We start from the raw sequence: 57,671 nt of genomic DNA on the forward strand, positions 1-57,671 counted from the left end.
AAACAGCTTTCACTGAAATTCCAGTCATAGATATATCGTCGCTCATAAACGGCGAAAATCCACTGGAGGTGGCAAGCCAAATAGGTGACGCATGCGAAAAGGTGGGTTTTTTTTATATAAAAAATCATGGTATTGACCAGCAGTTAATAGATGAGATGTATGCGCTTACCAAAAGCTTTTTCAAGCTTCCTTTTGATGAGAAGAACAAGCTTAATGTCGTAAATTCCGGGCCCACGCTACGTGGTTATATACCGATGTACGCGGAAAACGTCGATCCAGCTAATACCCGCGATTTCAAAGAATGTTTTGATTGCGGAGCTCATTACGATGAGGTCTCTCCATTTTTTGGTCCTAATCAAATGCCGTCGGCACTGCCGCAATTTGAGAAGGTTGCCGAAGATTACCATTCCTCTGTATTGGCACTCGCGCGAATGCTTATTGGTGGGATCGCGCTGAGCTTGGGTCTACCGCAAAATTACTTTGAACACCTTCAGCGTAAGCCCATCACGATTCAGCGGATTTTGCGTTACCCGCCCCAGATCGGAAGAATTTCCCAAGAGGAGATTGGTATTGGGGCGCACACGGACTATGGTTTCTTGACGGTCCTATCCCAAGATGCAGTTGGCGGTTTGCAAGTCAGGAACCGTGCAGGGGAGTGGGTTACTGCCCCTCCAGTTGAAGGCACTTTTATCGTCAATATTGGTGATCTGGTTCAAACCCTCACCAACGATCGCTACACCTCGACAATGCATCGCGTCATAAATACCAGCGGTCTAGAGCGCTATTCAATACCTTTCTTTATTGATTTGGATTTCGATGCGGTTGTTGAGCCTGTGCCAACCTGCGTGAGTGAGGCTCTACCTGCGAAGTATGAAGCGTACACGTGTGGCCAACACAAATTTAAGCGTTTCGTTGATAGCTATGCGCATTTGAAAGGCGAATAGGGGTTATCAATGTGCATCCTATACATGGCCAATCCCGCCGATGCGCAGAAATGGCGAGATGCCTGTCAACGCTCGCCCCTCAACTAGAGTTCCGCCAATGGCCTGATATCGGTAACCCCGCAGAGGTGCACTACATCCTGGCTTGGGAGCCTCTTCCCAGCCTTGTGGACCAATCGTGCACGCTTCACAGCGGCGTGTTGGTGTCATGGGGGTTGGTAGTCTCGGACGCGCCTCGCTTGATCGCCTTCAGCCATTGGACTTTCAACTCAGCGGCTGGAGTCGTTCTTCGAAGGAGGTGCCAGGTGGTCACTGTTACGTCGGCCTGGACGAATTAGAGGAATTTTTAGGGCAGTGGCCGCCCCTATGCCGATTTACGCGTAGTTTGTTGGGCTGTGTCGAAAAGAGATCACAACCTCTGTTTTCGTTCCGGCGCTTTCCTGCGGAAGCTGCCTCTAAACCCGTTCTTCAGGCCTGTAGGTGTAGGCAAGAGACCATTCGAAAAGTTAGCCGCTGGTCGAAAAGCAATACTTCATCCAGGGTGTGGGCTGAAGTGTGGGCTGGCAGGGTTTTCCAAAAGCCAGAAACGACAAAGCCCTGAATAATCAGGGCTTTGTCGGTACAAATATGGCGGAGGCGATGGGATTCGAACTCATGGACCTGTTACAGTCGACGGTTTTCAAGACCGTTGCCTTAAACCACTCGGCCACACCTCCGTTTGCGTTGCGGGCGCCATAATACCTGAATGAAACACACTGTCAAACTCTGTGCATGGCTTGTTACAGAGCGTCTGTTATGATCTTTGCGACTGAACGTTTCAAACCCAACAGGAGTGTCGCCATGCGCGAACAGGATTACGCAGTGAATAACAGCGTGCAGGCTGAGCAGCTAGAGGTTAGCCGCGTCCTGCGCAACACTTACGGTCTACTCGCTCTCACCCTCGCATTCAGCGGCGTGATGGCGTTTGTCGCACAGCAGATGCGTGTCGGCTACCCGAATATCTTCGTGGTGCTGATCGGCTTCTACGGCCTTTTCTTTCTCACCAACAAACTCCGTGATTCGGCATGGGGCCTGGTTTCTGCGTTCGCGCTGACCGGTTTCATGGGGTTCCTGCTCGGCCCGATTCTCAACCGTTATTTGGGTATGCAGGGCGGCGCAGAAGTCGTCAGCTCGGCCTTCGCGATGACCGCGCTGGTGTTTGGCGGCCTGTCGGCTTATGTGCTGATTACCCGTAAGGACATGAGTTTCCTCGGTGGTTTCATCACCGCCGGTTTCTTTGTGCTGCTGGGCGCGACACTGGCGAGCTTGTTCTTCCAGATCAGCGGTCTGCAACTGGCGATCAGCGCAGGTTTCGTGCTGTTCTCCTCGGTGTGCATTCTGTTCCAGACCAGCGCCATCATTCACGGCGGTGAGCGCAACTACATCATGGCGACCATCAGCCTGTACGTATCGATCTACAACCTGTTCGTCAGCTTGCTGCAACTGTTCGGCATCATGAGCCGCGATGATTGATCGCCAGCCTTGAGTAAAAAACCCGCTTCGGCGGGTTTTTTATTGTCTGTGATTTGGCTCAGCGTTGGGGTTCGTGGCAACACACGCAGAGTTTGTTGCCGTCCGGGTCGCGCATATAGGCGCCGAAGTAATCGGGATGGTAATGCGGACGCAGGCCCGGCGGCCCCTCGCAGGATCCACCATGAGCCATGGCCAGTGCGTGACAGCGTTTGACGATCTCGTGACTCGGCGCAAGCAGGGCGATCATCTGCCCGTTCCCCGGTGTGGCCGGCTGTTCGTCGAACGCAGTGCCAATGACGAACAGCGGACGCGGTGCATCCTTGCTCATCCACCCCGCCCAGGGTTTGCCGGGATCGCAAAATTTCATCTGCAGCTGCAGTGCATCCATGATCGGTTGGTAGAACGCCAATGCACGATCGAAATCGGTGATGCCGATAAAAACGTGAGACAACATTCATCTGCTCCTTATTCGACCACAATGATGCTGCCATCAGCCTGTTGCCGATAAATGGTGTAGGGCAGCAGCAGGGTATCGAGAACGCCGGAAATCACTACGTCGATTAGTACGAAGAGTGTGCCGTTGTTGTATTTGTACTCATCGATGCCCGGGCCTGGAGACGCATGCAGACTGCAAAAGTCATACGTCACGCCGCTATAGATCCGTGGAACCGCACCGCAGTAGGTTTTCTGTTCCTTGAGACTCTTCGCTGCTGCCTCGTCACTGCGCACCACGGTCTGAAACGTGCCGCAACCGGTGAGTGTCATTGCCGCCAATAACATGGCCAGAGTTTTCATGCCGCCAATCCTTCGCCGGAAAACCCCCAATCTACCTCTTTGCAAACAAAACAGCACTCAAGCCATCGGTGGCAGCCGGCGCTTGACCGGGGTCTTCTTGACGATGGCAGTGTTGGTTTCGGCGTGGCTGTTGAGACGATCGAGGAGGGTGTCCAGTTGTTCCATCGAGCGCACGTGCAGGCGGGCGATGAAGCAGTCATCGCCAGTGACCTTGTCGCACTCGGTGAATTCAGGGATGGCCTGAATCTGTCGCTCCACTTCCTGCAATTGCCCTGGTAACGGGCGAATACGGACGATGGCCTGGAGTTGGTAACCGAAGCATTTGGGGTCGATCTCGACGGTGTAGCCCTTGAGCACGCCACGTTCTTCGAGGCGGCGCAGCCGCTCGGCGACGCTGGGCGAGGACAGGCCGCTGATCTGTGCCAGGGCCTTGAGCGAGCGGCGTGAATCTTCCATCAGCGCGCTGATCAGCACTTGGTCGATGTCGTCGGTCATGGCGAATCCCCTGTTAGGCAATCGGTTGAATAAGCCTTGATAAAAAAGGCGAAAGTCGAGTTTAGCCTGCTTTTTACGCTGGAGATGCCCCCAAATGGATTGGCATACTTTGCGCTCAAACACAGGAGGTTGATGATGGACAGAACAATACGTCGCGGCTCATTCGAAATGACCGCCGCCATGCTGATTTCCGGGACCATTGGCTGGTTCGTGCTGGTGTCCGGGCAACCGGTGCTGGACGTGGTGTTCTGGCGCTGCGTGTTTGGTGCCGCCACCTTATTGCTGATTTGCGCGGCATTCGGCTTTCTGCGCCCTGGCATTTTGACGTCCACCACTTTTTTGCTGGCCGTACTGAGCGGGGTGGCGATTGTCGGCAACTGGGTGCTGTTGTTCGCGTCCTATTCCCGCGCCTCGATTGCCATTGGCACGGCGGTTTATAACGTTCAGCCGTTCATGCTGGTGGGGCTGGCTGCGTTGTTCCTGGGGGAGAAGATCACCCTGCAGAAGTTGTTCTGGCTGGGCATTTCCTTTCTTGGAATGCTGGCGATTGTCAGCGCACACGGTGAGCAGGGCGATGGCGGTAACGATTACCTGATGGGGATTGGTCTGGCGCTAGGGGCTGCCTTTCTGTACGCGGTTGCCGCGCTGATCATCAAGCGCCTGACCGGCACACCACCGCATCTGATCGCATTGGTCCAGGTGTGCACCGGCGTGCTATTGCTCGCGCCCTTTGCGCACTTCTCGGCGATACCGCAAACGCCCGATGCCTGGGCCAGCCTGGTGACCCTGGGCATCGTGCATACCGGTCTGATGTATGTGCTGCTTTATGGCGCGATTCAAAAACTGCCGACAGCGCTGACCGGCGCGTTGTCGTTCATCTACCCGATTGCGGCGATTTTCGTCGACTGGTTCGCCTTCGGCCATCGCCTGGAGCCACTGCAATGGATCGGTGTCGCCGCGATTCTGCTGGCCGCTGCCGGGATGCAACAGGGGTGGAGCCTGAAGCTTCGGCGGGTAGCGGCGCAGTGAACAGGCCTCAGAAAATATAGTCGGTGGTCAGGAAACTCGAGTTGCGTCCGCTGATGATCTCGCTGAGAAGCTCTTTGCTGCTTTCCTGGAACTTGGTCGCCACCAGGGTCCGAATCGAAAACACTCGCAGCGCATCGTGCACTGACAGTGTGCCCTCGGCAGAGTTCTTGCGGCCGTTGAATGGATAAGTGTCCGGACCGCGCTGGCATTGGGCATTAAGGTTAATCCGGCCGACCTGGTTGGCGAAGGTGTCCACCAGCCTGCCGACCGCCACCGGGTTGGTGCCGAAGATGCTCAATTGCTGGCCGAAATCGGATTCCAGGACGTAATCGATCACGGTGTCCAGATGACGGTAAGGCACGATCGGCACGACCGGGCCGAACTGTTCTTCCTGGTAGACGCGCATCTGCGGTGTCACCGGGTACAACACCGCCGGGTAGAAGAACGATGCGCGGGACTCACCGCCATTGGGGTTGACCACGGCTGCGCCTTTGCTGACCGCGTCCGCCACCAGGGTGTGCAGGTAATCGACTTTGCCTGATTCCGGCAATGGCGTCAGGGCCACGCCACTGTCCCACGGCATGCCGGGTTTGAGGCCGGCGAGTTTGGCGTTGAACTTCTCGATGAACGCTTCGACCACATCTTCATGGACGAAGAGAATTTTCAGCGCGGTGCAGCGTTGGCCGTTGAACGACAGGGAACCGGTGACGGCTTCGCTGACCGCATTGTCCAGATCGACCTCCGGCAGAACGATGCCGGGGTTCTTCGCATCCAGGCCCAGCGCGGCACGCAGGCGGTGAGGCCTTGGGTGGAGTTTTTTCAGGTCGCTGGCGGCCTTGTTGGTGCCGATGAATGCAAAGATATCGATCTTGCCGCTGGCCATCAGGGCGCTGACCGTCTCGCGGCCGCTGCCGTAGATGACGTTGATGACCCCGGCCGGAAAGCTGTCACGAAAGGCTTCCAGCAACGGGCGAATCAACAGCACCCCAAGCTTGGCCGGCTTGAATACCACGGTGTTGCCCATGATCAGCGCCGGAATCAGCGTGGTGAAGGTTTCGTTCAGCGGGTAATTGTAAGGCCCCATGCACAACGCCACGCCCAACGGCACGCGGCGGATCTGGCCGAGGGTGTCCTGCTCCAGTTCGAAGCGGCTGGAGCGGCGGTCGAGTTCCTTGAGGGCATTGATGGTGTCGACGATGTAATCGCAGGTGCGGTCGAACTCTTTTTCCGAGTCCTTGAGATTTTTACCGATCTCCCACATCAGCAACTTGACCACCGCCTCGCGCTGTTCGCGCATGCGAGCCAGGAAGGTTTCGACGTGCTGGATGCGCTCGGCCACGCGCATCGTCGGCCACAGGCCCTGGCCGCGGTCGTAGGCGCGGACGGCGGCGTCGAGCGCGGTCAATGCGGTGTCGGCATCGAGCAGCGGCGTGCTGCCCAGGATTACCTGCTCATCACCATTGGCACCGCTCAGGTACACCGGGCTGCGGACTTGGGCGAGGGGCCCGGACCAGGTTTTCAGTTCGCCATCGACCAGGTACTCGCGCTGCTCGATCGGGCCGTTGAGACGGTACTTTTCCGGGACGTTGTCGGCAGTGGGAAACAGGTTGCCAAGGATTTGTGCTGTGGTCATATCGCTACCCCGTCTGGATTGGGTGATGCTCTGATGAATCGTTTTAGCAGACCTCGGACTCGCTTGTCATGGCCCATTTTATGATTTTTTTGCTCGGCGTTATGGATCGTCGTAGCAGCTGCCGAGCCTGCGAGGCTGCGTTCGGCGGCGAAGCAGTCGTGAAATCGGATATTGCGGTGCGTCAGGAAAACCTTGCATACAGGGTTTGCGACGGCTTCGCCGCCGAACGCAGCCTCGCAGGCTCGGCAGCTGCTACAGGGGGCGGCGATCTTTTGCCCTGAAAACACACAAGTCACGATCCCCCGGTTAAACTTCACGCTCTTTTCCCAAGGAGTTCATATGAGTTATTACCAGCCGGGCATTCTCGCCACCCCTGTTCCGCCTCAAGCTCGTCATATGTTCTTCGCCCTTGAATCCGCCGAGGCACTGCCGGCTGCCCTGGACAACCTGATGCGCCTGGTGGACGGCAAGTCGGCTGTAATCGGTTTCGGTGAGTCGTTGGTCAAGGCGCTGCACGCACAGGTCGATGGCCTGCGCGCTTTTCCGGCGCTGGTCGGTGTCGGTGTCGACAACCCGTCGACCCAACACGCACTCTGGTGCTGGCTGCACGGGGTTGACCGTGGTGAACTGCTCAATCGCAGCCATGCGCTCGAAGCCGCGCTGGCACCGGCCTTGCGTCTGGTGCAAATGAACGAAACCTTCCGCCACATGACCGGGCACGACCTGACCGGTTACGAAGACGGCACCGAAAACCCTCACGACGAAGCCGCTGTAACGGCCGCATTGCTGAGCGAAGGGGCGGACGGTCTGGTCGGTGGCAGCTTCGCCGCGATCCAGCAGTGGCAGCATGATTTGAAAGGCTTCCACGCGTTGTCGCCCCATGAGAAAGACAACATCATGGGCCGTCGCTTGAGCGACAACGAAGAACTCGATGACGCGCCGATCTCTGCCCACGTCAAGCGCACCGCCCAGGAAAGCTTCACACCTGAAGCCTTCGTGGTCCGTCGCTCGATGCCATGGATCGAAGGCGATCGCGCCGGCCTGATGTTCCTGGCCTTCGGTTTTTCCCTCGATGCGTTCGAATCCCAGTTGCGTCGCATGAGCGGTCTGGAAGACGGCATCACTGACGGCCTGTATCGCATCAGCCGGCCAATCACCGGCGGCTACTACTGGTGCCCACCGCTCAAGGACGGTCGCCTTGACCTGCGCGCACTGCGTGTCGGCTAAACCTGGGGTAAATCGGACCCGCCGATGCCGGCTCTGTCTTGGTTGAAGCCTTGAGCGACGATTACTGGCAAGTCCGCCACCCGCAGCCACGAACACGGCATCTACCCAGTGGCCCTACCTCTCAGGACTCACCTGAAACCTGTAGGCGCTGACGAGTGAAAGGAGGCTGCGATCTTTTGATGTTGTTCTTAAAGAGCAAGGATCAAAAGATCGCAGCCTCCTTTCATCGACAGATCCTACAAGTCCTTGTCAGGAAAATTCCAAAAGAGTACAAATGTACTCCATGACAACTTTAACTCCCCGCCGTACCGCCATCCTGACTTTCATCCGCGATCGAATCGCCGAACACGGTCAGTCCCCCAGCCTCGCTGAAATCAGCGAAGCTTTTGGCTTTGCCTCCCGCAGCGTGGCGCGCAAGCATGTGCTGGCGTTGACTGAGGCCGGTTTCATCGAGGTTAATCCGCATCAGGCGCGCGGCATTCGGCTGTTGAATCAGCCGCCGCGGCCTGAACTCCTGGATGTTCCAGTACTCGGTCGCGTGGCGGCTGGTGCGCCGATCGGTGCCGATGCCGAAGTCCACAGTCGTTTGCTGCTTGATCCATCCATCTTCTCGCGGGTACCCGATTACATGCTGCGGGTGCAGGGCGATTCGATGATCGAGGACGGCATTCTCGACGGCGATCTGGTGGGCGTGCGGCGCAATCCCGAAGCGGTCAACGGCCAGATCGTCGTGGCACGGCTCGACGGCGAAGTCACCATCAAGCGTTTCGAGCGGGCCGGCGATTCTGTTCGCCTGTTACCGCGCAATCCGGCTTACAAGCCGATCATTGTTCGAGCCGATCAGGATCTGGCCATTGAAGGCGTGTTCTGCGGTCTGGTGAGGCAAGGGTGATGGGCGCCGTCGTTGCGTTGGATACGCTGTTCAATGGCGGCCAGGTCTGGAAGGGCCGGCCTGCGCCACCGGCCGTCAGCCCGCAACCCACCGGGCATGCGACGCTGGACGCGGCATTGCCCACAGGTGGCTGGCCGGAAGCGGCGCTGACTGAAATCCTGTTGGCCGGGCAGGGCGTGGGTGAGTTGCAACTGGTGTGGCCGGCGCTGGCGCGGCTGTCGGCGGCAGGGGAGCGCATCGTACTGGTGGCGCCGCCTTACGTGCCGTATCCCCAGGCCTGGCAGAACGCCGGGGTCGATTTACGGCAACTGTCGATCATCCAGGCCAGTGAGCGCGATGCGCTGTGGGCGGCGGAACAATGCCTGCGTTCGGGCAGTTGCGGGGCGGTGTTGTGCTGGCCGCACAAAGCCGACGATCGGGCATTGCGACGTTTGCAGGTGGCGGCGGAAACCGGCCAGACCCTGGCGTTCGCCTATCGCTCGCTCAGTGAGGCCATCAACCCGTCGCCAGCAGCCTTGCGCATCGCCATCGACGCCAAACCTGCGCAATTGCGGGTGCTCAAGTGCCGGGGCGGGCTGGCCCGTTCGGCGCCGATTGCCTTTGCCGTAGGGCATTGAGGTTGCCATGCGCTGGGTTTGCATTCTCTTCCCGCAATTGGCGCTGGACGCGGTATTGCGTCAGCGCCCCGACCCCGATGAGCCGCTGGCGCTGCTGACCGGCCCGGCCCAGCGTCGGGTGCTGCAAGCGGTCAACGGTTCGGCGCGGGCGCTGGGCTTGCGGCCCGGCCAGTCGATGACCGCCGCTCAGGCCCTGAGCAAAGGGTTTGTCACCGCCGAATACGACGCCGCCCAGATCGAACACTGGCAGCAATTCCTGGCCGCCTGGGCCTATCGGTTCAGCTCTCAGGTCAGCGTGCATTACCCGCGTGCGGTGGTGTTTGAAATCGAATCCAGCCTGGGCTTGTTCGGGACCTGGCCGCAGTTCGAGGCGCGATTGCGGGCCGAACTTGGCGAACTGGGGTTTCGTCACCGGATTGTCGCCGCGCCCAACCCGGTGGCGGCGCGAGTATTGGCCAACGTTTATGACGGTCTGGTGGTGCCGGACAATGACGCTTTGCAGCATCATCTCGGGCAGTTGCCCATCGATCGGATCGCCTTGGAGCCAAACGTTGCCACGGCCCTGTCGCGCATGGGGCTGCGCACGTTGAGTCAGGTGCAGGCGTTGCCACGACATAGCCTGGCCCGGCGTTTCGAGGCCCAGGTGCTCAAGCATCTGGACACCCTGTTCGGCTTACGGCACCTGGCGCTGGCGTTTTACCTGCCGCCGGACCGTTTCGATGTGCGCATCGAACTCAACTTCGATGTGCAATCCCATCAGGCATTGCTGTTTCCGTTGCGCAGGCTGACTGGCGACCTGGCGGCGTTCCTCTGCGGACGGGACAGCGGTGTGCAACGTTTTGACCTGCACCTGGAGCACGCCGGGTTACCAGACACGCTGATCAAGGTCGGCCTGCTCAGCGCCGAGCGTGATCCGGCGATGCTGTTCGAACTGGCCCGGGGGCGTCTGGAACAGGTGCAGGTCGAGGCGCCGGTGCGCGGTTTTCGTCTGCGCGCTGAAGACTTGCCGACCTTTGTGCCCCAATACCAGGAACTGTTCGATGATCGTCCGCAACAATCCTTGCCTTGGGAGCAACTGCGCGAACGCTTGCGCGCACGGCTGGGGGATGACGCGGTGCAAGGCTTGCGGTTCCAGGCCGATCACCGGCCGGAATGCGCGTGGCAGGCCCGTGTCGACAGCCAGATTTGTGGGACGCTGCCTGCGGTGCAACGACCAGGCTGGTTGCTGACGGAGCCGCAGGCCGTACACGAAGGTTCGACGCGCATCCTCATGGGGCCGGAACGTATCGAGTCGGGCTGGTGGGACGGCGACGATGTGCGCCGCGATTATTACCTGATCGAAACCCGTTCCGGTCAGCAGGGCTGGGCCTATCGGGCGGTGGGCGAAGGCGGTCCGTTGTGGCTGCAAGGCTGGTTCGCATGAGTGTCGATTATGCCGAGCTGCACTGCCTGTCGAACTTCAGTTTCCAGCGCGGTGCCTCGAGTGCGCTTGAGCTTTTTCAGCGGGCAAAACAGCAGGGCTATCAAGCGCTGGCGATTACAGATGAATGCACCCTGGCGGGTATCGTCCGCGCCTGGCAGGCGGCCAAGGCTGTGGCGTTGCCGCTGATCATCGGCAGTGAAATACGCATCGAAGACGGCCCGAAACTGGTGCTGCTGGTGGAAAACCTCGAGGGTTACCAAACCCTGTGCCGCCTGATTACCCGCGCCAGACGCCGTATGCAGAAAGGTCAGTATCAGGTGCTGCGGAAGGATGTCGCCGAGCCGTTGCCGGGGCTGTTGGCGCTGTGGGTGCCGGACGCCGTCGATGACTTTGAGCAGGGCCATTGGCTCAAGCAGGTTTTCGCCGAGCGTCTGTGGTTGAGCGTTCAGTTGCATCGCGGGCAAGACGACACCCAACGACTGGCGGCGTTGCTGACCCTGGCGCGGGAATTGCGGATCCCGGCGGTGGCCAGCGGCGATGTGCACATGCACGCCCGTGGCCGTCGCGCCTTGCAGGACACCATGACCGCGATTCGTCATCACTTGCCGGTGGCCGAGGCCGGGTTGCGCCTGCACCCCAATGGCGAACGGCATTTGCGCAGCCTCGACGCCTTGCGCGATCTTTATCCGCAGGCACTGCTCGACGAAACGCTGAGCATCGCCCGGCGCTGCACGTTCGACCTCGGTCAGTTGCGTTATCAATATCCCCGGGAGCTGGTGCCTGAAGGGCGCACGGCCACGTCCTGGCTGCGGGAGTTGGCCGAGAAGGGTGTTCGGTGGCGCTGGGAAAAAGGCCCTAAAGCCGAGGTGTTGGCGCAGATCGACAAGGAACTGCAGCTGATTGCCGAGCTGGGGTACGAAAGTTATTTCCTGACCGTTCATGACATTGTGAATTTCGCCCGCAAGCAACACATTCTGTGTCAGGGGCGCGGTTCTGCGGCCAACTCGGCGGTGTGCTACGTGCTGGGAATCACGGAAATCGATCCGGAGCGGAGCACGTTGCTGTTCGAGCGTTTCCTTTCCAAAGAGCGCAACGAGCCGCCGGACATCGATGTGGATTTCGAGCACGAGCGGCGTGAAGAAGTCCTGCAGTACGTGTTCCAGCGTTATGGCCGGGCCCGCGCGGCGCTGACGGCAGTGGTCAGCACTTACCATGGTGCCGGCGCAGTCCGCGATGTGGCCAAGGCACTGGGTTTGCCACCGGATCAGGTCAACGCCCTGGCCGACTGTTGCGGTCACTGGAGTGATCAGGCGCCACCCGTCGAGTGCCTGCGTGAGGGTGGTTTCGATCCTGACAGCCCCGTGTTGCGCCGGGTGCTGAGCCTGACGGGGCAATTGATCGGTTTTCCCCGGCACCTGTCCCAGCACCCTGGCGGTTTCGTGATTTCCGAGCAGCCCCTGGACAGCCTGGTGCCGGTCGAGAACGCCGCCATGGCCGAGCGCACCATCATCCAGTGGGACAAGGACGATCTGGATGCGGTCGGGCTGCTCAAGGTCGATATTCTGGCGCTGGGCATGCTCAGTGCGATTCGCCGTTGTTTCGACCTGCTGCGACGGCACCGCGGCCGGGACTTGAGCCTGGCAACGGTACCGGCCGAAGACCCGCAAACCTACGAGATGATCGGCCGCGCCGATACCATCGGGGTGTTCCAGATTGAATCCCGGGCCCAGATGTCGATGCTGCCCAGGCTCAAGCCCACGACCTTCTATGACCTGGTGATTGAGGTGGCGATCGTTCGTCCGGGACCGATTCAGGGCGGAATGGTGCATCCCTATCTGCGGCGGCGTAACGGTGAAGAAGAGGTGATCTACCCGTCGAAAGAACTCGAAGCGGTGCTAAAGCGTACGTTGGGCGTACCGCTGTTTCAGGAGCAAGTGATGCAGATCGCGATTGTCGCCGCCGACTACAGTCCCGGCGAGGCCGATCAATTGCGCCGCTCCATGGCCGCCTGGAAACGCCACGGCGGACTGGAACCGCATAAGGAGCGCCTGGCCGACGGGATGAAGAAAAACGGCTACACGGCGGCGTTCGCCGCACAGATTTTCGAGCAGATCAAAGGCTTCGGCAATTACGGCTTTCCCGAATCCCACGCCGCCAGTTTTGCCTTGCTGACTTATGCCAGTTGCTGGTTGAAATGCCACGAGCCGGCGGCGTTTGCCTGTGCGCTGATCAACAGCTGGCCCATGGGTTTCTACAGCCCGGATCAGATTCTTCAGGACGCCCGTCGGCATCATTTGCAGATTCGTCCGGTGGACGTGCGGGCCAGTGACTGGGATTGCAGCCTGGAACCGATTACCGGCGCGCAGCCGGCCATTCGCATGGGGTTGCGGATGATCAAGGGCTTTCGCGAGGACGATGCCAGGCGCATTGAAGTTGCACGGTCGAAAGGGGCGTTTGCCGATATCGCCGACCTTGGCGAACGGGCACGACTCGATGCCCGCGCCCAGGAGCAACTGGCCGATGCCGGAGCCTTGCGCGGGCTGGCCGGTGACCGGCATCGGGCGCGTTGGGAGGTGGCGGGGGTGCAAAAGCAGCTCGGCTTGTTTGCCGGTTTACCGAGCCAGGAAGAGCCGAGGGTATCTTTGCCCAAACCCACCGTGGGCGAGGACTTGCAAGCCGATTACAACAGTCTTGGTACTACCCTCGGCCCGCATCCGCTGGCATTGCTGCGAGGCGAGTTGAAAGCCCGGCGTTGCCGCAGTTCGAAGGAGCTTATGGATGTCGAGCACGGTCGACCGGTCAGCGTCGCCGGGCTGGTCACCGGTCGGCAACGTCCGGGGACCGCCAGCGGCGTAACCTTCGTGACGCTTGAAGACGAGTTCGGCAACGTCAACGTGGTGGTCTGGCGCGACCTGGCCGAACGGCAACGGCAGGTCCTGGTCGGCTCGCAATTGCTCAAGGTCAATGGGCGCTGGGAAAAGGAAGGGGAGGTGCGGCATCTGATTGCCGGCCGCCTGAGCGACCTGAGTTCACTGCTCGACGGTATCCATGTGCGCAGCCGGGATTTCCGCTGAACTTTGACATTCAGCTATACCTCTATGAAACCATTGGCGTCGGCGATGCTCGAAACAAACGGGCACGCACCGTCTCCTCACGCCGTTGTACTGCCTGAAAACATGTCATCCACAGGACATAGGCCAGTCGATGCAGTTTCTAGACAATAGCCACGGATGTACCGGCTGGAGCGGTGAAATGGCCGAACGCATCCGCACGTTCGACTGGAGCCTGACCGAGCTCGGGCACATCGATACCTGGCCCGGGAGCCTGTGCAGCGCGGTGCAGTTATTGCTCGCCTCACCCCTGCCGATGGTGATGTTGTGGGGCCGGCCCGGTTACATGATCTATAACGATGCCTACTCGAGATTTGCCGGAGGGCGACATCCTTACCTGTTGGGTTCCCCGGTGGAATTGGGCTGGCCAGAGGTTGCCGAATTCAATCGGCATGTGGTGGATACCTGCCTGGCGGGCGGCACTTTGTCCTATCACAACAAAGCCCTGGTGCTGTTGCGTGATGGCATACCCGAAGATGTCTGGATGGATCTTTACTACAGCCCTGTCGCCGATGATGACGGGCATCCCGCCGGCGTCATGGCGATAGTGGTCGACACCACTGACCATGTGATTTCCGAGCGCCGGCGCCAGGAAGCCGAACGCGCTTATCGCGCCGACAACGAAAGAGTTCGCCTGGCGCTCAATGCCGGGGCTTTGCTCGGTTCATTCGTCTGGGATATCAAGGCTGATGTGCTGTCTGCCGACGAACGCTTCGCCCGCACGTTTTCCTACCCGCCCGATCAGGACCTGGCCAACCTGCCACCGCTCATCGCCGAGATGCAGATTCATCCCGATGACCGGGGTTGGGTTCAGGAGCGGATCAATCAATCGGTGGAAACCGGCATCCCCTATAACGCCGAGTACCGGGTGCTGCGGCCCGATGGCAGTTACCTGTGGGTGCTGGCCAGCGGGTGTTGCGAGTTCGATGAAAAAGGCGAGGCGTTCCGCTTTCCCGGGGTGTTGATTGACATTCATGAACGCAAGACCGCCGAAGAATCCTTGCTCAAATTCACCCGCAACCTGGAGCAGCGAGTCGCCGATGAAGTCGAAGCGCGGTTGGCGGCCGAAGAACAGTTGCGTCAGTCACAGAAACTCGAAGCCATCGGCGGTCTTACCGGCGGCGTGGCCCATGACTTCAATAACCTGTTGCAAGTCATCGCCGGCAACCTGCATTTGCTGGCGCGTCACGAGCCGGACAACGCCAACGTGCAACGCCGGGTCAGTGCGTCGATTGCCGCGGTCGAGCGCGGTGCCAAATTGTCGTCGCAATTGCTCGCGTTCGCCCGTCGTCAGCCTTTGTCGCCGGCGGTCTGCGATCCACGGCAGATCTTCGAAGGGCTGGGAGAATTATTGCAACGGGCGCTGGGGGAGACTATCCAGATCAAGGTGACGGCGCCTGACCATTCATGGCATCTCTACGTGGATCGCAATCAACTGGAAAACGCCATTCTCAACCTGGCGATCAACGCCCGAGACGCCATGAGCGGCGAGGGGATCATTGCCCTCAGCGCCGAGAACATTGCCCTCGACCGCAAGTTTTGCGCAGGCAAGGGCATCGTGGCCGGCGACTATGTTTGCGTCGCGGTAGCTGACACGGGTGTCGGCATGCCGCCTCAAGTGCTCGCCCAAGCCTTTGAACCGTTTTTCACCACCAAGGCCGATGGCCAGGGCACCGGCCTGGGTTTGAGCATGGTGTTCGGTTTCGTCAAGCAGAGCGGTGGCCACATCGAGATTTCCAGCGTCGTCGGGCAGGGCACTCGGGTGCAGTTGTATTTCCCGCGCAGTTTGCGCCCGTTGCCCGGTGAAACAACGCGCCATGATCCGCAGCATCGGGGCGGGCACGAAACCATTCTGGTGGTCGAGGACAACGAAGCGGTGCGTGGCTCGGCGGTGGATTTATTGCGTGAAGGGGGCTATCAGGTGCTGACCGCGGCCAACGGTGACCTGGCCATGCAAATGTTGCTCGATGGCGCGTCGGTGGACCTGATTTTTACCGATGTGGTCATGCCCGGTCTGATCAAAAGCGCGGACCTGGCCGCTTGGGCCAAGGTACAGAATCCACCGGTGGCGGTGCTGTTTACCTCCGGCCACACCCGGGACATCATTTCGCGCAATCACCAACTGAGCCCCGACACTTATTTGCTGAGCAAACCGTATGGCCCTGAAGCGCTGTTGAATAAGATCCGCAACGTACTGGGAGGTTGAGACTTGCAGGCTGTAATGCGATCGCCCCTGTAGAAGCGAGGCTTGCCCGCGAAGAACGATGACGCGGAGTACCTGATACACACGCGGGGGTTCTTGTTCGCGGGCAAGCCTCGCTCCTACAGGGGACTAACCGACCGGCATCAAGGCTTACCCGCGATGAGCGATCACCGGGCAAGCCTTGTTCCTGTGGAGATTATTTATCGGGATGAGCTGCCTGAAGTTTTTTCGCCATATCCAGATGTTTTTCCAGCGTAGGCAGCATTTTTTTTGCAAAGGCCGTGAGATCGGTGGCGCCTTTGGTTTCGTCGTCCGTTACTGTGTTGGCTTGTTTTTTGAACCGTTCAATCGTTTCCTCGTGAGCCTTCACCTGATTGTTGGCATAGGCCCTGTCGAAGGACTCATCGCGCAAGTCGAGAATTTTTTCCTTGGCCTGTTTGACCACCGTTGTGGTGTCCGGCATCTCGATGTCGTGCTTTTTCGCCAGGGCTGCCAGCTCTTCATTGGCTTTGGAATGATCGGTGACCATCATATTGGCGAACGCCTTGACGTCGGCTGATGAGCTTTTTTCCAGGGCCAGTTTGCTGGTCTCGACTTCCGCGATGCCACCCTCGGCCGCGTCATCGACGAAGTCGTTGGAAGTGGCGGCAAAGGCCGTGCCCATGCCGGTGCTCAAGGCTACGGCCAGGGCGAGGTGACGCAGATTGAATCCGTCCATCGGTCATTCTCCACACAGGTTTTATGGGCGATCCAGGTGATCGTTAATCAATGGAGGCAGACGATCGGGCAAAGGTTTTATCGCATTTGCGACAGGACGACGAACGGACACCGTTGGTCTGATAGACGGTCGACAGAACACCCTATGCAAGGCCATTCTGATAGCTGGTGAACGCAATTGATCGCGTTCGCTACCGATTAACCAACGGAGGTGTTCCATGCCGGTGACTCATGACCTTTATCAGGATTTGCGCTGCACGAAGGAAGAGATCCAGCAAAAACGCACCAAGGATCCGTTACTGGATTCACTGCTCAACAAGTACTCCCAGACGGACGCGGAAGTGGTGAAAGCCGAGTCTGGACAATCGAATGCACTCAGCGATGACGAATTGAAGAAGCTCAAGGAGAAGCGCGTGCTGGTTAAGAACAAGATCGTTGAACGACTCCAGACGCCATCCTGACATCCATGGCAAATCACCGACGACCGGTGACTGAAAAAGTGGAACGTGACAAATACCGGCACCTCGAACGATCAGAGCCGACTTTGCGGCCCATGCGAGGTGCCCCATGCCCCCTTCAGACTTTCCCGATAAAGAAAAATACCCCAGCGAAAAACAGGGCGGTTATGACCCGATTCCGAAACATCCGGACCCCCTGAGCCCGGGGCGCACCACCGTCAACCCCGAGGATGAACCGGGCATTGATGAATTGCCGGACAATGAGGACATAACGCCTCTGGAACAGGATGACGTCACCGACATCGACCCGGAGCGAGTGCGCGAAGAGACAGACAATTCGGTACGCGATGGTGAGATGGATCCGCGGTGATTCAAGACCAAAAGATCGCAGCCTTCGCCAGCTCCCACAGTTAACCGCGCGCACCGTGATCTTGCGGATGCACCCGAACCCGTAGGAGCTGCCGAAGGCTGCGATCTTTTTGGCTGCACGCCTACTTCAATGCCGTACTCAACGGCAACCGCGCCATGTGCCGCGCTTTCAGCGACCCCAGATACAACCAGTCTCCATACTCGCGCACGGTGGTGATGGGAGAGTAGTTGCCGCTGCTGGCGTCCTGTAGATTGGCGATCACTTGACCGTCGAGGTCCAGGCCGAGGGCGAAGGCGCGGTTCTCCACCGGTATGGGCAGGATCGTCATCGCACGCACGATCATTTTGCGTATCAGCGGGTAGGGCGCCGTGGCGTCGAGCAATGCATTGCGCGGGGCATACAGCGCCACCCAGAAACGGTCGCGGCCATTGAATGCCAGGTTGTCCGGCAGCCCTGGCAAATTGTCGATGAACAGATCGTGGGTCCCGGCTTTCGGCCCGGTCAGCCAATAGCGGCTGATGCGATAGGCGCCGGTTTCGTTGACTAGCACAAACGCGTCGTCAGGCCCCAGGGTTACGCCGTTGGCGAACTCCAGTTTATCCAGCAGGACCGTCGTTTTGCCTGTCTGGAAGTCATATCGCAGCAATCGGCCGTCGCCGCCGTGCTCGATGATCGCCTCGCCATCCTTGCCGTAACCCCATCGGCTGGACGCATCGCTGAAATAGGCGTAATGCCCTGACTTGTCGATGACCACGTCGTCGGTAAAGCCGAAGGGCACGTTATTGGCGGTGGTGCTCAATGCAATCACACGGCCCTGTGCATCGAGCGACAGCAAACCCTTGACCCCGTCGGCGATTACCAGCATGCCATTGGGATGGCGCGCCAGGCCCAATGGCCTGCCACCGGTATCGGCCAGCACCTTGGTGGTATTGCCGTCGAGGCTGGTGCTAATCAATCGGCCGTCATGCAGGCCGGTGATGAGGATGTTGTCTTCCAGCAGCAATGCCTCCGGGCCGTCGATGTCAGCAGCACCGACACGTTCCACGCCTTTGAGGCGCTGATTGTCTGTGTAGATGCCATCGATGAGGGAGGGCGCCGGTGACGGTGTCCAGGCAATCGGTTGGACCTTGGTGGGTAATAACAGCAAGAAGCCGCCGATCACGATGATCAGCAGCAACAATAAATACCGAAACCTGAGGGCTCTTTTCACGCGATGACTCCTGTCGAGGCCAGATGTTTTTGCGCTATCTCCCGTAACGCCTGCATCGATTGCGCCGATTCACGCTCAATGCGCCGCTTGAGCAACAATCGATTGGCGATGCGCATCAGTACACCGCTGAAGCAATATTCCAGGGTGCGGACAAACCGTGTGCCATCGCCAAAAGCCTCGCACTCGTAAGTCAACACCAACGACAGCCCATGATCGTCCCGGGCCCGAGCGCTCCAGCGACGGCCGGGCAAGTATTCGTCGACTTCCCAACTCAAATGTCCCTCACGCCCGCCGGCCCGAATGTCTTCCTCGAACCGCGCTCCGGCATACAGCGGGCCGCTCTGGCCATCGACCTTGAGAGAGGACGGATGCCACTGCGGCCAAAGTGTCGCGGTGCTGGCGTAGGCGAGCACGGCGAGCGGATTTCCTGCGATGTCGACCACGTGCTGCAGGCGGGTCATGGGCATTCTCGTCAGGTGCGGGGACGCTTTTTCCGACTCCCAATACAAGGTGCCGAACAAGTAGTCCATCAGTGGAAACACGATATTGAAATTGCGCTCCTGCATCAGCTCGCGGCGGTGGTGCAGTTCATGCAGACGGCGCATCTGGCGAATCCACGGCAGACGTGTCAACGGGTTGCCGGGTGGTAGATGTTCGCAAGCGTGGAACACCTCATAAGTCAGGTAACCGAGGACCATGCAACCGCCGAACAGCCCCGCGACGTTGTCATTGAGCTGAGCCAGCAGCCACCAGGCGGGCGCGGTAATGAGGAGGGTGTGCAACACAATCAGCCAGGCCGGAAACAGAATCACCCGCCAGTCGCGTGCATTGTCATAGGTCATGTGGCCGGGGGTGAAAAAGCTGTGATGGTCACCCGCGTGACGGGCATAGAACATTCGCGCCAGACGCTTTTTGTGGTGCCCCAGATGCCGATGTACGACATAAACGCCGAAGTTGAAGAACAGCAAGGTCAGCGGTACCGTCAGCCATTCCAAGGGGTGTACCTGATGCACGGTGCTCCAGAACACGCCGATGGCCAGCAACCCGAACAGCAACACAAAGCCGCCATGCAGCCAAGGGTTGTAGAGCGGATGAATATCGGCACGGTAGCGCGCGCGAAATGCTTCGGTGGTCTGCCTCACTGCGTTCACCTGTGGTTATTGTTACCACCAGCAGATTAGTCGATCCCGCCGCAGAGGCTGGCCCAACCTTGAGGCCACATGCGCCATGCTCCGGTGCAAGGCGCCTGGCGTCAGGTCAAGGGGTTCCAGCGTTGGGACCAATCGTCGTCTGATTTGATCACTTCACGCAGTAAGTCAAAGGCTCGTTGCAGGGTCGCCGAATCACGGTCCCGGGAGTAAACCAGGTAAGTCGGATAGCTGAACTCCGGCGCCTTGGGCACTGGCTCCAGCACACCGCTTTCCAGATAGCTCTGGACCACGCGAGTGCGGAAATAACCGCTGCCGCCGTTTTCCAGGATGTATTGCAAGGCCAGCGGGCCGAGGTTGAAGCTCAGGGCTGCCTTGGCTTTTTCCGGCAGCGCGGCATCGTGCTGACGGCGGAAGTCCGGGCCCCAGTCGATATACACATACGGATCGGGCTGGCTGGCCAGGCGTACCAGAATGAGTTTTTCTTCCAGCACCTGCTCGACTTGCAGGCGTGGCCAATACTCGGGTTGATAGACCAGCGCCGCATCCAGCACCCCCAGCTCTAGTTGCCGCAGCAGGTTTTCGCCGTCGCGGATTTCCATGCGCAGGGCGTGGCTGGGGATTTTCTCGCGTAATTCGCCGGCCCAGCTGAGCATCAACGGGTTGCACAGACTGACCTCGCCGCCGATGTGCAGCACGTCGCGGTAGCCCTCGGGCAGCGGCAAGTCACGGCGCGCGGCATCCCAGGTTTGCACCAATTGATTGGCATAAATCACAAAGGCCTCACCGTTCGGCGTCAGGCGCGCCCCGGCACGGTTGCGCACGAACAGCGTGCTGCCCAACTGACTTTCGAGCTTTTGCACGCGTGCGGTGATGGCGGTCTGGGTGACATGCAGCTTTTCGGCGGCCGCGGCCAGGCTGCCGTGGCGGACGATTTCCAGAAAGGTGCGGGCGAGGTCGATGTCCATGGGCAGGCCGATGCGGGAGGTGTGGGCATTGTAAGAGCAGGCGCCGCCAGCGGATAGAAAGCAAAATCAAAAGATCGCTACCGATCAGCCGGCCAGCTCAACCTCCTTCACCACCGCCCAATCGGCCACCAACCGCTGGGGCGAGCCACACGCCTTGCGCTTGAACACAAAATTTCGGCATTTTTCGGCAAACTGTTTGCGGTTCTGCACCATGTCCAGCTCCATCTCTTCCAGCTCGGCATTACGACAGTGGTGCGCCAGTTGAATATCGAACTGGCTTTTACGCTCACGTATCGCCTGATACGCCGGATCACTCAACGCACCATTGGCCCGCTGCAACAACCACAGGCCAAACTCGTCGGGGCAGCGCGGGCCGATTTCCTGGACCATGCCCAGTTGCAAGGCCTGGGTGGCGCTGATCGGCAGACAGTCTTCAGTGAGCTTTTGCGCCATGGCCTGGCCGATGGCGCGGGGCAGGCTGTAGGTCCAGTACTCGGAGCCGTACAGGCCCATGGTCTTGTAATGAGGGTTGAGCACGATACCGGACCGGGCCAAGACAATATCGGCAGTCAGCGCCAGCATCACGCCGCCAGCCCCGGCATTCCCGGTCAAGCCGCTGACCACCAGTTGCCGGGCGCTGAGCAGTTCGTGGCAGACATCATCGATCGCCTGAATATTGGCCCAGGCTTCCAGCCCCGGCACCGCTGCAGCCTGGATCACGTTGAGGTGCACGCCGTTGGAGAAACTGCCGCGCCCACCCTTGATCAGCAGCACCTGGGTGTCCCGCAACTTGGCCCAGCGCAGGGCCTCTATCAGGCGCTGACACTGTTCGGTGCTCATCGCGCCGTTGTAAAACTCGAAGGTCAGTTCGCCGACATGGCCGGATTCGCGATAACGGATCGGTTGATAGCTTTCGTTGTTGAAGGGATGGGAGGCGATCGACCAATCAAGGGTAGGTACTTGCGCCAGCTGTTCGGCGAGCACATGCCGGGCCGGGCGCTTGAAGGTTTCTTCACCGGGCCGGGGTTTGCGTCGCAACGAACCGATCCACAGGCTGGTATCGCCGGTCGCCACCAGCACCGCGTCGTCGTGCACCGCGAGAATCTTTCCCGGCGTGCCGCTGCGCGAATCCAGGTGAGCGTCATACAGGTAATACTGACCGCCGGCCAGGCTCGCCAATACGCCGGGCTGGCCGTCGGCGGCGTCGATGCAGCGTTTGATGAAGTGTGAGCTGTCGTGCCAGCTGAAGGATCGGTCAGCTTGTTTCATGTTCGGCTGCAAGCGGCCAATCACATGGCGTTGGCTGTAATCCAAGGGCACCGGCACGAAACCGTCGATGAATTTTTCCACCACTTCGTGGATGCAGGAGATCGCCGCATCGCTGACGCGCCCGTTGTACAACTCGGATTTGCGCAAGCCTTGAGGCAAGTTGAATTCACAAGTGGCCCAGACCGGCCCGGCATCCATTTCTTCCACCGCTTGCAACGCGGTCACGCCCCAGCGGTTGAGTTCACGGGTGATCGCCCAATCCAGCGCACTGGCGCCTCGGTCGCCGACAATGCCCGGATGAATGATCACCACGGGACGTTGGCGGTTGCTCCATAACTGTTGTGGTACCCGGTCCTTGAGGAACGGGCAGATCACCAGATCGGCGCCCGAGTGTTCGATTTGCTCGCACACCGCCTCTTGGTCGGTGAACAGCACCACGCTGGGCGAGTGGCCGGCCTGACGCAAATCCAGCCAGGCCCGCTGGGTCAGGCCGTTGAACGCTGACGCCAGCAGAATGATTTTCAATGACCGCACGATTGACTCTTCCTTGAGAATGACGGGCCGCAGGCTCCCAATGAGCCGTCCGTGGCCTTCGATGGAAGCGTGATAGTAGTGATTGCGGGGAAGAGAACAACTGATCGAGGTCAAGCTTGTGTCAGCGGGTGTTTCATTGGCGGTGTGAAGGCAGGCGAGTGAACCGCTTTTCGTACGCCAGGCATCGGGCATTAGCCCTATCAACAATCCCGTCTATCCGGTAAATTCCGCGTCCAAGCTCATACATGGATGTAGATGATGGCCAAACCTGCCGCTCGACTCAGCGATCTCAATGCCTGCCCGGTGACCGGTCATGGCACCAACCCCAGCACCAGCGGTTCACCCAACGTGAACATCAACGGCATGCCGGTCTTGCGTGTCGGTGACACCACCGCCTGCGGCGACACCGTGACCGAAGGTATCGGCAACATCCTGATCAATGGCAAGCCCATCGCCTTTCTGGGCAGCGCCACGGCCCATGGCGGCATGATCATCACCGGCTCCGGCGATGTGTTCGTCGGCACACAAGTCGGTGCCGCGCCGTTCACTCCGATCATCACCGTGCCCAAACACAGCGAACGCTTTCAACTGGTCGACGAGACCACAGGCGACGCCATTCCCGACATGCTCTATTGCATCGAAACCGGCGACGGCCAGCGCCTGGTCGGTCACACCGACAACCACGGCAACGCCGCACGGGTATTCACCGCTGAGCCCACCTCTGTTGTCGTGCAATGGGGCAAGGAAGCCGCCGCTCACCTGGATGCCCTGGGCATCGATTACTAAGGAGGAGCAAGCGTGGCAACGCCAAAGAAGAAGCAGGGCAAAACGAGCGATCAGCATGGGACGACGCAGGTCAAGGGAACGCTGGCGCAGGATTATGTGACGGTGGTGGGGGCGTCTTACATCAGTCTTGTGGCAAATATTCGTGGTCAACGTGGCAATATGATGAATTTCATCAATCAAGGAATTCGTCAGCTCAAAAGCTATCCGCCCTCCACGCAGAGCTATTCCATTCAAAGGGCTTTCTTTATATTCAAGGATGAGTACGACCCAAAACTGCTGGCCGAAGTCAAAAAAATAGTGACCGAGCGTTACGGTGCCGAGTATCGCGAGTACGACTCCATTTCACAGTTGGTTGACTTTGTTGCCACGCGAAAGCGCCGGGGCAGGGAGATCAAGCAGATGGACTTTTTCTCTCATGGTGTCGTGGGCAGTATTGAGCTGGGATACGAACTCGATAAGCGCGATAGCTATCGGTTGCGTGATGCTCAGGCTCGTATGTTCACACCGGATGCCTTCGCCTATGGCGCAAAGATTTATTCCTATGCGTGCCGGACGGGGTTGGGAATCAATGCAGACTTGAAAGTGGGAGAGAATGAAAATCCTCACTACGAGCTCAGCTTGGCGCAAGTCATGGCGGACGCGACCGGAGCTGCGGTTTGGGCATTCCCCCGGCGTAGTCTGTATGACCAGACTTACGGAACCGACGAGGAACGTGCGACGGTGGAAAAAGCACCGGCCAAACTGGAAGCCGATAAGGCTGCGAGCCGCGCATACCGCAAAAAGCTTAGCGATTATCAGAGACGTTTGAGCGCTTATCGAGCGGCGCAGAAGGATGCCAATGCGCAACTGTCGAATGAGACTGCGCCCGCAGCTCCTGTCAAAACATTGAGTGAAAGGGATGCCGCGTTGTTGAAGCAGGCCCAAGGTAGGGAGCGCTACAAGGACACACTCGGGTATCCATTAGATGCTGAAGGCGCTATTCATGGGGTTCGGTCTGGCAATACACCTGACGGCGTTCCTAAAAAGCTGTGCGAATACAAGCCCGCCAAATGACCGCCTGCATGAAGAAATTGAATGTTTTTTCCGTAATAGGCCTATGTGCGGTGGCGGTGCTTATTGGTCTTGATCTCGTTGGCAAGGAAGACGAAATGTCCTCAAAAGTGATGATGTATTACGGTATCTGGAGTCCTGACGACAATCGTTTCGATGCAACCCGTTGGTTTGATAGTGGAATGTATCGCCGTCGCATCTTGGGTACGCCTCCTGAAGCGAGTGTGGAAACCATGTTGCGCAACAAGCCCCTGCCGATTACCGAACGCATGAATGAAGACCTTGTCGCTATTGCGGGTGTAGCACTTGAGTATGATTTCCCTGAAGTGAACACAGACTCATTGATTAACCAGCCTCCAGCCCTCAGCCATCGAGTCCGCTACTGGATCAGTAAATTCGAAAAGCCTGACAAACCGGTCGATCTCTACCATCTGTTTCTCAAGCTGGATCAAAAACGTTTTGTGATCGCTTTCAGCCGAGACGCGCAGACGGGGGATTTGATCGATGACAACAGTGCAACACTGGTTTATGCGAATCAGGAGTCCGACGCTGAGTACGTTCGGATATTCAAGGAACTGGATGAAGCTGAACAGCGCCAGCGTTGATTGAGAGGGCGCCGAAGCTCATTGCCCCAGAGCTGTGAAAAAAACCACTGATTGAACAGGACGCCTTCACCGGCGCCCCAAAGCCCCAATCAAAACGCAAAACACGAACACCCGAACGCCCCCCAAAATCCTTGAAAGTCACTGACCGGCGCCGACGACAACCGCGCCCGCTCGTGGCTGTGGGCATGCACCGCGCACGCGCCCACGCATTGATGAACTTGAGCCGTCAGCGGCGCCAAGGGTTTCCAGTGCCCCGGTACATTCACCACCGGCGACCACTCAGGCACGACCGGGACAGGCGCAGGCCCCAGTTTTTCGAACTCGGCTGTGCCGTAGACGATCTTGCCGTCGACAATGGTCAGCACCGATTCGATCCATTTGATGGCTTCGTCTTCGATGTGGAAGTAGTCCGCCGACAGCGCAATCAGGTCCGCCAGTTGTCCGACTTTGATCTGGCCTTTCTTGCCTTGTTCGGAAGAAAACCAGGCGCTGCCGTGGGTGAACAATTCCAGCGCCGTATCCCGGCTCAAACCTTGCGGGTACAGCGCCAGCCCGCCGACTGTGCGGCCACTGACCAACCAGTACAGGGAAGTCCAGGGGTTGTAGCTGGAGACTCGCGTGGCATCGGTGCCGGCGCCCACCGGTACGCCCTCGGCCAGCATGCGTGCGATCGGTGGTGTCGCTTCGGCCGCCTTCGCGCCGTAACGGTCGACAAAGTACTCGCCCTGGAACGCCATGCGGTCCTGGATGGCGATGCCGCCACCGAGCGCTTTGACCCGCTCAATGTTCCGTGGGCTGATGGTTTCGGCATGATCGAAGAACCATGGCAAACCGTCGAACGGAATATCCCGGTTGACCTTCTCGAACACGTCGAGCATGCGGCTGATGGATTCGTTGTAGGTGGCGTGCAGGCGGAAGGGCCAGCGCTGTTCCACCAGATGCCGCACCACCGGCTCCAGCTCCTGCTCCATGGTCTGCGGCAGGTCGGGGCGGGGTTCGAGGAAGTCTTCGAAATCGGCTGCCGAGAACACCAGCATTTCTCCGGCACCGTTGTGCCGCAGGAAGTCATCGCCCTGACCGTAATGGGAGGTGCTGGTCCAGTTTTTGAAATCGGTCAGCTCTTCCTTGGGTTTTTGGGTGAACAGGTTGTAGGCAATGCGCACCGTGAGCTGCTGGTCTTTGGCCAGTTGCTGGATGACTTGATAATCGTCCGGGTAATTCTGATAACCGCCGCCGGCATCGATGGCGCTGGTGACGCCCAGCCGATTGAGTTCACGCATGAACTGGCGGGTCGAGTTGACTTGATACTCCAGCGGTAATTTCGGTCCCTTGGCCAGGGTCGAGTAGAGAATCATCGCATTGGGCCGGGCGATCAGCATGCCGGTGGGCTCGCCATTGGCATCGCGCTGGATTTCGCCGCCCGGTGGGTTCGGCGTGTCGCGCGTGTAGCCGACCACTTTCAACGCCGCGCGATTGAGCAGGGCGCGATCATAAAGATGCAGAACGAACACCGGGGTGTCTGGCGCGGCCTTGTTCAATTCATCGATCGTCGGCAAGCGCTTCTCGGCAAACTGGAACTCGTTCCAGCCACCGACCACCCGCACCCATTGCGGCGTTGGTGTGCGATCGGCCTGATCCTTGAGCATGCGCAAGGCATCGGCCAGAGACGGTACGCCTTCCCAGCGCAGCTCGAGGTTGTAGTTCAGGCCGCCACGAATCAAGTGCAGGTGAGAGTCGTTGAGACCGGGAATCACCGTGCGGCCATGCAGGTCGATGATTTGGCTGCCGGGACCTTGCAGGGCCATGGCCTGGGCGTCGCTGCCGACCACCACGAAGCGCCCGTCCTTGATCGCGACGGCACTGGCCTGGGGTTTCTTGCGGTCAACGGTGTGCAGGCGTCCGTTGTACAAAATCAGGTCGGCTGGGGTATCGGGCATGGCTTTACTCCCTGCGAATATTGGGCTGACCCAGGCACCGACGGCACCTGCCGAGAGGCCTTGCAGTACACGACGACGACTGAAGTCGTTGTGCTCGTCAGGTGGGCTCATGGCAGCGCTCTCCACAAAGTTCTTCACAAAGAAGCGGGGATCAACAGCCGATGTCTGACGCATGCGGCCAGAAGGAATATAGTCGGCAAATCCACAGATAGCCGTTTCCGAGGGCGAAAAACGACGAATCCCGCCACGAGGGGCGGGATTCGTTTGCAGCCAGACGTGCTCCCGAAAGACGGGAGCGGCGTGCTTAGGCCGGGAACAGCTCGGACAGTTTCATCGACAGCATCATGTCGCCTTCAACGCGTAGCTTGCCGCCCATGAAAGCCTGCATGCCGTCGGTTTCGCCGCTGACGATGCCTTTCATGGTTTCACTGTCCAGCACCAGCGTGCAGTTGGCGTCGGCGTTTTCGCCTTCCTGGATTTCGCAAGTACCGTCTTTGACGATCAATGCGTAGTGCTTGTCTTCGTCGGTGATGTTGAAACCGAATACCAGGTCCAGACCGGCAGCAGCGGCTGGGTTGAACTTGGCTTTCATTGCTTGTACGGCATCAGCTACGGAGGTCATGGTTCGATCCTTTCTTGGGTAATAAGAGCTGGGTGATTACAGCCAGGGTCACAAGTAGTCCGGACTCAGCGAAATGTGATGAGTTCCGGAGCCTTCAACAGTTGCAGGTGCGCATGACTGTTGAAGGAAGCCAGGGTCACCTCGCGACCACGAAACTTGAGCAGGTTGAGCGAGGTGTTGACGATTTGCCAGTTCAATTCAAAGGCCTGTTTTGCGGGCATTTGCGTAATGAGATGGAGCAGGGCAGTGATAGTGCCGCCGGAGGTGAACACGGCGATTTTCTGGGTATTGTCCGCTTGTTCGAGCAATCGATGCAGACCGCTCTGTACGCGATCGACGAAGCCCAGCCAGCTTTCCAGTCCCGGTGTGTCGTAGGTGCCGGCGAGCCAGCGCTCGATGATCAAGGCAAAAATGCGTTGGAATTCAGCACGGTTTTGCACGGCGTTGCGCAGGATATCCAGCGCATGAGGTTCGTCCTCCAGCATGGCCGGCAGCAGGGCGCGGATCACTGCATCGGCATCGAATTCATTGAAGGCGGAGTCGATTTCCAGGACAGGCACCGGCATGCCGACGGCCGCGAACTGTTCCAGCGCACTGTTGGCGGTGTGTTGCTGGCGGCGCAGGTCGCCCGACAGGCAGCGATCGAAGCTGACACCGAGTTCGGCAAGGTGCTGGCCGAGGACTTCTGCCTGGCGAATACCGGTCGGCGACAAGACATCGTAGTCGTCTGCACCAAAGGAGGCCTGGCCATGTCGAATCAAGTAGATACTGCCCACGTCCGCGTCATCCCGGTACGTTGAAGGTTTGGCGAGGTTATGAGGATGGCGGTGAGCTGTCAATGAAAAAACATACGCTTGTTTGAAATGCCCGTTACAGGCCTGTTGCCAGAGGTTTCATGGCTGGTCGTAGGGGCGGCGGATGGGTATGCTGGAGCTATCCCGCGCGTGTTTAACCCGCGCATTGATTGAAGGAGTCCATGTGGAGCTTTTGTTCGAATACGCCATTTTTCTGGCCAAGACCGTGACGTTGGTGATCGCCATTCTGGTGGTCCTGGCCAGTTTTGCGGCGTTGCGCAGCAAAGGTCGGCGCAAGTCGGCCGGGCAGTTGCAAGTCAGCAAACTCAATGATTTCTACAAAGGGCTGCGTGAACGCCTGGAGGAAACCCTGCTCGACAAGGATCAGCTCAAGGCCTTGCGCAAATCCCAGGCTAAAACCGATAAAAAGCAAAAGAAAAAGCCCGAGGCCAAACCACGGGTGTTCGTGCTGGATTTCGATGGTGACATCAGGGCATCGGCCACTGAGAGTCTGCGCCACGAAATCACCGCGCTGCTGACCCTCGCCACGCCCAAGGATGAAGTGGTGCTGCGCCTGGAAAGCGGCGGCGGCATGGTTCATAGCTATGGCCTGGCGTCTTCGCAACTGGCGCGGATTCGTGAAGCCGGCGTGCCGTTGACCGTGTGCATCGACAAGGTTGCGGCCAGTGGCGGCTACATGATGGCGTGCATCGGCGAGAAGATTATCAGTGCGCCGTTCGCGATCCTCGGCTCGATCGGTGTTGTGGCACAGTTGCCCAATGTCAATCGCCTGTTGAAAAAACACGACATCGACTTCGAGGTACTGACGGCTGGCGAGTACAAGCGCACCCTGACGGTGTTTGGCGAAAACACCGAGAAGGGCCGGGAGAAATTCCAGGAAGACCTGGACATCACCCATCAGCTGTTCAAGAACTTCGTTTCCCGCTATCGCCCGCAATTGGCCATCGACGAAGTGGCCACCGGAGAAATCTGGCTGGGCATGGCGGCGCTCGACAAGCAACTGGTGGATGAACTCAAGACCAGTGATGAGTACCTTGCCGAACGCGCCAAGCAGTCCGAGCTCTATCACTTGCATTACGCCGAACGCAAAAGCCTGCAGGAGCGCATCGGTATCGCGGCCAGCGGTTCGATCGATCGCGTATTACTGAGTTGGTGGAGCCGATTGACCCAGCAACGCTTCTGGTAGTCATCGTTTACGCACGACACAAAAAAGCCCTGAACCGTATAGTCGATTCAGGGCTTTTTATTGGGCGGCGTGTTTAGCGGCGACGGAACAGCGGCAGCGGTTCGTCAGTGGCGGCCTGATAGGTCACCGAGAAGTCCTTGAGACTTTCCAGGGCTTCGTACGGGTCTTTATCGGCGCGAATCGCAAACGCGTCAAAACCGCAGCGGTGCAGGTAGAACAACTGGTCGCGCAGCACATCGCCAATCGCCCGCAGTTCGCCTTTGAAACCATAACGGTCACGCAGCAAGCGAGCGTTGGAGTAGTTGCGCCCGTCGGTGAAGGCCGGAAAGTTCAAGGCGATCACCTGGAACTGATCCACGTCATCACCGATTTCCTCGGCTTCTTCATCGGCATCCAGCCACACACCCAGGCCGCCATCGCGGGCCTTGAGCATACGGCTGTGTTCGCGCCACAGTTGCAACGGGACGATCAGGTCGTCGCAGTTGCTGATCTCGTCGATGTTGAAATCTTTCGGCAGCAAGTGCCAGGTTTCGTCGACGACTTCGTTGTTCTTAATTATTCGCTGCATAGACGCGCTCCTTGAAGAGGTCGATGCCGATACGCTGATAGGTGTCGATGAAGCGTTCATCTTCGGTACGTTGTTCGATGTACACGTCGATCAGCTTCTCGATCACGTCAGGCATGGCTTCCTGTGCGAAGGACGGGCCGAGGATCTTGCCCAGGCTTGCATCGCGACTGGCGCTGCCACCCAGGGAAACCTGATAGAACTCTTCGCCTTTCTTGTCGACCCCGAGAATGCCGATGTGGCCGACGTGGTGGTGACCACAGGCGTTCATGCACCCAGAGATGTTCAGGTCCAGTTCGCCAATGTCGAACAGGTAGTCCAGGTCGTCGAAACGGCGCTGGATCGACTCGGCGATCGGGATCGACTTGGCGTTGGCCAGCGAGCAGAAATCACCGCCAGGGCAGCAAATGATGTCGGTCAGCAAGCCGATGTTCGGTGTGGCGAAACCTTGCTCGCGCAACTCGCTCCACAGGGAGAACAACTGGCTTTGCTCAACGTCAGCCAGAATGATGTTCTGCTCGTGGGAAGTGCGCAGTTGACCGAAGCTGTAACGGTCGGCGAAGTCGGCAACGGCATCGAGCTGCTTGTCAGTGATGTCGCCCGGCGCAACGCCAGTCGGCTTCAGCGACAGCGTCACGGCGACGTAACCCGGCTTTTTGTGCGCGAGGGTGTTGCGGACGCGCCAGCGGGCGAAGCCTGGATGCTGTTTGTCGAGCTCGGCCAGTTCGGCCGCTTGATCGTCCAGAGACTTGTAGTCCGGATCGACAAAGTGTTTGGCCACGCGATGCACTTCGGCCTCGGTCAGCGTGGTCTGGCCACCGCGAAGGTGTTCCATTTCCGCGTCGACTTTCTGCGCAAACACTTCAGGTGTCAGGGCCTTGACCAGAATCTTGATCCGCGCCTTGTATTTGTTGTCGCGACGGCCGTAGCGGTTGTAAACCCGCAGGATGGCATCGAGATAGCTCAGCAAGTCCTGCCATGGCAGGAACTCGTTGATGAAGGCGCCCACCACCGGTGTACGGCCCAGGCCGCCACCGACCAGCACACGGAAACCCAGTTCGCCCGCGGCGTTGTGCACGGGCTCAAGGCCGATGTCATGGACTTCAATGGCCGCCCGGTCAGACGTCGAACCGTTGATGGCGATTTTGAATTTACGCGGCAGGTAAGCGAATTCCGGGTGGAAGGTGGTCCACTGACGGACAATTTCGCACCATGGACGCGGGTCGATCAATTCGTCGGCCGCGACACCGGCGAACTGGTCGGTGGTGACGTTGCGCAGGCAATTGCCGCTGGTCTGGATCGCATGCATCTGCACGGTCGCCAGTTCAGCCAAAATGTCCGGGATGTCTTCCAGGGCCGGCCAGTTGAACTGCACGTTCTGCCGGGTACTGATGTGGGCGTAGCCCTTGTCATAGTCGCGGGCAATTTTGGCCATCATTCGCGTCTGGCGCGAAGTGAGCTGGCCATAAGGCACCGCCACCCGCAGCATCGGCGCGAAGCGCTGGATATAAAGGCCATTTTGCAGGCGCAGGGGGCGGAATTCTTCTTCGCTCAGCTCGCCTGCCAGATAGCGTCGGGTCTGATCACGGAACTGCTTGACGCGGTCCTCGATGATCCGCTGATCGTACTCGTCGTATACGTACATATAAGTCCTGTTCTCAGGCTTGGGCCGGTTTGGATATAGCTGCGTTTTCGCTGGCTTTCATCCGATACAGCCTCGGCAATTCTGCGCGCACGGCCGCGCACTCCCAACGGAGCCGTCGCAAGATACCAGTTTGCAGTTATGCGCAAAAGTGATGTTTGAGTATATGCAAAGAACCAAAACGACTAATGAAACTCACCAAGATAAAACCCACATTTGTGGTGCGGGCAATCATCGTCTTAACTGTGCTCGAGTCTTTATGCAATCACCGATAAAACCGACAAGAGGCGATGCAATGAGCAATCCAACCAAAGCAAGGAAAAGCGATAGCACGGTCGATGCCTGGGCGATTTTGTTCCTGATTATCCTGGTCGTGGGCACAGCGGTGTTCTGGGTCAGCCATCAATAAACGACCCCGTCCGGGGCCCGGCGCCCGACGATTGTCGGAGCAAGCCGGAATGATAAGGGCCGTTTTATAGGGCTTCGCTGTCTATCGCGCGGTGAATTTCCGGGGCTCGGACGATTGAAGTTCTTCAAGCGTGTGCAACTGATCGGTCACGGGCCGACCGACGCCGCTACCCGTTCTGCTTGTAAGCCCCGGCGCACTGATCAAAAAAGCAGGTTCATACCCCCGCCAGATGCACTATCAGTTTCACGATGGCAAACAGCGTCAACGCGAATACCGCCGTGAACAGGATTCCCAGAATCACGAAATGACTGGGCTTGCCATGAGTGAAGTCCCGGGCCCGGTTCTTTCCGCTCTGCACCCCGAACGCCGCCGCCATGACACTGTGGAGCATCTGCCAGAAGCTCGGCGGCTTGTTGTCGACTGGATCGTCCATAAATCCCTCGTTTCCTGGTATGTCCTCAAAGCATAGTCAATCAGGGCGCGACCCGGATCGAAGTCGTTCGTAACAAATCATCGCTCACGCAATAACTATCTACCGCAAATGCCCTGTCCTGAAATGGTGTCCTGTCGCTTCATTTGTCAGGAGATACACATGTCCGCCACGCCTCCCTCTTCGTCCATAACGGCGAACACTGCGCTTGTACCGTTAAAGCCACAGAGAACCAGTATTCATAGCGAGCTTCTTGAGCAGATGGCGCCTGAATGGCTGATTAATGCCACGCCAGCAAGACGTCATGCGATGAAACAGGCCGGCACGTTCTCGCCGGACTGGTATCAGCGCGCCTCTTCTACGCAACAACAGGCACTGAAAGAATGTTTCAACGCCAGTTTTACCTCACAGACCCACTTGGACAAGGCGATGTCCTCGCTTCAGGACATCGATACATTTGCTGAACCGTTGTTGCGCAACGCACTGAAAGATCAATTCAGCGTAGATGTAGACGTCAGCAAAACCCTGTTGTGTCTGCGGCGCCCCCTGGAAATCAGCGATCTTGAAATTGAAGTAGCAGACTTCGAGGTCTTGAAACTTTCGCTGCTGCAGGCAACGTTGCATAACTTCGAAGCGTCCGAATGTGAGGACGATGCTTTTCATAAAAAATCCGGCTTCCTGATAGAAACTTCGACACCCGGCATTTTTCAGCCTGTCACCGTTGGTGTGACGGTGAGGCAGTTCCTGATGCTCTGTCGCAATCTGGACATCGGGGCGAAGTATCAGACGTACGTGAAGGCATTTTTCCAGGCGGCGGAAACGACACTGCGCCAGCTATTCATGACCAGTCAGAAAGACGCGCTAAGGGCGGCTGCCGAGCTGGCCCTGCTGAAAAAGGATATCGAGCGCAAAGACTACGAAATGATTCTTTCCGTCATTGATGGAAACATTCATCCCTGGCAGGGCAACAAACAAGTCTGGTTTCGTGACCTGAGTTTGATGAAGCGCCGGATGACAGGTTGCGTGGTGTTCGTTATCAGTGAGAAGTATCGCTACACCGATGAATTCATTGTTTACATTCCCCATGATCCGCAGCACCCGCTCAAGCGCTATTCCACTTCGCAGTTGCATGAAGTGTTCAAGCGCCAGTTCACGGCCGGGAACGCAACGCCGTCCGGTGGTGATGGCCCGACGGCCTACCAGCGATTCTTCAGCCAGTTCGTGGCCTATGCCGACCATCCTTACTACTTCAGCCAATTCACTCGAAAAGCCGCGGACGCTCCAGCGGATCCCTTTCATTCGGTCTGGCTGAAAGTTGTGCAGTTCTTTCCGCCGTTTTCTTCCATCGCCCGTATCAAAGAGTTGCCTCCTGAGCGACAGGGCAAGCGGGAGCCGGTCGAGGATCCTTACCTCAACCCGTTCGGCATCCTTCAAAAAGGCGGTGGCCTGTGGTCTGACAATACTGATCTGTGGACCTATCTCTATGAGCAAAGCTGTGAAAAGGTCATTGCCGATGCACGCAGCCATGCAGTTCCCACTGCCGATGTCGATGCCAAAGTGCGCGCGCAAAAGATCAGTCATCTCCTGGAAGTCGGCATGCTGGCATTGAACATGGTGTCGATGTTCGTACCGGTGTTGGGCGAGGTCATGATGACGGTGATGGCGGGTCAATTGTTGTACGAAACTTTTGAGGGCGCGATCGAATGGAGTGAGGGCGACCGGGAAGCCGCCAAAGCGCACCTGATCGATGTGGCGCAAAACCTGGCGATGATTGGCGTGATGGCCGGCGTGGGCAAAGGGCTAGGCAAGCTGATGACGGTGGAGCCCGAACCGGTGATCGAGCGCCTGGAGCCGATCAAGCGAGCCGATGGCCAGGCCCGCTTATGGAAGCCGGATCTGAGCGGCTATGAAAGCGACATTGCGCCAGGCAGCCACTTCACCCCTGATGTGCTGGGGCAACACCGGGTAAACGGCAAGACCTATATCCGCCAGGCGGGCAAGGTCTATGAAACGACCTACGATGAGCCGCTGAAAAAATGGCGCATCCAGCACCCGGCCGACGCCGATGCCTATCAGCCAATACTCGAGCACAACGGCCACGGTGCCTGGCGCCATACCCTGGAACGTCCGCTCGAATGGGATCGCCTGACGCTGCTGCGGCGCATGGGCCATGTGACTGAGGCGCTGAGCGATGAGCAACTGCTCAAGATCGCCGACGCCGTGGGCGTCAATGACAACGCCTTGCGCAAAATGCACCTGGATCATTTGCCGCCACCGCCTGAACTGGCTGACGCTTTGCGATTGTTCACGGCTGATCATGGGGCGGCGCAAATCAGTGAGCAGATCAGCGGCGAACTATTTACCGGGATGTTGCAACGAGCTTGCCCCGGGCTTAGTGAGTCCGCAGCGCAGAGGGTCCTGCTGGATGCCAATGCCGAAGAGCTGGCACGCCTGGAAACAACGCGGCGAATTCCGTTGAAAATGCTCGAGGAGGCTCGTTGGTATGCGCAACAGGGGCGAGTGAGTCAGGCTTTTGCCGGTTTGCATCTGCCGCGCATGGCATCGGCTGACAGCCAATGGCTCGCGCTGCATACGCTGGAAAAACTGCCGGGCTGGTCCGACCAGGTACGCCTGGAGATACGCGAGGGCCACGTCAACGGGCCCCTGATCGATGGTATTGGCAGCGAGTCCGCCGCAAGCCGCGCCTATGTCGTCAAGAACGGGCCGGTCTATCAGGCGTTTGATGAGCGGGGAGCTGCACTCAATGACATGCCCTCGAGCGGCGACAACTTTTTCGCCTCAATCATGCACGCGTTGCCTGATGAGTCGCGCCAGGCATTGGGCGTTCCGCGTGTCAGCCAAAGTGCCGATCTGCAGAGCGCGGTTATCGACTCGGCAACCAGGCATCGCGTTGAACTGGCGCAACGGCTGGAGAAACGAAACGGCAGGAACAAAGTGTTCAAACCACCCATACGCGTCAATGACCGCCTGGTGGGTTACTACGCCAGTGGGCGCGGACCGGGTGTCAATCCTCTGCTGGTGACTCGCGTGCGTGATGTCTATCCGGTGCTCACCGATCGGCAAGCCAACGGATTTATCCTTCGGCAGTTGCGGGCAGGAAAAACCGACGCACAGATTTATGACCTGTTGCAGGCGCGTCGGCATGAATGGGAGGCGCTTGTGTCAACCCTCGATCAATGGGTTGGAGAATCGACCGGCGACGCTTTGCTACGGTCAATGTTGGGGGGCAGGGCGAGCGTTGCGCGAAATATCAAGGAATGCTGGCGTTACTCGCCATTGGCCGAGGGCAGCGTGCACTTCAGTTCGCTTGATTTGATTTGTGATGATCCGCTTCCATCACTGTCGGCGGACTTTTCACACGTGCGGGATTTGCATGTGCGAGGACGGTGTGTCACGGATGCCAATATCGATGCACTGCTGGGACGTTTCCCCAAGCTGAAAAACCTCAGGATCAATGCGACAGGAAATGAGTTCAGTAATGTTCCCCAGGCATTGAGCGGGATGCAGGAGCTCACTGGCCTGAGCCTGTATTCAGCCGCGCCCTATGCAGCCGATATGCCCTCAAGGCTGAGCACGTTGACCACGCTTGAGGAGCTCAGTATTTATTCTTCGGGTTACACACCCATGGTTCTGGACGTCAGCCGTTTACGCAATCTGCACAAACTGGAGGTCATTGCGCCTTCGTTGTACCAATGGCCCGCCGGTGTTCTTGAATTACCTCACCTTGAACGCCTTAACCTCAAAGGCACGGGCATCAGGACATTGCCTGACGCCATGTTCCAGGCACATGAACGACTGTGGTCCGGGTTGTCGCTGGACTGGTCGAACTTTCCCCGGGACAACTTCAAACCGGCCTATGAATATGTGAAACAACACCCTGAGCACCTTATCGATCTGGAGGAAATGGTCAGCGATTACTGCAAGGGTGAGCTCAGCCGTCTAGGCGAAGGCGGGCGCGAGTCTTCCAGCGCCATGTTCAACAGGTTTGTCGAACAATGGCACGGAGCCCAGTCGAGGTTCGAGGCCGTGGACGCTCTGAGCGAGGAATATGGCGTGCTTGATCGGCAACTCAATGGATGGACCGGGCGTGCGATGCAGAGGCAACTGGACGTTGCCGAGGTGATCAAGCGATCAATGGCGTCGGTTTCCATTAGAGCTTGCTGGCGTAATGGCGTATTCGAACGCTACGGTTCGACGGCTGATGCCTCGGTGCTTGATCTCTCGAATTTGCAGGCGCAAGAGCTCCCCGAGCTGCCCGGCGGGGCGTTCTCACACGTTCAGACGTTGTACATGAAAGGCGTGCAAGCGACTACCGAGCAAGTGCGCGACTTTGTTCGCGGGTTTACCGAGCTACAGACCCTCGATCTGAGTGCCAGCGGTTTAACCGAAATACCCATTGCTCCTGGTGATCTTGCGAAGTTGAAACGTCTGAATCTTTCCGGTAACCGGATTGTGGTCGAGCCTGCGGTTCAGCAATGTATTGATCAGTTGCAGTCCCTTGAATACCTGGACTTGAGCCATAACCCGCTGAACGCTCTGGATGTTAGTGCCATGAGTCGCCTCAAGGCGTTGAATCTGGGGGCGACGGATCTGCATGAGTGGCCCACCGGGGCACACAATCTGCCGGAACTGACCTGGCTGGATTTGCGTGACAGCCAAATATCTTCGTTGCCGGAAGCGGTGCTTGAAGATGAAATGCTGATCAAAACCCATCTGACCGGAACCCCGTTGACCCCGCAAGCTCAAGCCGCGCTTGAAGCGGCCTGGCAGCGATTGGAAATTGCCAAAGGCCTGCCCGCCGGTGCGCTGGGCAGGTTCGCCCAGGAGGCGGTGCCGACAACCTTCCCGCCGGCAGAAAGCGGCTTTTCGCTTGCTCGCCATTTGCTGGCGCTGCCACCAGCCCCGGTAGGTGAAGGCGCTGCGCAGTTTGCCAAACGCTTGCAACGGCTGAATCCGGCGCTGGCCGATGATCAAGCCTGGCAAGCGATTGAATTGCTGCGCAGGCGCGGGGCAACGGCTATTCAGATCAGCGAACGGATGGCGGCGTGGGATCAGACTTTTGAAACGCTGACGCGTGAATTGAATGGTTGGCTATATACCCGTGAATCCCGTGGTGCTGACTGGAGAGTGTCATCCGATACTCGCAGGCTGGCGGCTTTGCGAATCCTGCAGAGCTGGCGCGAAGGCCTGATCGTCGAGGACGGTGAAGCGAGCCATGAGTTGAACCTCAATGGCCTGCAACTGGGGGATCTTCCCGAACTGCCGGCCGTATTCGCCCATGTGAGCTCCTTGAACCTGACTGGCGTTCGGCTTTCCGCCCAGGGCAGTGACGGGTTTCTGAAGGCGTTTACCCACGTCAAGACGCTCAAGCTCAATGGCAACGAGCTGCAGGCAGTGCCCGAGCCGATTCAGCACATGGTTCAGCTTGAGCGACTGGAGTTGTCCGAAAACCGGTTGGATGACCCGGGGCACTTGTATGCATCGTTGAACCATCTTGAGCATTTGAAACGGCTGGATCTGAGCTACAACAAACTGGAAAGCTTTGATGTCGGCGTTTTTGAACGACTTGTGACGCTCGATTTGCGCAACAACAATCTGACCGAGTGGCCGCAAGGTGTGCTCGATTCCAGCGCTCTGGAAACCCTGAACCTGAGTGGTAACGACATCACCTCGATTCCTTCGCAGGCCCTGGATGGCAGCCATGATGCATTGATGTCCGGCACAGACCTGAGGGACAACTACAATTTGTCGCTTGAGAGTCTTGAGCGACTCAGGGTGTACCGCGACACCGGTGATCGCGGCATCATTCTGGGGCTTTCGCGCTCTGAGCTTGATGACTGGATTGCCGATGCTACCGGCGATGGTTGGAGTGACAGTGCAAGTGAAAGCGTCGAGTCTGATGAAATTCTCCCTGATGTGACGCCTGACACCGCACAACAAGCGCCATGGCTGGCCAATGTGCCTCCCGATGAACTGGCCACCAAAAATCAGATATGGAATCAATTGACGGCAGAGCCGGACAACGGTGCATTCTTTCATTTGTTGTCGCGGTTGCAGGACACGCGCGAGTTCAGTGTGGCCAATGCCGACCTGACACGACGGGTATGGACTGTTATGGAAGCCGCCGCCAGCAATACCGAACTCAGGGAGACAGTGTTCGCCAGTTCGAACACGCATGGCACCTGTGTCGACGGTCGAATCCTCACTTTCAGTGGGCTGGAAAGCAAAGTGTTCATACACAATGCCTTGCTCGATATTCCTGGCGGGCCTGCGGGGGCAAAGGGCGAAGCGTTGTTGAAGTTATCCAGGCGGCTGTTCCGGCTGGACAAGGTCGACGATCTGGCGACGAAAGCTGCCGCCCGTACGGGTCACGATGAGGCAGAAGTGCGCCTGGGTTATCGAATTGGCCTGACTCGGGGCTGGAGCGACGGCCTGGACCTGCCGGGGCAACCGAAACACATGACGTATGCCTCGGGAGTGACGCCCGGGCAATTGGCTCAGGCTCGTACCGAGGTGATGAATGCAGAGCAGGGCGATGGTTTTTTTGAAGACCTGATCCAGCGTGACTACTGGGTGGACTACCTCAAGGAGAAATATCCCGAAGCGTTCAGAGCATTCGATGAGGCGGATACTGCGCAGGAAGTTGATGATGCGGCTGACGATCCCGCGTTCATCGACAAGCTTTTTGATCTTGTGGCTGCGCGCAACGGGAAAATGATCGAACTGTCCCGAAAAGAAGTCAGGGAGATTGAAGCGGCTGCCAGCAGTGCAGGGCAGTCGGGTATATCGAAGAGTCTGACCGGGGTATCAAACCCTTAAAACATGACGGCCGATCAGGCCTCCGACGCCGGTTTTTCCGACGTGGGGGCCTGATCATGCTTACCGTCGCTTAGTTGTCATAGCCGAGGTTAGGCGCCAGCCAACGCTCGGTCACGCTCAACTCCTGGCCTTTGCGCGAGGTGTAGCTCTGCACCTGATCCTTGTCGATTTTGCCCACGGCAAAATACTGCGCCTGTGGGTGAGCGAAGTACCAGCCGCTGACCGCTGCCGCCGGGAACATGGCGTAGTGCTCAGTGAGAAACACGCCGCTGCGTCCGGCCTTGAGTTCTTCCGCCTCCGGGTCCAGCAGTTTGAACAGCGTGGCTTTCTCGGTGTGATCCGGGCAGGCCGGGTAGCCCGGAGCAGGGCGGATGCCGGTGTATTGCTCTTTGATCAGCGCCTCGTTGTCCAGCGACTCGTCCTTGGCGTAGCCCCAGTAGTCTTTACGCACCTGTTGGTGCAGCCACTCGGCACAGGCCTCGGCCAGGCGGTCGGCCAGGGCCTTGACCATGATCGAGTTGTAATCGTCGCCCGCGTCCTGATAGGCCTTGGCCACTTCTTCGGCGCCGATCCCGGCGGTGGTGATGAAGCCACCCACGTAGTCGGTCACGCCGCTGTCCTTGGGCGCCACGAAGTCGGCCAGGGAGAAGTTCGGTTTGCCGTCAGTCTTGATGATCTGCTGGCGCAAGTGATGCAGCTTGGCCAACGGCTTGCCGTCATCGCCGTAGACCTCGATGTCATCGTCACGCACCTGATTGGCCGGCCAGAAGCCGAACACCGCACGGGCGCTGATGAGTTTCTCGTCGATCAGCTTGGCGAGCATTTCCCGGGCATCGGCATACAGCGCGGTGGCGGCTTCACCGACCACTTCGTCGTTGAGGATGCGCGGAAACTTCCCGGCCAGGTCCCAAGAGATGAAGAACGGCGTCCAGTCGATGTATTCGGCCAGAACGTTAAGGTCGATGTTGTCCAGCACCTTGGCACCGGTGAACGTCGGTTTGACCGGTGTGTAGCTGCCCCAGTCGAACTGTGGCTTCTTGGCGATCGCCGCCGGGTAACTCAGGCGTTCGGTACGGGCGCTGCGATTGGCGGTGCGTTCACGAACATCGATGTATTCCAGGCGGGTCTTCTCGACGAAACCGGCCTTCAGCTCTTTGGACAGCAATTGCGTCGCCACGCCCACGGCGCGGGATGCGTCGGTGACGTAGATCACCGCGTCGTTGCTGTATTTGGGCTCGATCTTCACCGCCGTGTGCGCCTTGGACGTAGTCGCGCCACCGATCATCAAGGGCAGATGGAAGTCCTGACGCTGCATCTCGCGGGCCACGTGAACCATTTCGTCCAGCGAAGGCGTGATCAAGCCGGACAGGCCGATGATGTCGCATTTCTGTTCTTTGGCGACTTGCAGGATCTTCTCCGCTGGCACCATCACGCCAAGGTCGACGATGTCATAGCCGTTACATCCCAGCACCACGCCGACGATGTTCTTGCCGATGTCGTGTACGTCGCCTTTGACCGTAGCCATGAGGATCTTGCCCTTGGCTTCCGGTTTGTCGCCTTTCTCCAGTTCGATGAACGGGATCAAGTGGGCCACGGCCTGCTTCATCACCCGGGCGGATTTCACCACTTGTGGCAGGAACATTTTACCGGCGCCGAACAGGTCGCCGACGATGTTCATGCCGGACATCAGCGGGCCTTCGATCACTTCGATCGGGCGCGCAAAGGACTGACGCGACTCTTCGGTGTCTTCGACGATGTGGGTGGTGATGCCCTTGACCAGCGCATGCTCCAGACGCTTGTTGACGTCCCAGTTGCGCCACTCTTCGGTCTCGGCTTCCTTGACGCTGCCGTCGCCCTTGTACTTGTCGGCGATGGCGAGGAGGGCGTCGGTGCCTTCCGGGGTGCGGTTGAGGATCACATCTTCGACGGCATCGCGCAGTTCGGCAGGGATCTGGTCGTAGATCTCCAGTTGGCCGGCGTTGACGATACCCATGGTCAGGCCGTTACGGATCGCATACAGCAAGAACACCGAGTGAATTGCCTCACGCACCGGGTTGTTGCCACGGAACGAGAACGACACGTTCGACACGCCGCCGGAGGTCAGCGCATACGGCAGTTCGTCACGGATATAGGCGCAGGCATTGATGAAGTCCACCGCGTAGTTGTTGTGTTCTTCGATGCCAGTGGCCACGGCGAAGATGTTCGGGTCGAAGATGATGTCTTCCGGCGGGAAGCCGACTTCGTTGACCAGAATGTCGTAGGAGCGTTTGCAGATTTCTTTCTTGCGCGCTTCGGTGTCGGCCTGACCGGCTTCGTCGAAGGCCATCACCACCACGGCGGCGCCATAGCGCTTGCACAGTCTGGCGTGATGAATGAACTGCTCGACGCCTTCCTTCATGCTGATCGAGTTGACGATGCCCTTGCCCTGGATGCACTTGAGACCGGCTTCGATCACTTCCCACTTGGAGGAGTCGATCATGATCGGCACGCGGGAGATGTCCGGTTCACCGGCGATCAGGTTGAGGAAGGTCACCATGGCCTTCTTCGAGTCCAGCATCCCTTCATCCATGTTGATGTCGATTACCTGGGCACCGGCTTCGACCTGCTGCAGGGCGACTTCCAGGGCTTCGGTGTAGTTGTCTTCACGGATCAGACGGGCGAATTTGGCGGAACCGGTGATGTTGGTGCGCTCGCCGACGTTGACGAACAGCGAGCTGCGATCAATGGTGAACGGCTCCAGGCCCGACAGGCGGCAAGCCTTGGGAATGTCCGGAATCTCACGCGGCGCATAACCGGCCACCGCGTTGGCGATGGCTTCGATGTGGCCCGGCGTGGTGCCGCAGCAGCCGCCGACGATGTTCAGGAAACCGCTTTGGGCGAACTCTTCGATGACCTTGGCGGTTTGGGCCGGCAGCTCGTCGTACTCGCCGAATTCGTTCGGCAGACCGGCGTTCGGATGCGCGGAAACGTGGGTATTGGCCTTGTTTGACAGTTCTTCCAGGTACGGACGCAACTCGCTGGCCCCGAGGGCGCAGTTCAGGCCAACGGAGATCGGCTTGGCGTGAGCCACCGAGTTCCAGAACGCTTCGGTGGTCTGGCCCGACAGTGTGCGGCCGGAGGCATCGGTGATGGTGCCGGAGATCATGATCGGCAACTCGACGCCCAGTTCTTCGAACACGCCTTGCACGGCGAAAATCGCCGCTTTGGCGTTGAGGGTATCGAAGATGGTTTCGATCAGGATCAGGTCGGCGCCGCCTTCGATCAGGCCTTTGGTGGCCTCGGTGTAGTTTTCCACCAGCTCATCGAAGGTCACGTTGCGGTAGCCGGGGTTGTTGACGTCGGGCGACAGCGAGCAGGTGCGGCTGGTCGGGCCGAGCACGCCTGCAACGAAGCGAGGCTTGTCCGGGTTCTCGAGAGTTTTCGCATCGGCAATCTTGCGGGCCAGGCGAGCGCCTTCTACGTTCAATTCGTAGGCGAGTTCTTCCATGCCGTAATCGGCCATGGAAATCCGGGTGGCGTTGAAAGTGTTGGTTTCCAGGATGTCGGCGCCAGCGTCCAGATAGGCCATCTCGATGCCGCCAATCACGTCAGGACGTGTCAGCACCAACAAGTCGTTGTTGCCTTTGACATCGCTCGGCCAGTCGGCGAAGCGTTTGCCACGGTAATCCTGCTCCTCGAGCTTGTAGCTCTGGATCATCGTACCCATGCCGCCATCGAGAATCAGGATGCGCTCTTTGAGGGCGTGCTTGAGAGCTTGAAGGCGAACGCTGCGATCGGACATTTGGACTACTCGGTAAGGCCATGACGAAGGGCCGGAATGATAACAAACCTGTGCGCTTTTGGAGCATGTGCGGGTTTTGCATGAATATCGTTCATGTTGGTGCGCAGGCCAGACCGGTAGAATCGCGGCGTTTTCTCATGATCAGGACCAGGGATATGTCGTATCGCGTCGTCACCAGCCTATTGATGCTGTTTTTAAGCGGGGGCGCCGCTGCGCAAGGTCCGGACATTTCCTACGTCCGGGATGTTCAACCGATCTTCACTGAAAAGTGCGTGGCCTGCCATGCCTGCTACGACTCCGCCTGTCAGCTCAACCTGGGCAGTGGTGAAGGGGCGGCCCGGGGGGCAACCAAGGCGCCCGTCTATGATGGCGAACGCAGACAGGCCGCAGCGCCGACCCGACTGTTTTATGACGCCTTTGGCAAACGCGCCTGGCAGCAGAAAGGCTTTTATTCGGTGCTCGACGCCCAAGGCAGCCAGGCGGCGCTGATGGCGCGGATGCTCGAACTGGGCCACAGCACCCCATTGCAGCCCAATGCCAAACTACCGGAAGAGATCGTTCTGGGGCTGAATCGGGAAACCCAGTGTGCCATGCCGACGGAGTTCGACGGCTATGCCGTCTCTCATCCCAAAGAAGGCATGCCGCTGGCGGTCACCGGCCTGACCGATCAGCAATACCAGACGTTGCAACGCTGGCTAGCCTCCGGCGCGCCGATCGATGAGCAGGGACTGGTGCCCAGCGCCAGGGAAGCCTTGCAGGTGGTGCAGTGGGAAAACCTGCTCAACGCACCGGGCGCCCGGGAAAGCCTGGTGGGACGCTGGTTGTTCGAGCACTGGTTTTTGGCGCACCTCTATTTCAAGGACGGTGAGCCGGGGCATTTCTTTCAATGGGTACGTTCGCGCACGCCGACCGGCCAGCCCATTGACTTGATCAACACCCGCCGCCCGAATGACGATCCGGGCACTCAGGTCTATTACCGTTTGTGGCCGGTGCAGGGCGTGATCGTGCACAAGACCCACATCACCTATCCGCTCAGCGCGGCGAAGATGGCGCGGATCAAAAGCCTGTTCTACAGCGCCGACTGGCAGGTCAACGCGTTGCCAGGTTATGGGCCGGAACGCCGGGCCAATCCGTTCGCTACGTTCGAGGCGATTCCGGCGCAGGCGCGTTATCAGTTCATGCTCGATAACGCCGAATACTTCGTGCGCACCTTTATCCGTGGCCCGGTCTGCCGTGGTCAGATCGCCACCGACGTGATTCGCGACAACTTCTGGGCGTTGTTCCAGGCCCCGGAGCATGACCTTTACATCACCGACCCGAATTATCGCGGTCAGGCCACGCCGCTGCTGGCGATGCCGGGGCAGAACGATGACGTCGGCAGTGTCCTGAGCCTGTGGCATGACTACCGCGACAAACGCAACGAATACGAGGCCCTGCGCCGGGACAGCTATGCCGACTTGCCAGCTCCGAGCTGGTCGAGCCTGTGGGCCGGTAACGACAATGCGTTGCTGAGCATCTTCCGGCATTTCGACAGCGCCTCGGTGAACAAGGGGCTGATCGGTGAGGTGCCGCAGACGATGTGGCTGTTCGATTTCCCCTTGCTGGAGCGCACGTATTACCAGTTGACGGTCAACTTCGATGTGTTTGGCAACCTGTCCCATCAGGCCCAGACCCGGCTGTACTTCGATCTGATTCGCAACGGTGCCGAGCAGAACTTCCTACGCTTGATGCCGGCCGACTCACGGGACGGTTACCTCGACGATTGGTATCAGAACGGCGGCCAGCTCAAGATGTGGCTGGATTACGAGTACATCGACAACGACAAACCCACGGCGCTGACGCTGGACGAGAAAGACCCGAAACGCGATTTCGCCCTGCAATTGCTGGCCCGGTACGGCGAGCTCAATGCCAATCCCGACCCGATCAACCGTTGTGACAATGCCTACTGCTCGCGACCGAACATCGACCCGGCATTGCAGAACGCCGAGCAGGCCCTGAGCCGCCTGACTTCGCGCCCGGCGGCGGGGATGAAAGTCATCGATCAGTTGCCGGAAGCCACGATGCTGCGTATCGAGAGCCAAAGCGGCAAGCGCGAGATCTACAGCCTGCTGCGCAACCGGGCCCACAGCAACGTGGCGTTTCTGCTGGGGGAGTCACGGCGCTATCAGCCTGGGCTCGATACGTTGACGATTTATCCGGGGGTACTCAGCAGCTACCCGAATTTCATGTTCAACATTCCCGCCGGGCAAGTGCCCGCTTTCGTTGACGCAATGGAAGCCGCGAAGGATGCTGCCGGTTTCGAGAAAATCGTCGAACGCTGGGGCATCCGCCGCAGTCATCCGCAATTCTGGCAATATTTTCATGACCTGAGTCGCTATATCCGCGACACCGACCCGGTGGAAGAGGGCGTGCTGGACATGAATCGCTACGAGAATCTTTGATTGAAGGCCTGAACACGCGCCCCCAAACCCTGGCTGAACCCCTGCAAGAGCGAAGCTTGCTCGCGAAAGCGGTCTGACATTCAGCATAGATGTCGACTGTTGGGCCGCTTTCGCGAGCAAGCTTCGCTCCTACAGGGGGCGACGGTGATCAGATGTTCATCGACAGGCACACTTTCCCGACAAAAATACTAGGACTTTGTGCGGCGCGATGATTGGCGTAAACTGCGTGCAAGCCTGCGAGGAGTTTCCATGACCGCTATTACCATTACCGACGCCGCCCACGATTACCTGGCTGATCTGCTCTCCAAGCAGAACACCCCGGGTATCGGCATCCGCGTCTTTATCACCCAGCCTGGCACCCAATACGCCGAAACCTGCATTGCCTATTGCAAGCCGGGCGAAGAAAAACCTGAAGACACGGCGCTGGGGCTTAAAAGCTTCACCGCTTACATCGACTCGTTCAGCGAAGCCTTTCTGGACGATGCGGTAGTCGACTACGCCACCGACCGCATGGGCGGCCAGCTGACCATCAAGGCGCCAAACGCCAAAGTACCGATGGTCAACGCCGACAGCCCGATCAATGAGCGCATCAACTATTACCTGCAAACCGAGATCAACCCGGGGCTGGCCAGCCACGGCGGTCAGGTCAGCCTGATCGATGTGGTCGAAGACGGCATCGCCGTGCTGAAGTTCGGCGGCGGTTGCCAGGGTTGCGGCCAGGCAGACGTCACCTTGAAGGAAGGCATCGAGCGCACCTTGCTCGAGCGCATTCCCGAGCTCAAGGGCGTTCGTGACGTGACCGACCATACGCAGAAAGAAAACGCCTACTACTAAGGTGTTCGCTGCGACATAAAAAAAACGGTGCCCGTGAGCACCGTTTATGGGCGATCGATACCTGTTTTTGATCGTTCCCACGCTCTGCGTGGGAACGCCTCAACGGACGCTCTGCGTCTGCTCTTGGGGCGCGGAGCGTCCCGGGCTGCATACCCACGCAGAGCGTGGGAACGATCATCTCAGGGTCTGTAGAGGTGCGCATGCCCCGCGCGATACAACGACGACTCACTGAAGTGATCGCTGCCCAGCACCCGACCCACCAGAATCAGCGCGGTGCGGCGAAATCCCTTGGCTTGAACCTTCCCGGCGATATCCGCCAGGGTCCCCACCGCCCAATCCTGATCTGGCCAGGTCGCCCGATGAATCACCGCGATCGGGCAATCGGCGCCGTAGTGTGGCAGCAGTTCGGCGAGGATTTTCTCCAGATGATTAACCCCCAAATGAATCGCCATGGTCGCGCCATGCTGCGCCAGGCTGCCCAGCTCTTCGCCGGCCGGCATCGCGGTCTTGTCGGCGTAGCGGGTCAGAATCACGCTCTGTGACACATCCGGCAAAGTCAGCTCGGCGCCCAAAAGCGCCGCGCAGGCGGCGGTGGCGGTGACGCCGGGAATGATTTCGAAAGGGATGTCGAGTTCACGCAGATAGCGAATCTGCTCGCCAATCGCGCCATACAGACTCGGATCGCCGGAATGCACTCGGGCCACGTCCTGCCCGTTGGCATGGGCAGACTTGATCAGCTCGATGATCTGTTCCAGGTGCAATTCGGCGCTGTTGACCACTTGTTCGGCGTGATGGCCCTCCAGCACGGCGGCGGGCACCAGGGAGCCTGCATAGATGATGACCGGGCAGCTACGAATCAGCCGTTGGCCTTTGACGGTGATCAGTTCCGGGTCGCCGGGGCCTGCGCCAATGAAGTAGACGGTCATCGTCGTTTCCTGTCAGAAAAAGGGTATGGGCACGCTTCAGATGAAGATTGCTCATGATCGAAGGCGGGGATTATCGGGGATTTTACGCGGCGCTGGCCAATGCAAGGGTGGCCTGGGCGTATTTTTGTCGTGGAATCAGCAACTTTGCCGGTGCCTGAGCCAATTGTTCGGCCAGTGCCAGCGCGGCACTTTCCGCGACGCCGTAACAGCCGGTGCGTTCGAACGCGATGTCCGAGTGGTGGCTGAGTTGCGGTTCATAACCGGCCAATTGTTCGCTGCTGAAATACATCAACGGCAATGCCAGTTGTTCGGCCAGTTCGATCAGGGCGGGCTCTTCGCGCTTGAGGTCGATGCTGGCCAGGGCCTTGATCTCCCGAAGCTCGATTTGATGGGCCTGTAACGCTTGATCAAGCAGCGCCCGCAGCGTGCTGACGGGGCAGCCGCGCTGGCAGCCCAGGCCGACCACCAGGGTCGGCGCTGCGCCGGCGTCAGTCATGCGGAGTATTGGCCATCGCTTTTGCGGCGGAACAACCAGGCGCTGATCAGGCCCAGGGCCAGCCAGAACGCCATGTTGGTCAGCTGCGAAGCGATTTTGAACTGCGCTTCCAGGGCTTGCGGCGCCAGCATGGAATGGACTTCCGGTTGCGGCGCGCCAATCACATGAGGCACGGCAAGAATCGCCACGCCGAGGAGCTTCATCAGCCAGTGGCGGCTGAATGCGATCAGTGCGATACCGACAGCGGTGGAGGCGGCGGTGCCAATCCACCAGATCTGCCGTTGCGCCAGATCCGCCGCGGCAGTGCCTGGCAGTTCAGGTGGCAGGCCGAGGGTTGGCGCCAGCACGAACGTCGCGTAACCCGCCAGGCCCCAGAGCAGGCCCTGAGAGGTACGGCGTGGCGCGCGCAACGTGTAAAGGCCCGCGAGCATCAGGGCGAAGCCGACCGCTACCACCAGATTGCCGCCGGTGGTCGACAGCACGCGCTGCCAGCCATCTTCAGGTTCCCAGGCTTCGGCATCGTGGGTGTGAGCGGTGACAGCGCCCGCGGCATGCTCGTGGATTTCAACCGCGGCTGGCTCGGATTTTTCGTAGGTCTCGGCCTGCAAAATCAGCGGAGCCACCCAGAAGCTTTGCAGCAGGGTCAATAGCAGGGCGGCCAGCAACCCGGTGAAACCTGCGGTTTGCGCGATACGCTTGATCATTTCGGCAGGTCTCAATGGCACGGGAATGCAGCGCTGTGACGGGTATCGTGCGCGGCGTTGTGCACCGCTTCGATGTGCGAGAAACCGGCGAAATACACAAGGCTGGCGCCAAGGATCGACGCACAAAAAGCGGCGATCAGGCGTTGGCTCAGGGTAGAAGTAGTGCTGATCGTGCTCTTTTTATCGGTGTTGGAGCCGGTGCTGCTGATGATCGACATGGCGCTTCCCTCTGGTCTGTCAGCGGGTGAATAGAGCGCATGAAAACCGCCGCACGCCGGGGCACGCAGAGATTTCGAACAGCGCCCGCCCACCGCGGGTTTGTTATTCAGTGAACGTAAAAGTCACTTTGTGTTGCGGGCCGGTCTCCGGGCTCGCGAGGGGCAGGGCTTGCGCCCAGACCTGCAAGCATCACCTTCCCATGCCATATGACAGGCACAGTGGATCTGACGCTTCACTCGCTTACCGTTGCGGGGGCAGCACCGGACTGACATGGCTTTAGAGTAAAGCACATGATTCACCGGTTTCCCGTTTCACCCTGTGAAGGGCACCCGTAACAAGGCGTGTAGGAGAGCATGGGCGGGGGTTGGGCGTCAATTGGCAAGGGTTCTCACTTGGATGCCCAATGCTGATTGGCTCTTGTAGGAGCTGCCGAAGGCTGCGATCTTTTGATGTTGCTTTCAAAAACAAGATCAAAAGATCGCAGCCTTCGGCAGCTCCTACTCAGTGATTGACCCGCCCCCACACGATGCGTAGCCTTGCGCTTTCGAGGTTCTTCGGCGTTTGCCGAAGCTAAGAAGGGAACGCGGTCGATGCCGCGGCTGCCCCCGCAACTGTGAACGGTGATGTTCGCTGCCACGCCACTGCAAGCCCTGATCCATCAGGTTCGCGGGAAGGCGCAGCAAACGCCAGTCGAAGGATTGGCACACCGTCAGCCAGGAGACCTGCCTCGATACAGATTCTCACTACAACCGGGCGGGGTGATCCGGTGACGGAACTCTTGCGCGCGTGCATCCGCCGCTGCGATTGTCGTCCCGTATGCCCGCCATCTCGCCAAAGGGCATCCGATGAAAACACTGGCCAAACTCCCCGTCACCATCGTTACCGGCTTCCTCGGCTCGGGCAAAACCACCTTGCTGCGCCACATGCTCGACAACGCCCAGGGCCGCCGTATCGCGGTGATCGTCAACGAGTTCGGCGAGCTGGGCATCGACGGCGAAATCCTCAAGCAATGTTCGATCGGTTGCACCGAAGAAGAAGCCAACGGTCGCGTCTATGAACTGGCCAACGGCTGCCTGTGCTGCACCGTTCAGGAAGAGTTCTTCCCGGTGATGCGCGAGCTGGTCGCCCGTCGCGGCGACCTCGACCACATCCTAATCGAAACCTCGGGCCTGGCCCTGCCAAAGCCTTTGGTTCAAGCCTTCCAGTGGCCGGAAATCCGCAGCGCCTGCACGGTTGACGCGGTGATCACCGTGGTCGACAGCCCGGCCGTCGCGGCTGGCACCTTCGCAGCGTTCCCCGATCAGGTCGACGCCATGCGCAAACTCGACCCGAACCTGGACCACGAGTCGCCGTTGCACGAGCTGTTCGCCGACCAACTGGCCAGCGCCGACCTGGTGATCCTCAACAAGGCCGATCTGATCAGCGCTGAAGACCTGGCCCGTGTGCGCCTGGAAGTCGCCGAAGAGCTGCCGCCAGCGGTGAAAGTCATCGAAGCCAGCAGCGGTCGTCTGCCACTGGACGTGCTGATCGGCCTTGGCGCTGGCTCCGAAGAACACATCGACAGCCGCCACAGCCATCACGATCATCACCACGAAGGTGAAGACGGCCATCACGATGAGCACGACCACGACGCATTCGATTCCATTTCGATCGAGCTGCCGCAAGCCGACGAAAGCCTGCTGCTGGACGCGCTGACTCAATTGGTGGTTCAGCACGGCATCTTGCGGGTCAAAGGTTTTGCAGCGGTGCCGAACAAACCGATGCGCCTGCTGATCCAGGGCGTGGGCACGCGTTTCGACAAGCATTTCGACCGTCAGTGGGGCGCTGAAGAAGCGCGCAGCACCCGTCTGGTGTTAATCGGTCAGGGCCTGGACGCCGCTGCACTCGAAGCGCAATTGCGCGCTGCGCTCAGCGTTTAAGCCATGCACCTGCTCAGGACCCAGCCCGGCGGTTTCGTGTCGGATGACAACATTGCCGACCTTGGACAAACCCCCGCCGAGCTGGTGATTCTGTGCAGCGGCGATTCCAGCCTGGCGTTGCTCGCCGAAGCGGCGCAGCAGTTGCCCGACGATTACCCGAGCCTGCGTCTGGCTAACCCGATGCAGGTGCAGAATCACGCTTCGGTCGATCTCTATGTCGACGAAGTGCTGCGCCACGCCAAAGTGATTCTGATCTCGCTGCACGGTGGCATCGCCTATTGGCGTTACGGCATCGAGCGTCTGGTGGAGTTGTCCGAGCGCGGCGTGCAGCTGATTCTGGTGCCGGGGGACGATCGCCCGGACCCGGAGCTCAGTGACCTGAGCACCGTAACTGCGCAAGAACGCGACCGGCTCTGGCACTTCCTGCGTCAGGGCGGCATGGCCAACGCGCTCGACCTGTTTCGCTGCCTCGCCAGCCGTTGGCTGGGCCGCGACTATCCATGGTCCGAGCCACAAACCCTGCCACGCACCGCGATCTACCACCCGCAAAAAAGCCCCGCTGAGTTGAGCGATTGGCAAGCCGACTGGCAAGCCGATCGGCCGGTGGCGGCGGTGCTGTTTTACCGCTCGCATTTGCAGGCGGCGAACACCGGTTTCATCGATATTTTCTGCCAGCGTTTGCAAGCGGCGGGGTTGAACCCGTTGCCGATTGCGCTGGCCAGTTTGAAAGAGCCCGGCTGCCTGACGGTGGTCGAGGACTTGCTGGATGACGTCGAGGCGGGGGTGATTCTCAACACCACCGGTTTCGCCCAGTCCAGCCCCGAAGCGCCGCACCTGCGGCCGTTTCGCCGCAATATTCCAGTGATCCAGGCGATCTGCGCCCAGGACAATGAACCCGGCTGGCGCGCCAGCGAACAAGGCCTCGGCCCACGGGACCTGGCGATGCACATCGCACTGCCAGAACTGGATGGGCGAATCATCAGCCGCCCGATCAGTTTCAAGGATCTGGCGTGGCGTAGCGAGCGCAGTCAGTCCGACGTGGTCTGCTACCGGCCTGCACCTGCGCGCATGGATTTCGTTGCAGAACTGGCCCGGCGCTGGATCGATCTGGCGCGGGTGCCCAATGGCGAAAAACGCATCGCCCTGATCCTCGCCAATTACCCGACTCGCGATGGGCGCATCGGCAATGGCGTCGGCCTCGATACTCCGGCTGCGGCATTGAACATCCTGCGCGCCCTGCATGCCGAAGGTTATCCGCTGCCGGCCGAGTTGCCGCACAGCGGCACTGCGCTGATCCAGCAACTGCTCGGCGGCGTGAGCAACGACCTCGATACCCTCGACCATCGTCCCTGCCATCAAAGCCTCGCGCTGGACGATTACAACCTGATGTTCAACGCGCTGCCCGAGGCTAATCGTCAGGCGGTGCTGGAGCGCTGGGGCTCGCCCGAAAACGATCCAATGTTCCGTGGCGGGCGAATGATGATCGCCGGACTGCGCTTCGGCCTGACCTTCGTCGGCATTCAACCGGCCCGGGGGTATCAGGTGGACCCGAGCGCGGTCTATCACGACCCCGACCTGGTGCCGCCCCACGGCTATCTGGCGTTCTACTTCTGGTTGCGCAACACCTACGGCGCTCACGGCGTGATCCATGTGGGCAAGCACGGCAACCTCGAATGGCTGCCGGGCAAGGGCGTCGGGCTGTCGGAAAACTGCTGGCCGGACGCATTGCTCGGGCCGTTGCCGAACATCTATCCGTTTATCGTCAATGACCCGGGCGAGGGCGCCCAAGCCAAGCGCCGTACGCAGGCAGTGATCATCGATCACCTGATGCCGCCACTGACCCGCGCCGAAACCTACGGTCCGCTGCGCAATCTCGAAATGTTGGCCGACGAATATTACGAAGCGCAATTGCTCGATCCGCGCCGCGCCCGGGAACTGCAGCGCGACATTCTGCAACTGGTGCGCGACACGCACATCGACCGCGAACTGCAACTGGACGAGAAGCTGGACAGCGATGCCGATGCGGCGATCTGGTTACCGCGTCTGGACACGTACCTGTGCGACTTAAAGGAATCGCAGATACGCGATGGCCTGCACGTATTTGGTGAGTCACCAGTGGGACAGTTGCGCATCGACACTTTATTGGCCTTGCTGCGTATTCCTCGCGGCGATGGACGAGGGGCGCAATCGAGTTTGTTGCGGGCGCTGGCCAAGGCGTTTGCGTTGGGGTTTGATCCATTGGATTGCGTTTTGGCCGAGCCGTGGAGCGGGCCGCGTCCTGCTGAGTTGCAAACCCTCACTGATGAAGTCTGGCGCACCGCAGGTGATACCCGCGAACGCCTGGAACTGTTCGCCGCTCAACTGATCTCGCAGGCACTGAGCACACCTCAAACCAACCCCGCCCCCTGTGGGAACGAGCCCTTGTGGCGAGGGGGCTTGCCCCCGTTGGGTCGCGAAGCGGCCCCAAAAAATGGGACTGCTGCGCAGTCCAACGGGGGCAAGCCCCCTCGCCACAAAGGCTCGCTCCCACAGGAGGGTGATTGGTCGCAAGTGAATGCCATCATCGACAGCCTGCGCGAAGTCGTTGCCCCACGCCTGGACGCCTGCGGCCCAGCGGAAATGCGCGGCTTGCTCGACGCCCTCAGCGGCCGATTCGTCCCCGCCGGCCCGAGCGGCGCACCGAGCCGCGGACGGCTGGACGTGCTGCCCACCGGGCGCAACTTCTACTCGGTGGATGTGCGCAACCTGCCGACCACCACCGCGTGGCGCATCGGTTTTCAGTCCGCAAACCTGATTCTTGAGCGGCACTTGCAAGACCACGGCGATCACCTGCGTCAGCTCGGCCTGTCGGTCTGGGGCACCGCGACCATGCGCACTGGCGGCGATGACATCGCCCAGGCCATGGCGCTGATGGGCGTGCGACCGGTGTGGGCGACCGGCAGTCAGCGGGTCGACGATTTCGAAATTTTGCCATTGAGTTTGCTGGACCGCCCACGGGTGGACGTGACCTTGCGCGTCTCCGGATTTTTCCGCGATGCCTTTGCCAACCTGATCCGGCTATTCGACGCGGCCGTGCAAGCGGTCGCCGCGCTGGATGAACCCGACGATTTCAATCCGTTGGCGGCCAAGGTTCGTGCCGAGCGCACAGCGTTGATGGAATCGGGCCTGGATGAAGACGCGGCGCGGCGGCAGGCCGGCTGGCGCATCTTCGGGGCCAAACCGGGTGCTTACGGAGCGGGCGTGCAGGGCGCCATCGACGGTCGCCTGTGGCAAAGCCGCGACGACCTGGCCGAGGTTTACCTGAACTGGGGCGGCTACGCTTACGGCGGCTCTGACGAAGGCACCGCCGCCCGCGAACAGTTTGCCCAGCGTCTGAGCCAAGTGCAGGCGGTGCTGCAAAACCAGGACAACCGCGAACACGATTTGCTCGATTCCAACGACTATTACCAGTTTCAGGGTGGCATGCTGGCGGCCGTTGAAAGCCTCAGCGGTGAAGTCGCGGCCAGTTATCACGGCGACCACAGTCAGCCGGATTTGCCGAAGATTCGCACCTTGAAGGAAGAGTTGAATCGGGTGATCCGTTCCCGGGCGGCCAATCCGAAATGGATCGACGGGGTCAAGCGCCATGGCTATAAAGGCGCATTCGAACTGGCGGCGACGGTCGATAACCTGTTTGCGTTCGATGCCACCACGCAGCTGATCGACGACCACCAATATGCGTTGCTGGCGGACGCTTACTTGCTCGATCCGGCGACCCGGGAGTTTGTCCGCGAACACAATCCCCATGCCTTGCGCGACATGACCGAACGCCTGCTGGAAGCGCAGCAGCGGGGGCTGTGGAAAGAGCCGGGCGAGTACCGCGTGGCGCTGGAGAATTTGTTGCTGGACATAGAAGAAGAAAGTTAACGCGCTTAAACCTGACGGATCGTTCCCACGCTCCGCGTGGGAATGCAACCCGGGACGCTCCGCGTCCCTTCCAGAGCCGAACGCGGAGCGTCCGTTGAGGCATTCCCACGCAGAGCGGGGGAACGATCACACCACCGACCACACGAGTAATGCCACATGACCGACACCCCACATTTCCCACTCTCCGCCGTGGTCGGCGCCGATGACTTGAAACTCGCGCTGTACCTGACCGCCATCGACCCGAAAATCGGCGGCGTGCTGATCGAAGGTCCACGGGGCATGGCCAAATCGACCCTGGCCCGAGGCCTGGCGGACCTGTTGGCCAGCGGTCAATTCGTCACCTTACCCCTGGGCGCTACCGAAGAACGGTTGGTCGGTACCCTGGATCTTGACGCGGCCCTGAGCGAGGGGCGCGCACAGTTTTCCCCCGGCGTATTGGCCAAGGCCGACGGCGGCGTGCTGTATGTCGATGAAGTCAACCTGCTGCCCGATCACCTCGTGGACTTGTTGCTCGATGTGGCCGCCAGCGGCACCAACCTGATCGAGCGTGACGGAATTTCCCATCGGCATTCGGCGAAGTTTGTGCTGATCGGCACCATGAACCCGGAAGAGGGCGAGTTGCGTCCGCAATTGCTCGACCGCTTTGGCTTGAACGTCGCCCTCAGTGGCCACACCGCACCCGCCGAGCGGGGTCAGATCATCCGTCGTCGACTGGATTTCGACAGCAACCCGCAAGGGTTCTGCGCCGAGTGGGAAAGCCCGCAACAGGCACTGCGCGAGCGTTGCCAAAAGGCGCGCGCAGCACTGGCGAGCATTCCCCTGGACGATGCCGCGCTGGCGCAGATCACCGAGCGTTGCTTTGCCGCTGGCGTCGATGGCCTGCGAGCCGATCTGGTCTGGTTGCGCGCGGCCCGGGCTCATGCGGCCTGGCGCGGAGCGCTGACCATTGGCGAAGAAGATATCGACGCGGTCGCCGAGTTTGCCTTGCGCCATCGTCGTCGCGAACACTCAAAACCGGCGCCGCAACAATCCCGGGCACCGCAGCCGCCCTCGACCGGACACGCCAATCCGAGCGAAGGTCAGGGCCAGTGGGGCGAAATGCCCGCCCAGGCGCTGCCGGTCGGCGCGCGACGTGAAGTGCCGAGCTGGCCAAAAAAGCCTTAGGCATTCGCCCTCGATCAGACGCGGGGGCGAATGCCAGACCCCGTGCAGGACGGCTGGATCACGGTAAGCAGGGCAAGCGCCACGCGGCCATGAGCGGATCGATCAATTGGCCCGGCACCTTGCTCAATGGCCGACCGCGTCAACGCGACGATGTGTTGTTTCACCTGCGCACCCGCAGCCCGCATGAATTATGGCTGGTGATCGTCGATGCCTCGGCCTCGACCCGGCGTCATCAAGCGTTGAGCGATGCCAAGGGACTGCTGGCACAACTGTTCGACGATGCCTATCGGCAGCGTGCGCGCCTGGCGTTGCTGACGGCCAGCGGCCATGTGCCCAGATGGCAGGTGCAAGGTTTGAAAGCCTCCGCTGGTTTGCGCGACTGGCTCGATGGGCTCGGGGCCGGCGGCGGTACGCCGATGCTGGCGGCGTTGGGCGAGGCAGGGCGCTGGCTGGTGGCTCGGCAAAAACGTTTTCCGGCAGAGCAGCAACGGCTGCTGCTGGTGACGGATGGACGACTGAAGGAATGGTCAGCGTTGCCGGCGCTCGATTGCCCGGGGCTGCTGATCGACATCGAGCGCGGGCCGATTCGTCTTGGCCGGGCTAAAGTGTTGGCAGCGCAGTTGCAGGTTGATTATCGACATATCGATGAGCTGATTTCAGGTTGAGTTTTGTGCTGACAGTATTGGCCCATCGCGAGCAGGCTCGCTCCCACGTTTGATTTGTGGCGTGTGGGAGCGAGCCTGCTCGCGATGGCATCACCTCGGAATCGGATAGTCGCAGCTCATCTGCATCGCTACCCCATGCTGCTGTAAGCAACCTCATCACAGGAGTGACCCATGCGCGTTCTAGCCCGTAACGATCAGGACGATTTCCGCGTCAAAGCCTACGCTGGCACCAACGGCGTGTTGCTGGCGATCGATCTGGCCGAACCCCGCCGCAAGGGCCTGCTGGGGTTCGCCATCGAAAAACAGCAAGGCAGCAAACCGTGGCTGTTTCTGTTCAACAGCCTGACCTTCCCCGGCAAGGCTCATACGTTCCCCCAGTTCCACGCCACCCCCAGCGATGCCGCGCCATTGCAGAAATTTCGCTGGGCCGATTACGCGGTCAATCCGGGCGTGACGATCCATTATCGGGTGCACCTGGCCTACGGCACCGCCGATGCGCCGCAGCTGGGTGAGTTCCTGGAACTGACGCTCACCACCGACAATGGCCTTCCAGCGGGCCAGAACGTTATCTTCAACCGGGCGGTGGCCGCGAGTCAGGCCTTCCAGCGCAAATTCGCCGACCTCGATGCGCTGCTCAGCGCCAACAAGAAACTGCCCATCGAAGAATGGCCCGATGCCCCGCGACAATGGCTGGAAAACGGTCTGCTCGCACGCTTGCTCGGGTTCATTGAACGGGCCGAGGATGGCCGGTGGGCGCTGGACGTCGCGATCTATGAGTACCAGTTGCAGGTGATCGTCGATGCGGTGAACGCCGCTTTCGAGCGCGGCGTAAAGGTTCGGATTCTGTACCACGCCCAACCGGACGAGGACACCACGGCGCTGAACGAAGCCAGCCTGGAAAAAATCCCGGCGGCGAACAAGCGCGGGCGGGTCACTCACAACATTTTTCACAACAAGTTCATGGTCCTGAGCCGGGTCGACGCAGCGGGGCAGCATCAGCCCGAAGCGGTACTGTGCGGCAGCACCAATTTCACCGCCAACGGCGTTTATCGTCAGGCCAACGTGGTGCATGTGCTGGACGACGCCCGGATCGCTGCCAGTTATCTGCAAACCTTCGAACAGGTCTGGGCCGTGCCCGCAGACGTCGGCGCCACCCGGGAATGGCTCACGGAAAACAA

At 59.4% G+C, this 57,671-nt stretch carries 44 protein-coding genes, 1 tRNA gene and 2 riboswitches (2 of these 47 cut by a window edge); of the genes, 24 read left to right on the forward strand and 21 right to left on the reverse strand.

Annotation, left to right across the window (positions count from 1 at the left end; all coding sequences use genetic code 11):
• Window positions 1-944, forward strand: partial view of an isopenicillin N synthase family oxygenase gene (locus tag BZL43_RS08530; protein ID WP_095631900.1) — the 3' portion only. Its footprint begins 37 nt before the window's first position; only the last 944 of its 981 coding nucleotides appear in the window; its start codon lies beyond the left edge, outside the window; it ends in the stop codon at window positions 942-944.
• A 625-nt stretch (window positions 945-1,569) separates the two neighbouring features.
• Here the strand turns inward: BZL43_RS08530 and BZL43_RS08535 are convergent.
• Window positions 1,570-1,657: transfer RNA gene (locus BZL43_RS08535), tRNA-Ser, on the reverse strand.
• 124 nt (window positions 1,658-1,781) lie between these two features.
• On the opposite strand from BZL43_RS08535, the gene BZL43_RS08540 reads away from it, so the two are divergent.
• Window positions 1,782-2,453, forward strand: a complete 672-nt coding sequence (locus BZL43_RS08540; RefSeq protein WP_007898177.1) for a Bax inhibitor-1/YccA family protein — start codon at window positions 1,782-1,784, stop codon at window positions 2,451-2,453.
• A 58-nt stretch (window positions 2,454-2,511) separates the two neighbouring features.
• Here BZL43_RS08540 and BZL43_RS08545 read toward each other — a convergent pair whose 3' ends face one another.
• The 3 genes from BZL43_RS08545 to BZL43_RS08555 are packed head-to-tail and all read right to left on the reverse strand — an operon-like array spanning window position 2,512 to window position 3,743.
• Window positions 2,512-2,907: a VOC family protein gene (locus tag BZL43_RS08545; RefSeq protein WP_095631901.1), complete on the reverse strand. Its 396-nt coding sequence runs from the start codon at window positions 2,905-2,907 to the stop codon at window positions 2,512-2,514.
• 11 nt (window positions 2,908-2,918) lie between these two features.
• A complete protein-coding gene (locus tag BZL43_RS08550; protein ID WP_095631902.1) occupies window positions 2,919-3,248 on the reverse strand; it encodes a YceK/YidQ family lipoprotein in 330 nt (109 codons plus the stop codon).
• A 57-nt stretch (window positions 3,249-3,305) separates the two neighbouring features.
• Window positions 3,306-3,743: an Lrp/AsnC family transcriptional regulator gene (locus tag BZL43_RS08555; protein WP_008006559.1), complete on the reverse strand. Its 438-nt coding sequence runs from the start codon at window positions 3,741-3,743 to the stop codon at window positions 3,306-3,308.
• A gap of 135 nt (window positions 3,744-3,878) precedes the next feature.
• On the opposite strand from BZL43_RS08555, the gene BZL43_RS08560 reads away from it, so the two are divergent.
• A complete protein-coding gene (locus BZL43_RS08560; RefSeq protein WP_095631903.1) occupies window positions 3,879-4,772 on the forward strand; it encodes a DMT family transporter in 894 nt (297 codons plus the stop codon).
• Window positions 4,773-4,779: 7 nt separating this feature from the next.
• Here BZL43_RS08560 and BZL43_RS08565 read toward each other — a convergent pair whose 3' ends face one another.
• Window positions 4,780-6,405, reverse strand: coding sequence for an NADP-dependent glyceraldehyde-3-phosphate dehydrogenase (locus tag BZL43_RS08565; protein WP_095631904.1), 1,626 nt, complete (start codon window positions 6,403-6,405; stop codon window positions 4,780-4,782).
• A 68-nt stretch (window positions 6,406-6,473) separates the two neighbouring features.
• Here BZL43_RS08565 and BZL43_RS28255 point away from each other — a divergent pair, with 68 nt between their 5' ends.
• The 7 genes from BZL43_RS28255 (at window position 6,474) to BZL43_RS08600 (ending at window position 15,880) form a co-directional block, all read left to right on the forward strand.
• Window positions 6,474-6,686, forward strand: coding sequence for a hypothetical protein (locus BZL43_RS28255; protein WP_168185073.1), 213 nt, complete (start codon window positions 6,474-6,476; stop codon window positions 6,684-6,686).
• A gap of 58 nt (window positions 6,687-6,744) precedes the next feature.
• Window positions 6,745-7,632, forward strand: a complete 888-nt coding sequence (locus BZL43_RS08575; RefSeq protein WP_095631906.1) for a Dyp-type peroxidase — start codon at window positions 6,745-6,747, stop codon at window positions 7,630-7,632.
• A gap of 274 nt (window positions 7,633-7,906) precedes the next feature.
• Complete coding sequence (gene lexA, locus BZL43_RS08580; RefSeq protein ID WP_095631907.1) at window positions 7,907-8,524, forward strand: transcriptional repressor LexA; 618 nt, start codon at window positions 7,907-7,909, stop codon at window positions 8,522-8,524.
• A complete protein-coding gene (gene imuA, locus BZL43_RS08585; RefSeq protein WP_095631908.1) occupies window positions 8,524-9,141 on the forward strand; it encodes a translesion DNA synthesis-associated protein ImuA in 618 nt (205 codons plus the stop codon). The genes lexA and imuA overlap by 1 nt, the downstream gene beginning before the upstream one ends.
• Before the next feature lie 7 nt (window positions 9,142-9,148).
• A complete protein-coding gene (locus tag BZL43_RS08590) occupies window positions 9,149-10,564 on the forward strand; it encodes a DNA polymerase Y family protein (protein WP_095631909.1) in 1,416 nt (471 codons plus the stop codon).
• On the forward strand, window positions 10,540-13,638 hold the full coding sequence (locus BZL43_RS08595) for an error-prone DNA polymerase (protein WP_218228030.1): 3,099 nt from the start codon (window positions 10,540-10,542) through the stop codon (window positions 13,636-13,638). Before BZL43_RS08590 ends, BZL43_RS08595 begins: the two co-directional genes overlap by 25 nt.
• A gap of 130 nt (window positions 13,639-13,768) precedes the next feature.
• The gene (locus BZL43_RS08600) at window positions 13,769-15,880 is read left to right on the forward strand and encodes a PAS domain-containing sensor histidine kinase (protein ID WP_095631911.1); all 2,112 of its coding nucleotides are present in this window, start codon (window positions 13,769-13,771) and stop codon (window positions 15,878-15,880) included.
• 193 nt (window positions 15,881-16,073) lie between these two features.
• Here the strand turns inward: BZL43_RS08600 and BZL43_RS08605 are convergent, their stop codons facing one another.
• Window positions 16,074-16,595 (reverse strand): DUF4142 domain-containing protein, encoded by a 522-nt coding sequence (locus BZL43_RS08605; RefSeq protein WP_095631912.1) that lies wholly within the window; start codon window positions 16,593-16,595, stop codon window positions 16,074-16,076.
• Between the two features lie 217 nt (window positions 16,596-16,812).
• Between BZL43_RS08605 and BZL43_RS08610 the strand changes: the two genes are divergently transcribed.
• On the forward strand, window positions 16,813-17,055 hold the full coding sequence (locus BZL43_RS08610) for a hypothetical protein (RefSeq protein WP_095631913.1): 243 nt from the start codon (window positions 16,813-16,815) through the stop codon (window positions 17,053-17,055).
• Between the two features lie 106 nt (window positions 17,056-17,161).
• Window positions 17,162-17,422 (forward strand): hypothetical protein, encoded by a 261-nt coding sequence (locus BZL43_RS08615; protein WP_095631914.1) that lies wholly within the window; start codon window positions 17,162-17,164, stop codon window positions 17,420-17,422.
• Window positions 17,423-17,543: 121 nt separating this feature from the next.
• Here BZL43_RS08615 and BZL43_RS08620 read toward each other — a convergent pair whose 3' ends face one another.
• The 4 genes from BZL43_RS08620 to BZL43_RS08635 form a co-directional block, all read right to left on the reverse strand.
• Entirely contained in the window at window positions 17,544-18,632 is a 1,089-nt protein-coding gene (locus BZL43_RS08620) for an SMP-30/gluconolactonase/LRE family protein (protein WP_095631915.1), read from the reverse strand.
• The gene (locus BZL43_RS08625; RefSeq protein ID WP_095631916.1) at window positions 18,629-19,774 is read right to left on the reverse strand and encodes an SRPBCC family protein; all 1,146 of its coding nucleotides are present in this window, start codon (window positions 19,772-19,774) and stop codon (window positions 18,629-18,631) included. Before BZL43_RS08625 ends, BZL43_RS08620 begins: the two co-directional genes overlap by 4 nt.
• A 110-nt stretch (window positions 19,775-19,884) precedes the next feature.
• Window positions 19,885-20,748 carry a LysR family transcriptional regulator gene (locus tag BZL43_RS08630; RefSeq protein WP_095631917.1) on the reverse strand — a complete coding sequence of 288 codons (864 nt, stop codon included), beginning with the start codon at window positions 20,746-20,748 and terminating at the stop codon, window positions 19,885-19,887.
• 84 nt (window positions 20,749-20,832) lie between these two features.
• Complete coding sequence (locus BZL43_RS08635; protein ID WP_095631918.1) at window positions 20,833-22,551, reverse strand: hydrogenase maturation protein; 1,719 nt, start codon at window positions 22,549-22,551, stop codon at window positions 20,833-20,835.
• Between the two features lie 258 nt (window positions 22,552-22,809).
• On the opposite strand from BZL43_RS08635, the gene BZL43_RS08640 reads away from it, so the two are divergent.
• The 3 genes from BZL43_RS08640 to BZL43_RS08650 are packed head-to-tail and all read left to right on the forward strand — an operon-like array spanning window position 22,810 to window position 24,992.
• Entirely contained in the window at window positions 22,810-23,337 is a 528-nt protein-coding gene (locus BZL43_RS08640; RefSeq protein ID WP_095631919.1) for a PAAR domain-containing protein, read from the forward strand.
• Between the two features lie 12 nt (window positions 23,338-23,349).
• Complete coding sequence (locus BZL43_RS08645; protein WP_095631920.1) at window positions 23,350-24,390, forward strand: hypothetical protein; 1,041 nt, start codon at window positions 23,350-23,352, stop codon at window positions 24,388-24,390.
• A gap of 8 nt (window positions 24,391-24,398) precedes the next feature.
• Entirely contained in the window at window positions 24,399-24,992 is a 594-nt protein-coding gene (locus BZL43_RS08650) for a hypothetical protein (RefSeq protein WP_143517841.1), read from the forward strand.
• Between the two features lie 89 nt (window positions 24,993-25,081).
• On the opposite strand, the gene BZL43_RS08655 is transcribed toward BZL43_RS08650, so the two are convergent.
• The 3 genes from BZL43_RS08655 to BZL43_RS08665 form a co-directional block, all read right to left on the reverse strand.
• Window positions 25,082-26,929 carry an amidohydrolase gene (locus tag BZL43_RS08655; RefSeq protein ID WP_095632017.1) on the reverse strand — a complete coding sequence of 616 codons (1,848 nt, stop codon included), beginning with the start codon at window positions 26,927-26,929 and terminating at the stop codon, window positions 25,082-25,084.
• A 304-nt stretch (window positions 26,930-27,233) separates the two neighbouring features.
• A complete protein-coding gene (locus BZL43_RS08660) occupies window positions 27,234-27,551 on the reverse strand; it encodes an SCP2 sterol-binding domain-containing protein (RefSeq protein WP_095631922.1) in 318 nt (105 codons plus the stop codon).
• A 65-nt stretch (window positions 27,552-27,616) separates the two neighbouring features.
• A complete protein-coding gene (locus BZL43_RS08665) occupies window positions 27,617-28,327 on the reverse strand; it encodes a histidine phosphatase family protein (protein WP_095631923.1) in 711 nt (236 codons plus the stop codon).
• Window positions 28,328-28,529: 202 nt separating this feature from the next.
• On the opposite strand from BZL43_RS08665, the gene sohB reads away from it, so the two are divergent.
• A complete protein-coding gene (sohB, locus tag BZL43_RS08670; protein ID WP_095631924.1) occupies window positions 28,530-29,552 on the forward strand; it encodes a protease SohB in 1,023 nt (340 codons plus the stop codon).
• Between the two features lie 73 nt (window positions 29,553-29,625).
• Here the strand turns inward: sohB and BZL43_RS08675 are convergent, their stop codons facing one another.
• From BZL43_RS08675 to BZL43_RS08685, 3 genes are all read right to left on the reverse strand, one after another.
• Window positions 29,626-30,120, reverse strand: coding sequence for a DUF934 domain-containing protein (locus tag BZL43_RS08675; RefSeq protein ID WP_095631925.1), 495 nt, complete (start codon window positions 30,118-30,120; stop codon window positions 29,626-29,628).
• The gene (locus BZL43_RS08680; protein WP_095631926.1) at window positions 30,104-31,762 is read right to left on the reverse strand and encodes a nitrite/sulfite reductase; all 1,659 of its coding nucleotides are present in this window, start codon (window positions 31,760-31,762) and stop codon (window positions 30,104-30,106) included. Before BZL43_RS08680 ends, BZL43_RS08675 begins: the two co-directional genes overlap by 17 nt.
• A 620-nt stretch (window positions 31,763-32,382) precedes the next feature.
• Window positions 32,383-32,601, reverse strand: a complete 219-nt coding sequence (locus BZL43_RS08685) for a DUF2970 domain-containing protein (RefSeq protein ID WP_095631927.1) — start codon at window positions 32,599-32,601, stop codon at window positions 32,383-32,385.
• A 159-nt stretch (window positions 32,602-32,760) separates the two neighbouring features.
• Between BZL43_RS08685 and BZL43_RS08690 the strand changes: the two genes are divergently transcribed.
• Window positions 32,761-39,438: an NEL-type E3 ubiquitin ligase domain-containing protein gene (locus BZL43_RS08690; protein ID WP_095631928.1), complete on the forward strand. Its 6,678-nt coding sequence runs from the start codon at window positions 32,761-32,763 to the stop codon at window positions 39,436-39,438.
• A 70-nt stretch (window positions 39,439-39,508) separates the two neighbouring features.
• Here the strand turns inward: BZL43_RS08690 and metH are convergent, their stop codons facing one another.
• A complete protein-coding gene (gene metH, locus BZL43_RS08695) occupies window positions 39,509-43,219 on the reverse strand; it encodes a methionine synthase (RefSeq protein WP_095631929.1) in 3,711 nt (1,236 codons plus the stop codon).
• A gap of 155 nt (window positions 43,220-43,374) precedes the next feature.
• Between metH and BZL43_RS08700 the strand changes: the two genes are divergently transcribed.
• Both BZL43_RS08700 and nfuA read left to right on the forward strand, forming a co-directional pair.
• The gene (locus BZL43_RS08700) at window positions 43,375-45,660 is read left to right on the forward strand and encodes a fatty acid cis/trans isomerase (protein WP_095631930.1); all 2,286 of its coding nucleotides are present in this window, start codon (window positions 43,375-43,377) and stop codon (window positions 45,658-45,660) included.
• A gap of 249 nt (window positions 45,661-45,909) precedes the next feature.
• Entirely contained in the window at window positions 45,910-46,494 is a 585-nt protein-coding gene (nfuA, locus tag BZL43_RS08705) for a Fe-S biogenesis protein NfuA (protein WP_095631931.1), read from the forward strand.
• Window positions 46,495-46,673: 179 nt separating this feature from the next.
• Here the strand turns inward: nfuA and cobM are convergent, their stop codons facing one another.
• The 4 genes from cobM to BZL43_RS08725 form a co-directional block, all read right to left on the reverse strand.
• Complete coding sequence (cobM, locus tag BZL43_RS08710) at window positions 46,674-47,420, reverse strand: precorrin-4 C(11)-methyltransferase (protein WP_095631932.1); 747 nt, start codon at window positions 47,418-47,420, stop codon at window positions 46,674-46,676.
• A gap of 82 nt (window positions 47,421-47,502) precedes the next feature.
• Window positions 47,503-47,916, reverse strand: a complete 414-nt coding sequence (locus tag BZL43_RS08715) for a cobalamin biosynthesis protein (RefSeq protein ID WP_095631933.1) — start codon at window positions 47,914-47,916, stop codon at window positions 47,503-47,505.
• Window positions 47,913-48,620 carry a CbtA family protein gene (locus BZL43_RS08720; protein ID WP_095631934.1) on the reverse strand — a complete coding sequence of 236 codons (708 nt, stop codon included), beginning with the start codon at window positions 48,618-48,620 and terminating at the stop codon, window positions 47,913-47,915. The genes BZL43_RS08715 and BZL43_RS08720 overlap by 4 nt, the downstream gene beginning before the upstream one ends.
• An 11-nt stretch (window positions 48,621-48,631) precedes the next feature.
• Window positions 48,632-48,838, reverse strand: a complete 207-nt coding sequence (locus BZL43_RS08725) for a CbtB domain-containing protein (protein WP_095631935.1) — start codon at window positions 48,836-48,838, stop codon at window positions 48,632-48,634.
• Window positions 48,839-48,958: 120 nt separating this feature from the next.
• A riboswitch (cobalamin riboswitch) is annotated at window positions 48,959-49,187 on the reverse strand.
• A 182-nt stretch (window positions 49,188-49,369) separates the two neighbouring features.
• Window positions 49,370-49,584: riboswitch (cobalamin riboswitch) on the forward strand.
• Between the two features lie 100 nt (window positions 49,585-49,684).
• Here BZL43_RS08725 and cobW point away from each other — a divergent pair.
• From cobW to BZL43_RS08750, 5 genes are all read left to right on the forward strand, one after another.
• A complete protein-coding gene (gene cobW, locus BZL43_RS08730; RefSeq protein WP_095631936.1) occupies window positions 49,685-50,758 on the forward strand; it encodes a cobalamin biosynthesis protein CobW in 1,074 nt (357 codons plus the stop codon).
• A 3-nt stretch (window positions 50,759-50,761) separates the two neighbouring features.
• Window positions 50,762-54,664, forward strand: a complete 3,903-nt coding sequence (gene cobN / locus BZL43_RS08735) for a cobaltochelatase subunit CobN (protein WP_095631937.1) — start codon at window positions 50,762-50,764, stop codon at window positions 54,662-54,664.
• A gap of 156 nt (window positions 54,665-54,820) precedes the next feature.
• On the forward strand, window positions 54,821-55,828 hold the full coding sequence (locus BZL43_RS08740; RefSeq protein ID WP_095631938.1) for an ATP-binding protein: 1,008 nt from the start codon (window positions 54,821-54,823) through the stop codon (window positions 55,826-55,828).
• A 119-nt stretch (window positions 55,829-55,947) separates the two neighbouring features.
• Window positions 55,948-56,493: a VWA domain-containing protein gene (locus tag BZL43_RS08745; RefSeq protein WP_095632018.1), complete on the forward strand. Its 546-nt coding sequence runs from the start codon at window positions 55,948-55,950 to the stop codon at window positions 56,491-56,493.
• 171 nt (window positions 56,494-56,664) lie between these two features.
• Window positions 56,665-57,671, forward strand: partial view of a phospholipase D-like domain-containing protein gene (locus tag BZL43_RS08750; RefSeq protein ID WP_095631939.1) — the 5' portion only. The gene runs 640 nt beyond the window's last position; 1,007 of the gene's 1,647 nt are visible here — the first part of the coding sequence; it begins with the start codon at window positions 56,665-56,667; its stop codon lies off the right edge, out of view.

It is taken from the genome of Pseudomonas sp. PICF141 (assembly GCF_002286815.1).
In the GTDB taxonomy this organism is placed as follows: Bacteria; Pseudomonadota; Gammaproteobacteria; order Pseudomonadales; family Pseudomonadaceae; genus Aquipseudomonas.

Excerpts from the sequence above, each read along its gene's own strand:
- BZL43_RS08540 (WP_007898177.1), top strand. The coding sequence starts at position 1,782 with ATGCGCGAACAGGATTACGCAGTGAATAACAGCGTGCAGGCTGAGCAG.
- BZL43_RS08545 (WP_095631901.1), bottom strand. The coding sequence starts at position 2,907 with ATGTTGTCTCACGTTTTTATCGGCATCACCGATTTCGATCGTGCATTG.
- BZL43_RS08550 (WP_095631902.1), bottom strand. The coding sequence starts at position 3,248 with ATGAAAACTCTGGCCATGTTATTGGCGGCAATGACACTCACCGGTTGC.
- BZL43_RS08555 (WP_008006559.1), bottom strand. The coding sequence starts at position 3,743 with ATGACCGACGACATCGACCAAGTGCTGATCAGCGCGCTGATGGAAGAT.
- BZL43_RS08560 (WP_095631903.1), top strand. The coding sequence starts at position 3,879 with ATGGACAGAACAATACGTCGCGGCTCATTCGAAATGACCGCCGCCATG.
- BZL43_RS08565 (WP_095631904.1), bottom strand. The coding sequence starts at position 6,405 with ATGACCACAGCACAAATCCTTGGCAACCTGTTTCCCACTGCCGACAAC.
- BZL43_RS28255 (WP_168185073.1), top strand. The coding sequence starts at position 6,474 with ATGGCCCATTTTATGATTTTTTTGCTCGGCGTTATGGATCGTCGTAGC.
- BZL43_RS08575 (WP_095631906.1), top strand. The coding sequence starts at position 6,745 with ATGAGTTATTACCAGCCGGGCATTCTCGCCACCCCTGTTCCGCCTCAA.
- lexA (WP_095631907.1), top strand. The coding sequence starts at position 7,907 with ATGTACTCCATGACAACTTTAACTCCCCGCCGTACCGCCATCCTGACT.
- imuA (WP_095631908.1), top strand. The coding sequence starts at position 8,524 with ATGGGCGCCGTCGTTGCGTTGGATACGCTGTTCAATGGCGGCCAGGTC.
- BZL43_RS08590 (WP_095631909.1), top strand. The coding sequence starts at position 9,149 with ATGCGCTGGGTTTGCATTCTCTTCCCGCAATTGGCGCTGGACGCGGTA.
- BZL43_RS08600 (WP_095631911.1), top strand. The coding sequence starts at position 13,769 with ATGCAGTTTCTAGACAATAGCCACGGATGTACCGGCTGGAGCGGTGAA.
- BZL43_RS08605 (WP_095631912.1), bottom strand. The coding sequence starts at position 16,595 with ATGGACGGATTCAATCTGCGTCACCTCGCCCTGGCCGTAGCCTTGAGC.
- BZL43_RS08610 (WP_095631913.1), top strand. The coding sequence starts at position 16,813 with ATGCCGGTGACTCATGACCTTTATCAGGATTTGCGCTGCACGAAGGAA.
- BZL43_RS08615 (WP_095631914.1), top strand. The coding sequence starts at position 17,162 with ATGCCCCCTTCAGACTTTCCCGATAAAGAAAAATACCCCAGCGAAAAA.
- BZL43_RS08630 (WP_095631917.1), bottom strand. The coding sequence starts at position 20,748 with ATGGACATCGACCTCGCCCGCACCTTTCTGGAAATCGTCCGCCACGGC.
- BZL43_RS08640 (WP_095631919.1), top strand. The coding sequence starts at position 22,810 with ATGGCCAAACCTGCCGCTCGACTCAGCGATCTCAATGCCTGCCCGGTG.
- BZL43_RS08650 (WP_143517841.1), top strand. The coding sequence starts at position 24,399 with ATGAAGAAATTGAATGTTTTTTCCGTAATAGGCCTATGTGCGGTGGCG.
- BZL43_RS08655 (WP_095632017.1), bottom strand. The coding sequence starts at position 26,929 with ATGCCCGATACCCCAGCCGACCTGATTTTGTACAACGGACGCCTGCAC.
- BZL43_RS08660 (WP_095631922.1), bottom strand. The coding sequence starts at position 27,551 with ATGACCTCCGTAGCTGATGCCGTACAAGCAATGAAAGCCAAGTTCAAC.
- BZL43_RS08675 (WP_095631925.1), bottom strand. The coding sequence starts at position 30,120 with ATGCAGCGAATAATTAAGAACAACGAAGTCGTCGACGAAACCTGGCAC.
- BZL43_RS08680 (WP_095631926.1), bottom strand. The coding sequence starts at position 31,762 with ATGTACGTATACGACGAGTACGATCAGCGGATCATCGAGGACCGCGTC.
- BZL43_RS08685 (WP_095631927.1), bottom strand. The coding sequence starts at position 32,601 with ATGGACGATCCAGTCGACAACAAGCCGCCGAGCTTCTGGCAGATGCTC.
- BZL43_RS08690 (WP_095631928.1), top strand. The coding sequence starts at position 32,761 with ATGTCCGCCACGCCTCCCTCTTCGTCCATAACGGCGAACACTGCGCTT.
- metH (WP_095631929.1), bottom strand. The coding sequence starts at position 43,219 with ATGTCCGATCGCAGCGTTCGCCTTCAAGCTCTCAAGCACGCCCTCAAA.
- BZL43_RS08700 (WP_095631930.1), top strand. The coding sequence starts at position 43,375 with ATGTCGTATCGCGTCGTCACCAGCCTATTGATGCTGTTTTTAAGCGGG.
- nfuA (WP_095631931.1), top strand. The coding sequence starts at position 45,910 with ATGACCGCTATTACCATTACCGACGCCGCCCACGATTACCTGGCTGAT.
- cobM (WP_095631932.1), bottom strand. The coding sequence starts at position 47,420 with ATGACCGTCTACTTCATTGGCGCAGGCCCCGGCGACCCGGAACTGATC.
- BZL43_RS08715 (WP_095631933.1), bottom strand. The coding sequence starts at position 47,916 with ATGACTGACGCCGGCGCAGCGCCGACCCTGGTGGTCGGCCTGGGCTGC.
- BZL43_RS08720 (WP_095631934.1), bottom strand. The coding sequence starts at position 48,620 with ATGATCAAGCGTATCGCGCAAACCGCAGGTTTCACCGGGTTGCTGGCC.
- BZL43_RS08725 (WP_095631935.1), bottom strand. The coding sequence starts at position 48,838 with ATGTCGATCATCAGCAGCACCGGCTCCAACACCGATAAAAAGAGCACG.
- cobW (WP_095631936.1), top strand. The coding sequence starts at position 49,685 with ATGAAAACACTGGCCAAACTCCCCGTCACCATCGTTACCGGCTTCCTC.
- cobN (WP_095631937.1), top strand. The coding sequence starts at position 50,762 with ATGCACCTGCTCAGGACCCAGCCCGGCGGTTTCGTGTCGGATGACAAC.
- BZL43_RS08740 (WP_095631938.1), top strand. The coding sequence starts at position 54,821 with ATGACCGACACCCCACATTTCCCACTCTCCGCCGTGGTCGGCGCCGAT.